Raw genomic sequence first — 53,933 nt, 5'->3', positions numbered from 1 at the left:
ACTTCACCGATCAGTTTGTGGGCAGCACTGACGATGCCGCAGAGCTGCGCCGCCGTACGCTGGAGTCTTACCGCCATTTATGCACATGTTCCCTGATGCTGAACAATCAGCCGCCGTACTGGGCAGAGCATGAAGCTAATGGCGGGCAACTGGAAACGCGTAAGGCTGAATCCGGGATTCTTCGCATTATGGCACCTGAATGGTGGTATCTGCGTCTTAAGCGGGCGCGTGATATGCAGCGTGAGCATATGGCCATTGCCGTGGGGCAGGTACAGAAAGCAGCCAGTGCTTATGTGTCCCGTAAAACCCTTGGTGAATGGATAGACCAGAAAAAGCGGAACCTTGAGTTCTTCAAAAAGTTTGACCTGCTGAATGATGAAGGGCTGCGTATTGCGCTGGACTGCATGGTGCACCGCAGCGTTGCTAATCCGGCGATCCGTCGCTGTGAGCTAATGGTAAGAATGAGAGGGTTTGAAGATATGGCCAATGAAGAAGGGCTGGCCGGTGAGTTTTACACCATCACTGCGCCATCGCGATTCCATGCGGTACACAGCAAAGGGGGCTTTGTTTCACAGTGGGATGGCTGCACCCCGCAGGACACCCAGCGCTACTTATGCGGTGTATGGGCGAAAGCCCGCGCCGCTATTTCCCGGGCTGGTATCCATGTTTTTGGTTTTCGTGTGGTAGAGCCTCACCACGATGGGACACCGCACTGGCATATGCTGCTTTTTATGCGTCCTGGTGATGTGGATACCGTGCGCGATATTCTTTGCTATCACGCCAGAATTACCGACTCCGAAGAACTGCAAACGCCAAACGCGCTAAAGGCACGTTTCCATGTTGAAGCCATTGATCCCGCTAAAGGTTCGGCTACGGGTTACATTGCCAAATACATATCCAAAAACATTGATGGGTTTGCGCTGGATGGTGAGCAGGACGACGAAACAGGGGAGAACCTGCGGGATATGGCCAAGTCCGTTTCTGCATGGGCTTCACGCTGGCGCATTCGCCAGTTTCAGCAGATTGGCGGTGCGCCGGTGACAGTCTGGCGCGAGTTGCGCCGGTTACGTGATCAGGTGCTGACTGACCGCAGAATGGATGCGGTTCTGGTTGCTGCGGATGTTGGTGATTGGGCGGCATACACCCAGGCGCAGGGTGGCGCACTGGTTTCCCGCCGTGATCTGGTTGTTCGTCTGGCTTATGAAATCACGGAACAGGGTAATGAATACGCAGAGGACGTGCAGCGCGTTCAGGGTGTCTATTCTCCATTGGTTCCAGATTCAGCGGTATGTACGCGCCTGGTGAAGTGGCAAAAGGTTGCGAAGTTGGCCGAAGCGCCAGCGGAGGCGGGTTTTTCTGGCGGCAGCGCCGCCCCTTGGAGTTCTGTCAATAACTGTACGGAGGGTGGAACCCGCAGACGGTTAAAACTGGAGTTGCGCAGTCGGGGTTTTGAAGGTTCTGACGATGAAGTAGCCATTCTCATGCGGGGCAGTGGTTTGAGATTTGGTCAGGTGGCATTGATTTACCGCAATGGCCGGTTGCAGGAAACACGAAATGAGCCAACGCACGAGCTGTGGCCGGGGTGGTTGTAGCCTCGTAAGTCTGTGATACGTCAATGTTTGTCAGTGAATAGCAGGAAAAATCACTTTCACATTTTGTGCTTAAATGTATACTGTATGAATATACAGTTATTCTGTTTTTTAGGAGGATGCTTGTGCAGGATTTGTTTATGGAAACTATCGCATTGCAGCGGATTGCGTTGTTTACCAGGTTGATAGCCAAAAGTAATTGCACTGGCTGTGAAAAGGACATTGCACTTGCCTGGCTCAGCGAGCTGACTTCAGATCTGGAAAGTAAACTTGATGAATATGAAAGTAAAAACCCCCGGGAAGGGGGCTTATCAGGCGGCGGGAGTCGCTTTCAGTAGGTCTAATGCCATTTGACGCTGATCGGGTGACAGTGCATTCAGTATTTTCTGCACCATAGCATCACCCGTTTTTGCGCTGGGGCTGAGCGTGTGGGAGAACGTCAGATTCATCACAAACGTATGGCCACACTCCACATCTGAACAGGCGCAGTAAATATCCGCAATCTGCCGGTGCTTCCGGTTTGTTTTACGAATAACAGCCTTTGAGCCGCATTCCGGGCATTCGATTTTCAGAACTCGCATATTCCATGCTCCAGCTGTTAAATGATGCCTGGATTTTAGCCTTTTTCGCCTCATGTCGCATCCTTATCCGTTGATTCTGTGTAACTTAAATCAAAGTTAAGGTGCAGCCTTTCCGGTATTTCGGGATCCTTGTTAACAGCGGTCATAAACCGGCGCTGAATGGGCGCTATTTCGCTTTTCTTGTAAATCCTTTCCGCCTTTTCAACATCCCCCAGACCGGCAGTGTTCTGCGGGACAATTCCGGCCAGGCCAGCAGGAAAGCGGTGCGCGTTGAGAATATCCTGCGCACTGATGTTTTTGATGTTGGCAAATTCATCTTTTGCAGAGATATCCCCCATTTCAATAAACTTGATCGCATCCCCATCCCCGCCTGGAATGTTCACCAGAATGGTAGAGAAATTACCAATGCCTTTACTGTCCCGCAGCTGCTGTTCAATCTCTTCTTCCATTTCATCTGTCATACTGGGATCGCGCGTGTAGAGAATGCCGCCAGTATGGGCACCGTTGTGGTAGTAGCGGCGGCGAAAAATCACGGCTTCACTGTTCAGCAAGGCCGAGTGTACGCCGCCGATATAGTCGGGCAGCCCGTAAATATGCTGCTGCGGGTCGTACATCTTGATAAAAATGATATCTTCCTGCGGCCATACCTGCGGTTCGCCGTCCTGCAACACCACATAATCGCCGGGCTGGTCTGTGGCGTTGTCCCTGACTTTACGGCGGCGAATATACAGGCCGGGTAAAGGTTCCAGGGCAATCACATCCCCCCATCCGTTGCGGATTTTGCCAATCGCAATATCCCCGAAGGTTGTATAGTCAAACGCTGCGGCTTCCAGCTGGTCGTAAGTCAGGCCACCGCCCAGATAATCAGACACAATCATATTTTTCCGGGCGTGGATGATGCCGCCATGCTGACCGTTAAGATTGATAAGCTGTGCCAGTGCCAGCCGGTCAATCGGCTGGGTAAAGTGATCGGCGGCATTGTCGTACCAGATGTCGCGGTAATCCGTGCCGGTGGTCAGTACGGGTTCCGGTTTGCCGAATGTGATGATGCTCATTTTTTTGGACTTATCGCCGCGCGGGTTGCGCTTAACGAAGCGGTTTTTTTTACTCATGCAGCCTCTTTCCTTACACCCCAGCGGGATTTCGGTTTGTTTTCGTAGTTGAGTGGTTCGTTATGCAGGGCGTGGGTAATTGCCCAGAACGCCTCCGCGTGGCCTGTGTCCTGGCTGCGGTCAGCGACAAATGTCATGGCGTTACCGCTTTGCGTTGTAGTACGGCGTACAGCCATAAAGCTGGCCGGGATCTCTTTCAGGTTCTTGTCCCATTCAATACGCTGACTTTCCACCACGTCCGCCGCTTTCAGTACCAGCTGATTTTTCGTGTTCATGTCGTAACGAATGGCGACGGCCACGCGCATGGCAAAATGCTGGATGTTGTCAAAAACCCCCTGGCCAATACCGGTAACGTCCACTCCCAGATAGGTGAAGTTGTATTTTTTAAACAGGAGTTCGATCTGCTTGGCCTGATAGCGGAAGTTCATGCCCTTCCAGTTAATGACCTTCAGAACGCGGAATTTCTCTGCGGCGTACATCGGCGGGGCAATAATCACAAAACACGACAAATCGCCGCTGCGTGCCGGGTCAAAGCCTCCCCATACTGGCCTGTCACCAAATGGCCGTGCAGCGTCCGGGTTGTGATCCTGCCAGGTGTCCACCTCCACACCGCAGGCTTCCAGGTCAGAAAAGCTGAATACAGAATCTTTACTGTCCACGAACACGCACATATAGAGCATGTTGAAGGTGGCGGTGTTGTAGCGGTTGCGCAGCTTCTCGATGTTGGCCAGGTTGAAGCCGCCTGCAATGGCATCCTCCATTGTGATGACATAGCGCCACTGACCATCCGGGCAAAGCCGTCCGCCGTTGCGCATTTCATCAAAGGACGGGAACTGAGCGGCCGCGCGTTTTTTGCTGCCCTGTTTCCATTCCTCACCCGTCCAGAACGGGTAAGCCTGGTGCGTTTTGGCCGATGGCGTTGAAAAGTAGGTGGTGCGCCATTTGTCATGGGTGGCCATTGCGCTGGCCACTTCGTTAAGCCTGGCGAAGTTAGGCACCCAGAAATATTCGTCACAGTACAGGTGGCCACTGTAGGACTGCGCCGTGTTTTTGTTGGTTGAGAGAAAGCGCAGTTCAGCGCCATTGCTGAGGCGGATCGGGTTGCCGGTCAGCGTGATGCCAAAATACTGCTCTGCAATGTTGACGATGTAAGACCGGAAGTATTCCGCCTGGACTTTGGAGGCAGACAGGAAGATTTGTGGATCACCTGTCATGACCGCGTTTTCAAAGGCTTCAAAAGCAAAGTACCAGGTGGCACCGATCTGGCGGCTTTTAAGGATGTTCCTGACCTGCTGGCCAATATTCCTGCGCAGGTGTTTCTGGTATTCAAAAAGATGTTCTTCCGCCCAGGAGTCAAAATCCGCCTGAGTCAGAGAAGAAATATCGTTTTTCCTGTTTTTGCGTTTGGGGCGCGGTTCATCGCTGTTGCCGTCCCGCGCTCCTGCCTGACCGTTACTCTGGCCGCTGGCCATCTTTTCTTTATGCTTATTGCTTTGAGCACGCAGCTTTGTGGCGTGGGCAATCAGCATGTCCATTTCTTTCAGGTCGAGATCGGTTTTATTATCGCGGCTGGCCAGCAGCTGGTAGCGGCGTTCGATTGCCTCCTCTGTACTTTCAAAGCTGAGTAAATCCGCCCAGCTGTATTTCTCAGCCCAGTAGTAAACGATCCGCGCATTCGGCAGATTTAATTCTGATGCAATTTCTTTTGGCGTATAGCGGCGCAAATAAAGTGCGCGGACAACGCCTTTTAGTTCTTCTGAGTATTTAGCCATGCGGATAATTATGCCGTGGCTGTTATGAAAAAACGGCGGTGTTAATTCGCGTCTGTTCGGTAATACGTGATAACCGAACTGTTCAGAATAAAGCGTGATGCGGTGGTGGTTTTATTTGGCAATAATTAATTTGCAGCGTCGGTGAATAAATCAGGGGGGATATGTCGCATTTAAAAACTGACTGGCTGTGTGTTGCTACCGAAGGGGATACCGTTGACGGCAGGGATATTAAACGCCAGTGGATTATCGATATGGGGGAAACCTATGACTATAACCACTATGTCGCTTTGATCTGGCCAGAACACGAGGACGATTGCGGTAATTTTGGGGAGGTACTGGAAGCCACCTGGCATGATGGTGAGGACGGACTGGCGCGGCTTTACGTCAGCCTTTGTCCGAATATGCGTTTAATTTTCGCCAACCATGAAGATCAGCTCCTGTTCTTCTCGATTGAACCGGAAGAAAACTGGCGCGGTAGTGGGCGTACATACCTCAAGGGGCTGGCGGTAACAGATACACCCGCCAGTGTTGGCACCACACGGCTGCGCTTTAGTAGTCGGCGCAAAAAATTATCTAAGCAGGGATATTACAGTTGTGTGATTTCCCGTGATGGAAAAATTAAACAGGAAATACGAATGAAGAACTGGCAAAAATTGTTTGGTATTAAACCGAAGTTTGAAGATGAAACGCCGCCTGATGATACCGCGCAGGGTGATGATAAGTTACAGGCGCTGGCCAACGTGGTAAACGAACTGGAAGGCCGTGTGGCCAAAATTGAAAATCAGCTCAGTGATGTTCAGGGTGATGTGGATACCATTGCGGAAGTGGTCGATACCGAAGAGTTTGCGGCTATTCGTGATAATGCAAAAGATATCGTTAAACGTTTTAACGATCTGGGTAATAAATCCACCCGTACACCGGGGCGTAAGATTTCAGAAAAAGCGGGTAAATTTAATTTCCTGTAATACGTTCTGACGTTAATTAGTACAAAACATTTTTATTATCGCTTAATCGCGAGGGAGTTTTATGCACCTTAATAACCGTGCACGGGATTTACTGGATAAATATTCGAGTGGTATGGCGCAGCAGTTTGGCGCACGTGATACCAGTCGTTATTTTTCCCTGAATGACCCGCAGGAAAATGCGCTGCGTCTGGCGCTGCTGGAGTCCGTGGAGTTCCTGAACATGATCACCTGTCTGGACGTTGACCAGCTGAGTGGCCAGGTGATTTCTGTCGGTTCCTCCGTGCTGCATACCGGCCGCAGTGAAAATGGCCGCTTTGTTCGTCAGGTTGGCGTGGACGGCAATGACTACTCACTGGTTGAAACGGACAGCTGCGCCGCACTGCGCTGGGATCTGCTTTCGGTCTGGGCAAATGCCGGTAAGGACGAAAACGAGTTTTACAACCTGGTTCAGGCGTTTACCACACAGGCTTTTGCGCTGGATATGCTGCGTATTGGTTTTAACGGTAAGAGTCGCGCAAAAACGACGAATCCAACGGATAACCCGAACGGCGAAGATGTAAACATCGGCTGGCATGAGCGTATGAAAACGCTGCTGGGTGGTAATCAGATTATGACCGATCCGGTCGTGCTGGATGAAGCCGGGGATTACAAATCACTGGATGCAATGGCTTCAGACCTGATTAACGCCAAGATCCCGGCACAGTTCCGCAATGACCCGCGTCTGGTGGTTCTGGTCGGTGCTGATCTGGTTGCTGCTGAACAATACCGACTGTATCAGGCCGCAGATCGCCCGACTGAAAAAATCGCGGCGCAGATGCTGGGCAGCACCATTGCTGGCCGTCCTGCTGTTATCCCGCCGTTTATGCCGGGTAAACGTATGGTCGTCACGCCGCTTTCTAATCTGCATATCTACACCCAGCGCAACACCCGCATGCGTAAGGCGGAATTTGTTGAAGACCGTAAGCAGTTCGAAAACAAATACCTGCGTAATGAAGGCTATGCGGTTGAAGTGCCGGAGCTGTATGCGGCCATTGATGAATCCGCCGTGACCATTGGCAAGGTTTCTGAACCAGCAGAGGGCTGATAAATGGCACTTTCTCCCGCGCAGCGTCACAGCCAGCGCATTGCGATGGAACAAAAGCTGAAACGCAGCCAGGCACTGGAAACCACGGAAAGCATGCACCTGCTGATTAAAGCGCTGGAAGCGGATGTGGAACATTGCCGTAACCTGCCGACAATCGCGGATCGCGTTGAGTTTAAGCGGGATGTGTTGCTGCCGCGCTGGACACCGACTGTGGAAGCGTATCTGGAAAGCTGGCAGGTGTACGCCAACCCGGTATTTGCCTGGTGTGTTATCTGGCTGTTTGACGTGGGCGATCTGGATAAGGCGCTGGACTGGGCTGACATTGCAATCAGCCAGCAGCAGGCAACCCCGGATCGGTTGCGCAGTAATTTTCCCACGTTCGTGGCCGATACGATGCTGGCCTGGGCGCAGGAAACATCAGGGCGCGGGGAAAGTGTTGAACCGTATTTCTCCCGCACATTTGAGCGTGTCGCCAGCACCTGGCGGCTGCATGAACAGGTCACGGCCAAGTGGTTCAAGTTTGCCGGGCTGGAGCTGCTGCGCGGCGAAGATGGCCAGACAACGGCCGCGAGTGTGGACGACATTGAAACGCTGGAGAAAGCCGATCGGTTGCTGGCCACCGCAGAAAAATACTATTTAAAAATCGGCGTCAGAACGGCACGGCAGACGATTGCCGCCCGTATCCGAAAACTGACGCAGGGGTAAAGACTACCGCAAGCCAGGCGGACGCGGTGGAGGGCAGAACACTCCGTGTGTCACTGTGCCGTGGAAACCGGTCAGTCCGCCTTTTTCGGGGGAATTATGTTTAGCGGAAAACCGCTGGATTATCAGGATGAGCCGCTGACGAATAATGGGTTCTGGCCGGATCTGAATCTGAAGGACTTTCAGGCGCAGCGGTCACTGCCAGCCGATATCGACGCGGACACCATCAGTCAGGCGATGCTGGCCGCAGTCGCGGAGGTGAATGCCGAGCTGGAAAACGTGGAGGCCAGCTGGAAAGCAAAAGGCCACACGCTGGCAGCAGATGTTCCGGGCGTAAAAATGGGCGGGCTTAATAGTCTGTGTGCCCAGTACATGAAAGCGGTATTTGCCAGGGCAAAAGCGGATCTGCTGGGGGAGTTCGCCACTGTCGGGCGACGTGAAACCCATCCGGGGCAGGAGAGTATGGAAACCCGCGCCGGGCTACTGGCTGAGGCTTCAGTGGTTATCCGCCGCATGAAGGGGTTTAAACGGGCAACGGTGAAAAAAGTATGAACCAGACACAGCTTGAGAGCCTGACCGCATTTTTTCAGCAAAACGTGCCGCCGCGCGCCATGCAGTCATTTGACAGTGTGCTGGATGAAATGAAGTTCATCCCCGCAGCGAAGGATTACGGACTGGGACAGTACCGCCAGGCGGTGATTCGCTATGACGCGGTAATCAGCTGGCAGCGTTTCCCGTACCGCCTGTGTCCGCCGCAGTTGCTCATGTCGCTGCTGGCCGCGTGGCTGGATGAGGCTGACAGGGAATTACTGGATGAAGTCGGCCTGACGGAAGCTGAACCGGACTGGGATGTGTCAGTGGAGGATGAGGAAACCGCCACCATTGTGCTGACGGTACCAATGGCGGAAGAACTGGTGATCAGGGAGGACGAAAACGGGGCGATCCCGTGGCAGGGGAAACGCTGGTCGCTGGTTAACCCTGAAGTCTGGATAGCGATCACCGCCAATATTTATGGCGTGGATGAAACCGGTGCGCCGGTAGGCGGTAACGAATGATTGCCGGTGGTGAGCTGAATAAAAAGCAGTTGGCAGAGTTGCGTAAATCACTGGCCAGCATGGAGCTGCCGCCCAAAAAGCGCCAGCGTCTTATCTGGAGGCTGGCCAAATATGGCGTGATTGCCGCAGCAAAACGGCACGTTCGCAATCAGGAAGCACCGGATGGCCAGAAGTGGCCGGGGCGTAAAACGAAGCGCAAAGGGAAGATGCTGCGGAACCTGCCAAAACTGCTGCATATCCGTGAAATGCCAGAGATTCAGGCGGTACGGATTTATTTGCAGGGTGGTGGCTACCGGAACGGGGAAACGCCGGTGCCGGCCGGGACAGTCGGATATGCGCAACAAAACGGGATGCGTGTCAGTGTCAGCCGTCGCAGCCAGCCACGGAAGGCGGAGGCCGGAAAAATGGCCACGCCAGCCCAGGCCAAAAAACTGCGGGCGCTGGGGTACCGGGTACGCACCGGTAAACGCTGGAAAAAGCCCACGCTGGGCGAGTTAACCCAAACGATGCCATACAGCCGGGCGGGGTTACTGATTCGAAAACTCAGCGGTAAGGCGGTGAAAACCAGCTGGACAGTGGATCTTCCTGCCCGTGTCTTTCTGGGCATGAGTGACGGTGAATTTGATAACGCGCTGGCGCGTCAGCTTCAGGCTATCGGCTTTGGCTGGGATGTTAAGGCGCAGGATATTAAGGGGAAAGCATGACCTGGCCAAACGTGACCGTGAACCAGGTAAACCAGCTGCTGGGTGAAACCAATGAAGTGGAACGCACGCTGCTGTTTATCGGTACGGGTACCAAAAATGTGGGAAAAACGCTGGCGGTGAATGCCCAGAGTGATTTTGATGCACTTCTGGGAGAAGGGGAAAGCCCGCTGAAAAGCGATGTTCTGGCGGCACTGGCAAACGCCGGTCAGAACTGGTGGGCATTTATGCATGTGCTGCCCGCAGATGCTGAGGACGATGCCTGGGTGAAAGCGGTACTGGCCGCACAGGTGGTGTGTTCGGTGGAAGGGGTGGTGCTGTCCAGTGATGTGACGGCAAAAGCCCAGGTGAATCAGGCGGCGACGTTACGATCCACGCTGATTTCCAAATATGGGCGCTGGGTGTGGTTCATCCTGGCCGTGCAGGGAATGCAGGAAGAAGAAGCCCAGGCGGATTACCTGACCCGTGTGTCTGCCATCCAGGACGGTATTGCAGAGAAGGCCGTGCAGCTGGTCCCGCGTCTGTGGGGAAATGAGCCGGGTGTGCTGGCTGGCCGTCTGTGCAGTCGTGCCGTGACTATCGCAGACAGTCCCGCCCGAGTGAAAACCGGGGCGCTGCTGAATCTGGGCAGTGATGAAATGCCGGTCGATGGCACCGGGGCGGTACTGGAGCTGGCCACGCTTAAGGCACTGGAAGCCCAGCGCTTTAGTGTGCCGATGTGGTACCCGGACTATGACGGTTTTTACTGGGCTGACGGGCGGACGCTGGATGTGGAAGGCGGCGATTACCAGTCGATTGAAACCCTGCGTGTTGCCGATAAAGCGGCGCGTCGTGTACGTCTGCTGGCTATCAGCAAAATTGCGGATCGTTCACTGAACAGCACACCGGGCAGCATTGCTGCACACCAGACGCTGTTTGCACGTCCACTGCGTGAAATGTCCACGGCGGCCAGTATCAATGGCGTGTCATTTCCGGGGGAAGTGAAGCCGCCGCAGGAGGGTGATGTAACCATTGTCTGGAAGAACAAAAAGACGGTGGATATTTATCTGGTGGTACGCACCTGGGAAGTTCCGCTGCAAATCACCATCAGTCTGTTACTGGATGCCAGTCTGGAGGGCGCTGCATGAGTAAACGTATTTCGGGTATGTCGTTTGATACCTATCTTGACGGCGATCTGATCCACATCGAGAAAATCACACTCGATATCACGGATAACAGCGCCGCCGCCCAGACCCGTGGTGTGCCGGATGGCCATGTTGATGGCGATGTGGCCGCAGAGGGAGAAATTGAAGTCAGTTCCAAAGTGCTGGGTGTACTGACGGCCAAAGCCCGTGCCGCAGGTTCGTGGCGTGGTATTCCGCCGCTGGATTTTCTTTTCTATGCCAAAGCGGGCAACGAAGAAATGAAAGTGGAATCGTTCGGCAACAAACTCCAGTTAAGTAATCTGCTGGATATCGATCCAAAGGGTGGCGGTGTGGCAACGCACAAAATCAAATACTTCGTGACCAGCCCGAAGTTCGTCAACATCAACGGCGTACCGTATCTGGAATCGGAAGCCACGGAAAACCTGATCGGATAAGGAAGCTGGAATGCAGGAACATGAAAAGAGCCTTTATTCACTGCTGATTATGGGGGCGCTAATTGCTGTTGCGAAGGTGCTGGCCAGTGATGATCCCATTACACCGCGCCTGTTTATCAGCCGTGTGATCCTGGGCAGTTTTGTTTCAGTCATCGCTGGCGCGGCGCTGATTCAAATCCCGGAGGCCAGCCCGCTGGCTATTCAGGGACTGGGGGCTGCGCTGGGTATTGCCGGTTATCAGGCTGTTGAAATGTGGCTGCGCAGACGTGCAGAGGGAAAGAAGAACGGGAGCGTGACAAATGACCCTGAGTGAAAAGCAGCAACTGTTTACCGTCATGGTGGCCAACCTGATTCACTGGGCGGAAGAACATGGCTACCGGCTGACGTTTGGTGAAGCGTACCGGACCCCGGAACAGGCGGCGCTGAACGCGAAGAAGGGCAGCGGCATTTCTAACAGTCTGCACACCCAGCGTCTGGCCGTGGATTTTAATCTGTTTGTGAATGGTCAGTACCAGACCCGTACAGAAGACTATCTGCCGCTGGGTGAATACTGGGAATCGTTGGGCGGAAGCTGGGGCGGGCGCTTCAAATCCAGACCGGATGGTAATCATTTCAGCCTGGAACATAACGGGGTGCGCTGATGAGTCACGCGCAGTGGCTGGTTGTGGTGGCGCTGGCGTTTGTCTGGGGCTGGCTGACTGCTGACTGGCGGCGCGACAGCCTGGAGCTGGCAATCAACACGGCGGCGCAGGTGGCTGGTAATGAATCGCGAAAGGTTATGCAGGGCATTGCCAGTGATTCTGCCAGGGCGCTGGAAGATAAACTGGAGGCGCTAAGAAATGCGCAACCGCGAGAGATCCGCACGGAAGTGCTTAAGCCGGTTTTTACTAACAGGTGCCTGTCTGATGAGTTTGTCAGCATGTACAACAGCGCCGTCGCCGGTACCGAACGTGCGTTATCAGGAAAACCTGAAAACACGATGCGCCACGCAGTTGCCGCGCCTGAACGGGGCAACAGGTAAAGATGCAGCGGAACTGCTGACTGTTTACCTTGAAATATATGGCCAGTGTGCGGCGCGTCATAATCAGTTAGTTGATGAAATTAATTTAAGAGAGCATGTTATTTATGGAACAAATTAAACTGAGTGTTTGTGGTGCAGATATTGTTTTTGAACCTAATCAGACTGCTTACAATAAACTGATTAATGAAATGGCAATGGATAATAAAGTTGCACCTGCAAATAATTATCTGATGCGTATTGTTACCCCGGAAACGAAAGAAGCACTGATTGACGTATTAAAACGTCCGGGTGCAGCGTTGCAACTGGTCAGTAAAGTTAATGATATTTACGCGCCGGAACTGGAGATTGAAGTAAAAAACTGACAAAGCGAGTCCATGATATTGAACGAAATGGACTCGAACAGTATTTAATTCTCCGTCGTCATTATTTACCACATGGTCAGGATTCCGTTGACGATATTGCCGCCGCTATATGGCTGGATAACCGTCACTGGGAATATACGGGAATAGCCGTGGCTAATGGCGTGGCTAAAGCATTTAAAGGCACTGAATGAAACAGTTAGATTTTACATTAAGCCTGATTGATAAATTATCCCGCCCGTTAAAACAGGCGCAGGGCAATGTCACGGGCTTTGCTGAAAAATCAAAAGAAGCCTTTATGCAGATTGGTGGCGGCGTTCTGGGGCTGGCGGGTACAGGGATGGCCATTAAAGGTGCGCTGATGCCCGCCATTGAAATGTATGACGCGCTGAATGATGCGGCTGCAAAAGGGGTTGATGACTCTGCGCTAAAAGCAGTCCAGCGTGATGCGCTGCGCTTCAGTACCACCTATGGTGCCAGCGCGGTGGAGTTCGTCCAGTCCACGGAAAGTATAAATGCTTCCATTGCCGGGCTGACCGGGAATGAGTTGCCGAAAGTGACGAAAGTCGCCAATACCCTGGCGTTTGCGCTCAAATCCACCGCCGCGGAAACCGCTGAGTTTATGGGGCAGATGTTCGGTAACTTTTCCGCTGATGCCAACCGGCTGGGTAAGGTTGAGTTTGCTGAACAGCTGGCCGGAAAAATGGTGTACATGCGCAAAACCTTTGGCACGGAAATGGCCGCTATCAAGGATTTGATGGAAGGGGCGCGTGGCGTAGGTACCAACTACGGCGTGGGGCTGGATGAACAGCTGGCCGTGCTGGGACAGCTTCAGCGGACACTGGGCACGGAAGCCAGCAGCGCTTATGAAGGCTTTATGACAGGAGCCATTGAGGGCGGTAAAAAGCTGGGGCTGTCCTTCACGGATTCCACCGGCAAAATGCTGTCCATGCCTGAAATGCTGATCAAGTTACAGGGCAAGTATGGCAAAAGTCTGGAAGGGAATCTGAAGGCCCAGGCTGAACTGGATGCGGCATTTGGAGACAGTTCGGCGGTGGTTAAACACCTGTACGGTAATGTGGCATTGCTTCAGCGCAATATCACCGAGCTGGGCGGTGCGGATGGCCTGAAGCGTACCCAGGAAATGGCCCAGAAAATGGTGAAGCCGTGGGATCGCTTTGTCGCAATCCTGAAGGCTATCCAGACCGTCATTGGCCTGACGCTGATCCCAGTGCTCTATCCGGTCCTGAACCGTCTGGCCGATATGGGGCAGACCTTTGCCCGCTGGATGCAGCTGTTTCCCAACATTGCGCGTGTTGTCGGGTATGCGGCGATGGCCTTACTCAGCTTTGCTGCTGTGGGGGCAGTCGCTAATATCGTGATGGGTGTCTCTAAATTCATCATGATGGGGTTGCGCGGGATCTGGACAGCGTTGACGGCCATCACGAAAGTTTACACCGCAGCTGTCTGGCTGGTGAACATTGCCGTTATTGCCTGGAACGCCACGCTGAAATTTCTGCGCGGTACGTTGCTGGCGGTTCGTATGGCGGCAATGATGGCAGGGATAGGTATCAATCTGATGAGCTGGCCGATCCTGCTTGTGATTGGTGCCGTTGCCTTACTTGCTGCCGGTTGCTTGCTGCTGATTAAACACTGGGAAACGGTAAAGAACGCGGTCATGGATACCGCTGCATTTCAGGCATGCGCCAGGGTAGTGGCATGGCTTGCCGGGGTGTTTGCTTCAGCCTGGCAGTTTATCAGTGAAGGATGGAACAGTTTTATTTCCATGCTGACCGGGTTTTCTCCTTCTCAGGCATTAAGCGGTCTGGCCACGGGTATTGTCTCGTTGTTTGATAATGTCTGGCTGTCCGTTAAAAACGGTTTTCTGAAGTCGTGGAACTGGATTGTTGAGAAACTGAATAAAATCCCAGGTGTGGATATATCAATGGCCAGTACAACTTCACCCCCATTAACTGGAAATACGTTATCAACGGGTGGGGAGCTAAAAGGAATTGATAAGGGTGGGATAAATAAAACAATCAGTAGCAATTCTAAATCAGTCACTGATAACAGCAAAAAAATAGGGGAGGTTCATTTCCATACCAAAGAAGCGATGTCCCCTGGTCAGTTAATGGAATGGCAGGAGCTAAATGCGTGAGTGAACCACTTTATATAGATTTGCTGATCCTGAAGGGTGATTTTGTTCTGAATACCGGATATGAGCCTGAACTGTGTAATAACCGTAAAAGTATCGGGCAGGACATTATTCACGCCATTATTGAAAGCGGACTGGCAACGGAGCTGATTGCTGAACGCAGCCCAACAATGCGGGCGGATATTTTTACCCGTATGGAATTATTGATTGAAGATGATGAACGGATTATTCCGGGAACTGTAGAAATCAGTGAGGAAAGCCAGAAACGTTTATGGATAACTGCCAGCACCTATGACTTTGGCGGAATTTCTGCGCAGGTGGATTTATGACGGAAAAACCGCAGGTTGATTTTGAAGAAGTGGTGAAAGCCAGCGGGATGCCGGTGACGGAATCGGAAGTGCGCGAACGCTTCAATGCGATAGCGGCCGAGGAAGGGATCATCACTAACACATCCCGCATGTCACCGTTCTGGCGTCTGATTACGGCCATTGTGACGGCACCAGTGATGTGGCTGAAGGATGTTCTGGTATTCACCGTGCTGGCCAATATGTTTGTGGCCACGGCCAGCGGGAGCATGTTGCGTCTGCTGGCCTGGGCGGTAAACGTCACGGTAAAGCCCGCCAGTGCTGCTCAGGGGGTGATCAGGTTCTTTAAAGAAGATGCCAGAGCCGTGGTGACGGTGAAGGTCGGAACGGTTATCCAGACTGAACGCATCAACGGCCGGGTGTATGAGCTGGCGACCACTGACGATGTGGTGATCCCCTCCGGCGCAGCCAGCGCATTGCTGCCGGTAAAAGCGACCGGCACAGGTGGCGCATACAACCTTGCACCGGGTTATTACCGCATTCTGCCGGTGGCCGTTGACGGCATCAGCCACGTGGTCAGTGAGGAAAACTGGCTGACAGTGCCGGGTGCCGATGAAGAAAGTGATGATGAACTGCGTGAACGCTGCCGCAACCAGTTCAACCTGGTGGGCAATTACCACACTGATGCGGTTTACCGTTCAATGATTGCCGGTGTTGCCGGGCTGAGTATCGACCGGATTTTCTTTGAGCACGACGCGCCGAGAGGACCAGGTACCGCAAACGCGTATTTGTTGCTGGACAGTGGGGTGGCTTCTGCGCCGTTTGTGAATGCGGTGAATGATTACATCAACACGCAGGGGCATCACGGCCACGGCGATGATATGCAGTGTTACGCCATGCCGGAAACCCTGCACGATCTGGCCGTGACCGTATACGTCAGAAATCTGACCAACCTGACAGACGACGAACAGAACAGCCTGAAGAACGGGATTGAAAACCTGATCCGCTGTGCTTTTCGTGAGAATGCGGATTTTGACGTCAGAAAGACGTGGCCATATTCGCGCTTCTCATTTTCTCAGCTGGGACGCGAGATCCACAAAACCTTTTCACTGGCGGATTCGCTGGCTTTTTCAATGGGTGACATTACCAGTGAGCTGAATGTGCCGCGCCTGAAATCACTGGTAGTGAGTCTTGAAAATGAATGAGTTCATGAAAAAGCTGGCCGGAATGGTGCTTCCTTCCTGGATGAACCAGGGGGAGCCGAAAAAGCTGCGGAATACAGCGCGGCGATTCTGGGCGGAGGTTTACGGCTGGATAACCTGGCCGATGAATCAGTTTGATCCGCTGACCTGCACACCGGCATTGCTGAACCTGCTGGCCTATGACCGCGATATTACCCGTTTTGACGGGGAGCCATTAAACCTGTTTCGCAAGCGCGTGGCGTACGCCTTTATTAATGCGCGTGATGCCGGTTCGGTAGCGGGATTTATCAATATTTTTGAACGGCTTGGTATTGGGTATGTGGAGCTGCTGGAGCGCCAGCCAGACATTGACTGGGATGTGATTCTGGTTCGCGTCACTGACAGTCAGATCGCGGACAACACGCAGTTGCTTATCCAGATAATCCGCCAGTACGGGCGAACCTGTCGCCGCTATCAGTTTGAAGTGATCACATCTGAAAAGCTGGCCATCCGGGCTGGATGGGATCAGGGGGAATACGTGGTTTATCCGGCAACGTTAAGCGGTATGGAAACCCACAGCGCGACATTCAGCGCGGGTTTGTAAGGAGTTTTATATGTCACAGACAGCTATCACGCTGGCATTTGAACACTGGAAAGCGCAGCAGGGTGCTACTGGCGAACCAGTGGTGCTTGATGAATTTGTGTTCGCGAGTGTACCGGGACTGAATCCGGATGTACCCATCGACCGGAATGAAGCACTGCCAGCTGTCGCGCAGATTGTGCACCGACAACCTGTTACCCGTACTGGTGTGGTGAATGAAAATGGCGTGGTGTATTCCGCCGTTCTGGGTGCTGACGTGGGCGACTTCAGCTTTAACTGGATCGGTCTGCTGAATAAGGCCAGCGGTACGCTGGCGATGATTGTTCATGCGCCGGTACAGCAGAAACTGAAAACAGCGGAAGGCCAGCAGGGGAACGTTCTGACCCGTTCGTTTCTGATGGAGTACAACGGCGCACAGGCTGAAACCGGGATTAATACACCGGCTGAAACCTGGCAGATTGATTTCACGGCGCGTATGGCCGGGATGGATGAACGCCAGCGCCTGGAGAATGTGGATATTTATGGTGCTGCCGCATTCTTTGGGGATGGTTATCTGGTCGGAAAAACCGGCAATCAGTATTTTGTCACCAAAGGCACCGGCTATGTGGCAGGGCTGCGCACATCGCTGGCCGAAAACCAGAATATTACTGTGACGGCGAAGCCGGTGAAAGTCTGGCTGGATGTGTGCTGGGCGGGGGCGTTGACCAGTGTCTGGAATGTTCAGCGCAAAATTACCGTAGCGGAAAACCTGGCTGATTATGTGCAGAACGGTGAACAGCATTACGTGTTTGCAGTGGCCAGCATTGATGTGAATGGGAACATTACCGATTTACGGCCAAAGGGGAGTCTGAATGAACAACAGGCCAGCAGTGATTTCCTGCGAAAAGATACAAATTTAGCCGATGTTCAGGATAAAGCTGAAGCCCGTAAAAACCTGAATCTTGGAGAACTGGCGTTGTTAAGCCGAAGTGACGTTCTGCCGGTAGGTGTTCCCCTGCCGTGGCCGATTGATACGCCACCGGATGGTTGGGGGATTCTTCAGGGACAGGCTTTTGATAAGGCCGCTTACCCGCTGCTGGCGAAGGCTTACCCTTCCGGCGTTCTGCCTGATATGCGCCGGATGACAATTAAAGGGAAAACAGACGACCGCGCCGTGCTTTCTTATGAAGAAGACGGCATCAAATCACATGCCCACGGGGCAACTGTTTCTGCGACCGATCTGGGGACAAAAACAGTTTCCACGTTTGATTACGGTTCAAAGCAAACAACAGGATTTGATTACGGTAACAAAACCACTGATGTGCAGGGGCATCACGACCATGGATATCCGGTGGGTGGTGTCGGGGGATCTAACTACCCTGTTTTGTCTAACGGTAATGGCAGCTGGAGCAGGACTACCGCAGAGGGAAACCATGCTCATAACGTTTATATCGGGGCGCATGATCACTGGGTGGGCATTGGCGCACACAATCACACCGTAACACTGGGCGCACACGGACATAACGTGACGATTAATGCGACGGGTAACGCAGAGAACACGGTAAAAAACATTGCTTATAACTACATTGTGAGGCTGGCCTGATGACTTTCAAAATGACCGATGAAAACCGGACGATTACTGTTTATAACCTGCGAGCAGATACGCATGAATTTATTGGTAAAGGTGATGCGCTTATCCCGGCACATACGGGACTCCCTGCGAACTGCACCACGACAGAGCCGCCAGAAACAAAGGCGGGTTTTATTCCCGTTTTTAATATGGAAAAACAGCAATGGATTGTCATGGAAGACCACCGGGGAGAGGTTGTTTTCGACACGCAGACAGGCAATGCGCGTTTTATTTCTGAGCTGGGAGCATACCCGGCAGGGACAACGACAATTCCAAAGGATTCTGCCTGGCAAAAATGGGATGGCAGCAAATGGGTATCAGATCCCGATGCTGAACACATGGCGCTGGTCAGTGAAGCTGAGACGACGAAAACCAGTCTGATGAAACAGGCCAGTGAGGTAATTTCAACCTTACAGGATGCGGTTGATTTTGATATGGCAACAAATAAGGAGCAAACGCTGCTGGTTGTCTGGAAAAAATACCGTGTGCTGTTAAGTCGGGTTAACCCTGATGATGCCGGGAATATTATCTGGCCGGAGGTGCCTGATAATGTGGCGTGAAGCACGTCTGGCCTTCACTGATTCGCTGGCCGCGCTGAATTGTTCCATTGTTCCGGCACATCCGTGGATAAATGGGCTGGGACAGCAGACGGATAACGGTGCATATCTTAGCCCGGTGAATGCTGTCCGCTATCTTGCCGGGAGGCTGGCCGGAACGGGCGGAAATGCCGATGTGATGATCATGATGGTGACTGGCCAGACGCATGAAAATTTCATGAACAGCCTTAACAGCCTGGTGGATGTTTTCCCCGCACCGGCATTCACCCAGGTAAAGCGTCTGGCGCAATCTGCTGCGGCGCTGGCCATCGAAAAAATGCAGATCCCCGCGAAAGCCGGGGCGGGGTTGCCGGTTGCCGTTCCGTTGTCTGTGCCAACCAGCAGGGCGGCATTGTCAGCGGCGGCGGTAAGCCAGGCACAAAAAGCGGCCAGTGCGGGCTTCAGTCTGGATGGCATGAAGCAGCAACTGGGGGAGTTCGCGCAGTTGCGTGACAAACTTATCAGTGATGTGGCCAGCGGACTGGGCGATTTACAGGGAAAAAGTGCCAGAGCCTGGGTTTTTACGGGCAACGGCGATACAGCCACCACGCTGCTGGAGCTGGTAAAAGATATTCCGCAGCCATCAGCCGTTTATACGGCGGCGGTGATGCTGGTTGGTGACAATCTGGATGGAATAAAGGGAATGATTCATGACTTCGATCCCAACACTGGCGCTCAACGGTGAGGCCATACCGCTGAAAAACATGCGTGTAACCGTATCGCAGCAGTTCCAGGATAAAGACCAGTCCGGCCAGACCAGCGCCACCACAAAATCCGAGCAGGGGGCAAAGGGCAAGGAACTGCGAATCAGTGGTGAAATACCGTTTAAAAGCCCGGAGATCCTGAAGCGTATTTTCGAGCTGGCCAGCGCCACGGATGCGGGAGGAAACCGCCAGAAATACCGTGTGGCGCATGAAGTGGCCAGAGCGGTGAACTTTCGTGAGGCGACATTCAGCGGGACGCTTGATGCGCCACAGCAGGACGGAAAAATGGCCTGGCTGGTCACGTTTACGCTGGCAGAACATATCAGCGTGCAGGAAAAGCGGGAGGCCAGAGCCACAGGGAAATCCAGCGCGAAAAAACAGACGGCCGGAGGTACCGGACAGGCCGGTGGTCAGAGTGCCGGGGAAGATGAAGAAAAACTGACGTGGTTTGAGAAACGTGTGCTTAAACCCGTCAATGATGCATTGGGTTAACGATGAAACCAGTTAAACGCCTGTACCTTTCAACGGATGAAGTTCACCTGGCGGATGCCAGTCTGGTGCTGGAGCTGAACAGCTGCGGCCGGGGATTTATTACTGCGCAGACAACCACGGACTATACCGGGAAACTGGTGCGGCTGGATGTGGGGTATTCTGACCTGCTTTTGCGCTGGTTTACCGGCTACGTGGAACGCTCGCAACCTGCTGAAAATGGCTTTCAGCGCCTGTTTGTACGTGAGTTGGTCGGTGTGTTTGAAAAAGCGTGGCCATGTTCATTTCAGCATCCCACGTTGCGTAAAATCGCCGGGTGGCTGACGGAAAACAGCGGGATAGCGGTCAGTGTGCCGGATACCTCATACAGCGATAAGCCGATCCCCCATTTTACCCATAACGGCACGGGTTATCAGTTGCTGAATAACCTGGGCAGGGCGTTCAGTATCCCGGATTACATCTGGTATCAGTTGCCTGATGGTTCCCTGTATGTGGGTGGTGCAGAAAAGGCGCTGTTTGCCGGTCGTCCGGTAGATATCCCCGCAGAGTTCAGTCAGGGGGCTGCGGGCGGTAACTCCATGACGCTGCCGGTGATCCAGAGTCTGCGGCCGGGAGTGGAGCTGAACGGGGAGCGCGTGACCCGAGTTCATCTGACCAATGACACAATGGCCGTCACCTGGACCCCCAGAAACCGCGCTACAGGTCAGCCATTACAGAAAACACCGGCGCAACGCCAGATTGAGAGCCATTACCCGGAACTGGCTTCCGGGCTGCACCTGCCGAAACTGGCCAGAGTGGTGGCACCCAGCGAAGCGGTGAAAAGCGGTGATTTTTCCGACCCGTTCCGGCCACGTTATGCGGTAGATGTGCAGCTGCTTGACGCAGACGGCAACCCGGACAACCAGACGCCGGTGTATTCGGCGGTACCGCTGCCGGTACCGATGGCCGGTAATGACTCCGGCATGTTCCAGTTCCCGCCAGAAGGGACGCTGGTTGAAGTCGCTTTTACCGGGGGGCGACCTGATAAACCGTTTATCAGGCAGACACTGCCGGATGGTACCAGTCTGCCGGATGTTAAGCCCGGCGAGCAGCTGCAACAGCAGCGGGCGGAGGTGTCGCAACGTGTTACCCAGGCGGGCGACTGGGTGAGGCAAACCGATCAGACCATCAGCGAAATATCGATGGCGCGGACGGTCAAAGCAGACACGGAACAACGTGATCTGGTCAGTCGAGAAACCACGGTAAAGGCCACTGATAAGACCACGGTACTGGGTACCGCCACCCTGATGGCCGGAGCCATTCAGCAGGTCAGTGCCGGTGATTATAGCCAGGCCGTGAAAGGCAACAGGCTGGCCAGCATTGAAGGGAATGACGAAACCGATATAACCGGGAAGCAGTCCATGAAAGTGGCCGGTGCTGTGGATGTTGATGTGGGGGGAACCCTGACTGAAAAGATTGCCGCATTGCGTAAATCGGTGGCGGCGGGCGGCCAGCAGATTATGGGGCCAACCGTCCATATTGGCAGTGAAAGCGTCAACACCCTGGCCATGATGCTGGACACCATTGATTTGCTGGCTGAGCTGGCGCAGCAGTGTGCGAGCCATTCACACCCCAGCGTTGGTACGCCAACCAATGCCGGCGCATTTACCCAGACGGCAGAAAAGGCCGGACAGACCCGCAATAAGTACCAGAGCATAATTGCCTGACTATCCCATCAGCCCGCGCATAATGCGGGCTTTTTTGTACCCATCCCCAGACCTCACCAGACGCATTCTAAGCGTTTATTTCCCCTAGCCACCACCATGCGACACCATAAAAGGATCTGTGCTGTCACGTAACGCTGGCGGCGATAAATGCTGACAAAATAAATCTTTCGCAGACAAAAACGGCACTACACCGCACCCGCCTGCGGTTTCTGGATCGTTAAAATTTTTCAGTTTTCTTTTTCTACAAACCACTGCCCCGGACAGCGCCAGCACTGGCAGTTTTACGGAAAACGTGAACTGAAACGATTGAAAAGAATTTCAGTGTTTTTCAGTTTGAAGGATCTGCGGAGGATCTAAGTAAAAAATCTAATGCGATGAAAAATAAGGGTAAAATAAATTTTAAGTAGGTTTTAGATGATCAATCCGCGCTGGACGGTCGGGCAAAGAAAAGTTCGCGATTCCAGATATGACAGGGTCTACAGTGAAATTGTGGAGGTTTTTGGAACTGAAATCACACTGCTGCAAGATATTTTTTGCGGCTATGCAACCTTCTAAAAAATAGGGAATAATCAAGTTTGCTTAGAGCAAGATGTTGATTACTTGTTACTAAGTTCGATGGGGATAGATCGCTTAAATTTACGGAGTTTAATATGCCTTTTGCTCAAATGATGCGTGACAAGTTGGTCTTGGTTAAGACGGATGGAAGCCGAGTAATAGATCTAAAAGGGAGTGTTCAAAAAGGTAAAATTTACATAATGAGAGGGGATGTTTCGATTGAGCCTGGTGATGAATTGCATCGTGAAATGCCAGGAGAGAAATTTGAAGAGTACGTTGTAGTTGAACCAAATTTCTATCAAGGGGTTCATGGGATACCGGCGCATTATCAAACTGAGGTTAAGAGAAAAAGCAAACAACAACCTCAAGTTGTTGCCCCAACCTCACATACCACAAACTATAACTTTTATGGTAATAACAGCAGGGTTAACAATAGCTCAGTTGATAACTCAAACAATTTCACTGGTAGTGATGATAGTGTTCGCCAGGTGATGACCATACTAGATTCGGCAAGAAAAGATGTTGAAACAGCCGCGATGGAACCTGTCGATTCACAAACTACTAAAGCAACTTTAGACATTGTTGAAGGCCAAATAAAGGCTGAAGCCCCATCAAAGCCTGTTATCAAGACGCTTCTTGCTGGATTGCCTGTTGTCGCTCAGGCGTTGCCTTCTATCGTAAAACTCGTGGAAATCTTTAAGAATTGATTTCCTGCCGCCATTTTGTCGCCATAAGCCTGGGAGTTATAGCTTAATCAATTGATTATAAAGGGTTATATTTTCAGGCAACAAAAAACCCATCAACCTTGAACCAAAGATGGCGGGGTTGATGGGCTCCACAAAATGGGGACATCAAAGAAAAGCAGTGGCACTAATTAAGACTCGCACCCTGATAAAAAGTTCTGCATTGCGCAAAAATATTTTTCTTTTCTTTGTTTTTGTGGTCAGGGCTAGCCCCCAAGCCCTGGCCAGATAATGATGATAAGCGTACCGGCAAGCGTTAATAACACGTTGGCTATCGCGTAAGTGCCCGCGTAGCCGAGCGCCGGGATGTTGCTGCGCGCGGTGTCGCTGATGATTTCCATCGCCGGGGCGCAGGTGCGCGCGCCCATGATGGCACCGAACAGCAGCGCGCGGTTCATGCGCAGCACGTAGGCGCCAAACAGGAAGCAGATAACGACCGGGATCAGGCTGACAAACAGACCCGCCACCAGCATCTGGCCGCCAACGACGCCGAGACTTTTGCCGATGCCGCCGCCTGCGCTCAGGCCAACGCCCGCCATAAACACCATCAGGCCGAACTCTTTGACCATGTTCAGCGCGCCCTGCGGAATGTAGCCGAAGGTCGGGTGGTTGGCGCGCAGGAAACCGAGCATGATACCTGCGAACAGCAGCCCGGCGGCGTTACCGATGCCGAAGTTAAAGTTGCTGAACTGGAAGGTGATCATGCCGATCATCAGGCCGACGATAAAGAAGGCACAGAAGGCCAGCAGATCGGTCACCTGGCTGTGGATGGACACAAAGCCGATGCGATCGGCAACGGTTTTCACGCGGCGCACGTCGCCGCTCACCTGCAGCACGTCACCTTTGTTGAGCACGATGTTGTCGTCGATCGGCATTTCAATCTGGCTGCGAATCACGCGGTTAAGGAAGCAGCCGTGGTCGGTCAGCTTCAGCTGCGCCAGGCGACGGCCCACCACATTGTGGTTTTTCACCACGATCTCTTCGGTAACGATGCGCATATCCAGCAGGTCGCGGTCGAAGACCTCTTTACCGTTACGGAAGCTGGGGTCCAGGCGCGCGTGCGCGTCCGGGTAGCCCACCAGCGAAATTTCATCGCCCATTTGCAGCACCGCATCGCCGTCGGGGTTGGCGAGAATGCCGTTGCGGCGGATACGTTCGATATAGCAGCCGGTCTGGCGATAGATGCCCAGCTCGCGCAGATTTTTACCGTCAGCCCACGCCACCAGCTCCGGCCCCACGCGGTAGGCGCGGATGACCGGCAGATACACTTTACGATTGGTGTCGGTGTCCAGGCCGCGCTCGCGGGCGATTTGCTGGGCGCTGGTCTGCAGATCCTGATGCTGGAACTTCGGCATATAGCGGGCGGCAACGATCAGGCTGACGAGGCCAATCAGGTAGGTCAGCGCATAACCAAGGCTCAGGTGATCCTGTGCCTGAGCCAGCAGAGTACCTTCCATGCCGGAGTGGCGTAGGGTATCGCCCGCGCCCACCAGTACCGGGGTTGAGGTCATCGAACCGGCGAGCAGACCCGCCGTCAGGCCGATATCCCAGCCGAAGAGTTTACCCAGCCCCAGCGCAATCAGCAGCGCGCTGCCGACCATCACCAGGCCCAGCATCAGATAATTTTTGCCGTCGCGGAAGAAAATAGAAAAAAAGTTCGGTCCGGCTTCGACGCCGACGCAGAAAATAAACAGCATAAAGCCCAGATTCAGCGCGTCGGTGTTAATACTGAAATGCTGCTGCCCTAATAACAGCGAGACCACTAAAACGCCAATGGAATTACCAAGTTGGATGGAGCCAAGACGTAATTTGCCAAGACAAAGCCCCAGCGCTAATACCACGAATAATAACAGGATGTAATTCCCGTTTAACAAATCTGCGACGTTTATATTCACGGAATCTAACTTATCGTTTACCAGTAACGTGTTGAAAGAAATGGCTATTTGGTCTACCTTTGGACCAAGGGCGGTGGTAGGCTTGCTGCTATCCTGTACCCAAAAAATAACCAGAAAATAGCGTTCAGTAGTTTAATCGTTCCTGATCGTTACGGCTAGCAACAATCGCTTTTAGCACCGAAGTGTTTTGGCAAGGAAAGCCAGAAACTTTATCTGACTGGGCGTCCGTAAGGGCGATAAATGGAGTTTGATAGAGAATTTTTCAGGAGATGCGTGTGAGGAATGAACGCGGTTGGGCAGGTATAATCTGCTGCTTTTTACTTTTTATAGTGGTTTTCTTTTCACTGGTTCTGCACGTGAAGGGTGCCTTTCGCGCATCCGGAAATCCTGAACTGGGCCTGCTGTTTTTTATTATTCCTGGCGCCGTGTCGAGCTTTATCTCTCCGCGTCAGCGGGTAATGCTTCCGCTGGTGGGGGCCATTCTGGCAGCACCCATTTGTCTGGTGTTGACGCGGCTGTTTTTCGATAACGGCGGGTCGTTCTGGCAGGAGCTGGCGTGGCTTTTCAGCGCTGTTTTCTGGTGTGCGCTTGGCGCGCTGTGCTATCTGTTTGTCAGCTCAATGCTGCACGACAAGCGACGGGAAAACAAACGCCCGCTGTAGGCGCGGGCGTCGTGGTGTTATCGGCAGAGCGAATCAGGCAAACAGGCCAAGATTCTCTTTCGCCCAGGCTTCAAAATCCGTGCAGCCGCCGATGTGTTTCTGGTCGACGAAAATCTGTGGCACGGTTTCCACCGGTTTACCCACGGTTTTTTCCAGATCGGCTTTGGTGATGCCTTCCGCGTGAATGTCTACGTAACGGTAGTTAAAATCGTCGCGTTCCTGAGTCAATTTCTCCGCCAGCTCTTTTGCACGAACGCAGTAAGGGCAGCCCGGACGACCAAAAATTACGGTAAACATAGTGTCTCTCCTCAAACGAGCGGAATAATCAACGTGCCTGTCGGCGAATGGCGCTTATGATGCCGCGCTCAGCAGCGGAGGGAAAGAAGGTTCTGCCTGTTACTCTGATTCATCCAGGCTATGTTTGGCTAATTATTTTTCCCCGGCTTGCCGTTATACTCGACGTAAATTGGCAAGATAAAAACGCGAAAGGTTCACAGGAGAAGAGGCATGCGTACGCTGGGAGCACTACCGAAAAGCGTATTGATACTGGAGGCCATCGGGATGGTGGTACTGGCGGTGGCCTGGCTATCGCTCAATCAGTACATTACGCTGCCGACGCCGTTGGCCAGCCCGCTGGCGGCGGTGATCATGATCTTCATTGGCATTGCGCTGATGCTGCCCGCCGCTGGCGTTCTGTTTTTGGGGATTGCCCGTGCCGCAGCGCCGCAGCTGATGAATCCTGGTTCCGCGCGAAAAAAGGAAAAAAATGATGACACCGACGATTGAAGTTCTGCTCAACCACCGCTCTATCCGTCAGTTTACCGACGAGCCCATCAGCGATGAACAGCGTGCGGCGATTATCGACAGCGCGCGGGCAACGTCCAGCTCCAGCTTTTTGCAGTGCACTTCTATTATCCGCATTACGGATAAAGCGATGCGCGAGCAGCTGGTTGGCCTAACCGGCGGGCAGGCGCACGTGGCGCAGGCGGCCGAGTTTTGGGTGTTCTGCGCCGACTTTAACCGCCATTTGCAGATTTTACCTGACGCACAGCTGGGCCTGGCTGAGCAGCTGCTGCTGGGCGTTGTTGATACCGCGCTGATGGCGCAAAACGCGCTTACTGCGGCGGAGTCCCTGGGGCTGGGCGGCGTGTACATCGGCGGCCTGCGCAACAATATTGAAACGGTTACCGCGCTGCTTAAGCTGCCAAAACATGTGCTGCCGCTGTTTGGTCTGTGCCTGGGCTGGCCGGCCAGCAACCCGGATCTCAAGCCGCGCCTGCCTGCCGCGCTGCTGGTGCATGAAAATCACTATCAGCCGATGGACCGTGAGGTGTTGGCGCAGTACGACGAAGATCTTGCCCGGTACTATTTGTCCCGCAGCACCAATGCCCGCCGCGACACCTGGAGCGACCATATTCGCCGTACGCTTATCAAAGAGAGCCGCCCGTTTATTCTGGATTATCTGCACCAGCAGGGGTTTGCTACGCGCTGATTTATCCTGCCCGATGGCGCTTCGTTTTTCGGGCCTGCAAGAGAAGGCACGGCCGGGTATGCACTGTGCTACCCGGTGGCGCAAATGCCAGAATCTGTGTCTGGACGCAAGCATCCATCGATGTGAAAGCGGTATGATACGCTGATTTTTAAGCGGCTTTTTTTGGAGAGGTAAAGGGTGAAAATCGCCATTTTGTCCCGGGATGGAACGCTCTACTCGTGCAAGCGTCTGCGTGAGGCCGCCCAGCGTCGCGGCCATATTGTTGACATCCTCGACCCGCTGTCGTGCTACATGAACATCAACCCGTCGGCGTCGTCGATTCATTACAAAGGCCGCCAACTGCCGCATTACGATGCGGTGATCCCCCGTATTGGCTCGGCGATTACCTACTACGGTATGGCGGCGCTGCGGCAGTTTGAAATGCTGGGCAGCTATCCGCTCAACGAATCGGTGGCGATTACCCGCGCCCGCGATAAGCTGCGATCGTTGCAGCTGCTGGCGCGCCAGGGGATCGATCTTCCCGTCACTGGCATCGCCCATTCGCCGGACGACACCAGCGATCTGATCGACATGGTCGGCGGCGCGCCGCTGGTGGTGAAGCTGGTCGAGGGGACGCAGGGCATCGGCGTCGTGCTGGCCGAAACCCGTCAGGCGGCGGAGAGCGTGATCGACGCCTTTCGCGGTCTGAATGCGCATATCCTGGTGCAGGAGTACATCAAAGAAGCCAAAGGGCGTGATATCCGCTGCCTGGTGGTGGGCGATCGGGTCGTTGCCGCGATTGAGCGCCGGGCGAAGGAGGGCGATTTCCGCTCTAACCTGCACCGCGGCGGCGTGGCGACGGTCGCCGACATTACGCCTGCCGAGCGCGAGGTGGCCATTAAAGCCGCTCAGACGCTTGGCCTCGACGTGGCTGGGGTGGATATCCTGCGGGCGAAACGCGGGCCGCTGGTGATGGAGGTTAACGCGTCGCCGGGGCTGGAAGGGGTGGAAACCACGACCGGTATTGATGTCGCCGGTAAGATGATCGACTGGATCGAGCGTCAGGCCCACCCCGGTTTTTGCCTGAAAATCGGCGGCTAGTGCGGCTTTCGTAGTATGTAACGCTTTTTTTGCGTAAGCTATACATCATCTCGTCTGATACCGGGCGCTGCCCGGTAGCATGTTTTTTCTGGAATGTTACTTTACCGCATGAGGTCATAGGCAATATGGATTCTCTCGTCGTCCCGAGTCTGGATACGTTACGTCAGTGGCTCGACGAAATGGGCATGAGCTTTTTTGAGTGCGACACCTGCCAGGCGCTGCACCTGCCGCATATGCAAAATTTTGATGGTGTCTTTGATGCCAAAATTGACCTCATTGATAACGTCGTGCTTTTCTCGGCGCTGGCCGAGGTCAAACCGTCGGCGCTGCTGGCGCTGGGGGCCGATCTCTCTGCCATCAATGCCAGCTCGCTGACCGTCAAAGCGTTTCTGGATATGCAGGATGATAATCTGCCGAAGCTGGTCGTTTGCCAGTCGTTGTCCGCCTCGGTGGGCGTGAGCTTTGAGCAGTTTGCGGCCTTTGTGCAGCAAAGCGAAGAGCAGGTTTCGATGGTGATTCTTGAGGCTTCCGCCCAACAGCTGCTGTATAAGCCGGAAGAGGAAGAGCTGCCGCCGGAAGATATCCAATACCATTTTCTTCACTAATCCTCCCCGCTAAATAGCGCAGTCACTGCCACGGTGGCTGCGTATTACATGCATTTATTCTACTCTTAACCTCTTTTTAAAGATTCTTTCACTACCTGATTGGCGCTTTTGGCTTATCGGATAGAGTGATCTTGCATAAAAAATTGATAAAAGGCGTTTTTTACACTGACCTATAGCCTCCGGGCCGGGCTACAGTTATTCTTGCGACATATCGGTGCACCCCCTAATTATTGCCAGTGATAATCATAGTTGGCGAGAATTTTGCATCGATAGCGCGAGCAATGACTGCAGGGGAGCCCGGTCTCTTCTCTTTCATGCAGTACGAAAAAATATGCATGATTTCTGCATACTCTAAATTGCGTATATTTAGTCCGTTTGTTAACGGGCGCTGAGAAGGATAAGAGATATGGCCGCCTTAAATAAAAAATGGTTAACAGGTCTGGTGACGGGTGCGCTGATGGCTGCCTCGGCAAGCGTGCTCGCTGCAGAACAAAAAACGCTGCATGTCTATAACTGGTCCGACTATATCGCGCCGGATACCGTGGCGAATTTTGAAAAAGAGACCGGGATTAAAGTCGTATACGACGTCTTCGACTCCAACGAAGTACTGGAAGGTAAACTGATGGCGGGTAGCACCGGTTTTGATCTGGTGGTGCCGTCGGCAAGCTTCCTGGAACGCCAGCTCACCGCCGGCGTGTTCCAGCCGCTGGATAAGAGCAAGCTGCCAAACTGGAAAAACCTCGATCCGGACGTGCTGAAGCTGGTGGCGAAGCATGACCCGGACAACAAATATGCGATGCCTTACCTGTGGGCGACCACCGGTATTGGCTACAACGTCGATAAAGTCAAAGCCGTGCTCGGCAAAGACGCGCCGCTGAATAGCTGGGATCTGGTGATGAAGCCGGAAAACCTGGAAAAACTGAAGAGCTGCGGCGTCTCCTTCCTCGATGCGCCGGAAGAAATTTTTGCCACCGTGCTGAACTACCTGGGCAAAGATCCTAACAGCATGAAGGCCGATGATTACACCGGCCCGGCGACCGACCTGCTGCTGAAGCTGCGCCCGAACATTCGCTACTTCCACTCCTCACAGTACATTAACGATCTGGCCAACGGTGATATTTGCGTGGCGATCGGCTGGGCGGGCGACGTCTGGCAGGCAGCGAACCGCGCGAAAGAAGCGAAGAACGGCGTCAACGTTTCTTACTTCATTCCAAAAGAAGGGGCGCTGGCGTTCTTCGATGTCTTCGCGATGCCTGCTGATGCGAAAAACAAAGACGAAGCCTATCAGTTCCTCAACTATCTGATGCGTCCGGACGTGATTGCCCACATCAGCGACCATGTGTTCTATGCCAACGGCAACAAAGCATCAACGCCGCTGGTCAGCGCCGAAATTCGCGATAATCCGGCGATTTATCCGCCGGCTGACGTCTTCGCCAAGCTGTTCACGCTGAAAGTCCAGGATCCTAAAATCGACCGCGTCAGAACGCGTGCGTGGACCAAAGTGAAAAGCGGGAAATAATCCTTCACCTTGCTGGTGAGGGTATTGCACCGGGGCAGTGCAGCTGCCCCAATCTGGACGCCTGCCGGACGGCGGGTGTCCAGGGGTTGATATGACAACCGGGTCATATTGATATTCGTATTTTGCCGGAGAGCACCAGATTGAACGACGCTATTCCCCGCCCACAGGCGAAAACCCGCAAAGCGCTGACCCCGCTGCTGGAAATCCGTAATCTGACCAAATCCTTCGACGGCCAGCACGCCGTAGACGACGTTAACCTCACGATTTATAAAGGCGAAATTTTTGCGCTGCTGGGCGCATCTGGCTGCGGCAAGTCAACCCTGCTGCGCATGCTGGCGGGTTTTGAGCAGCCGACCGCCGGGCAGATTATGCTCGATGGCGTCGATCTGGCGCAGGTGCCGCCGTATCTGCGGCCAATTAACATGATGTTCCAGTCCTACGCGCTGTTTCCGCACATGACCGTTGAGCAGAACATCGCCTTTGGCCTGAAGCAGGATAAGCTGCCGAAAGCGGAAATTAACGCCCGCGTCGCCGAAATGCTGGCGCTGGTGCATATGCAGGAATTTGCGAAGCGCAAGCCGCATCAGCTTTCCGGCGGCCAGCGTCAGCGCGTGGCGCTGGCGCGAAGCCTCGCTAAGCGTCCGAAGCTGCTGCTGCTGGATGAACCGATGGGCGCGTTGGACAAAAAGCTGCGCGACCGGATGCAGCTGGAAGTGGTGGATATTCTTGAACGCGTGGGCGTGACCTGCGTGATGGTGACCCACGACCAGGAAGAAGCCATGACCATGGCCGGACGTATCGCCATTATGAACCGCGGCAAGTTTGTCCAGATTGGTGAACCTGAAGAGATTTACGAACACCCGACGACCCGCTACAGCGCGGAGTTTATCGGCTCGGTCAACGTCTTTGAAGGGCTGCTTAAACGGCGCGACGAAGATGGTCTGATCATTGAGTCGCCGGGGCTGGTGCATCCGCTGAAGGTTGACCCTGACGCTTCCGTAGTGGACAACGTACCGGTGTACGTCGCCCTGCGCCCGGAAAAAATCATGCTCTGCGAAGACCCGCCGGCGGACGGCTACAACTTTGCCGTCGGGGAAGTTGAGCACATTGCCTACCTCGGCGATCTCTCCATTTATCATGTCCGCCTGAAAAGCGGCCAGATGATCAGCGCGCAGCTGCAAAACGCCCACCGTTACCAGAAAGGCTTACCGACCTGGGGCGATGAGGTACGTTTGTGCTGGGATGCTGACAGCTGCGTGGTGTTGACGGTTTAGGAGGGGCTATGAGTACATATGAACCACCGGCCCGCCCGCATAAACCGGGCGGCTTCGCCCTGTGGCTGGCGCGGGTCAATATGAAACACGGGCGCAAGTTTGTCATTGCGATGCCGTATCTATGGCTGATCCTGCTGTTTTTACTGCCGTTCCTGATCGTCTTCAAAATCAGCCTTGCGGAGATGGCGCGCGCGATCCCGCCGTATACCAACCTGATGGAATGGGCCGACGGCCAGCTGACGGTTGCGCTCAACTTTGGCAACTTCCTGCAGCTGACCGACGATCCGCTCTATTTTGAGGCTTATTTGCAGTCGCTGCAGGTGGCGGCAATCTCGACGATTTGCTGTCTGCTGCTGGGCTATCCGCTGGCCTGGGCGGTGGCGCACAGTAAACCATCAACGCGCAACATCCTGCTGCTGCTGGTGATCCTGCCATCGTGGACGTCGTTTCTGATTCGTGTCTACGCATGGATGGGGATCCTGAAAAATAACGGCGTGCTGAACAACTTTCTGATGTGGCTGGGGGTGATTGACCAGCCGCTGACGATTCTGCATACCAACCTCGCGGTCTATATCGGGATTGTGTACGCCTATCTGCCGTTTATGGTGCTGCCTATCTACACTGCGCTGACCCGCATTGACTACTCGCTGGTTGAGGCGTCGCTGGATCTCGGCGCACGTCCGCTGAAGACCTTTTTCAGCGTCATCGTACCGTTAACCAAAGGCGGGATTATCGCGGGCTCCATGCTGGTCTTTATCCCGGCGGTAGGGGAGTTTGTGATCCCGGAACTGCTCGGTGGCCCGGACAGCATCATGATTGGGCGCGTGCTGTGGCAGGAGTTCTTTAACAACCGCGACTGGCCGGTAGCCTCGGCGGTGGCGATCGTCATGCTGCTGCTGCTGATCGTGCCGATCATGTGGTTCCATAAATATCAGCAAAAACAGATGGGGGAACACGGATGAACAACCTACCGGTCGTACGATCGCCGTGGCGAATCCTGATTCTGGTGATTGGCTTTACGTTCCTGTATGCGCCAATGCTGATGCTGGTGGTCTATTCGTTTAACAGCTCAAAGCTGGTGACAGTCTGGGCGGGCTGGTCAACGCGCTGGTACGGCGAACTGTTCCGCGACGATGCGATGATGAGCGCGGTGGGGCTAAGCCTGACCATCGCGGCGGCGGCGGCCACGATGGCGGCCATTCTTGGCACCATTGCCGCGGTGGTGATGGTGCGCTTTGGCCGCTTCCGCGGTGCCAACGGCTTTGCCTTTATGATCACCGCGCCGCTGGTTATGCCGGACGTCATTACCGGGCTGTCTCTGCTGCTGCTGTTCGTCGCTTTGGCACACGCCATCGGCTGGCCGGCGGATCGCGGTATGCTGACCATCTGGTTGGCGCACGTCACCTTCTGTACTGCCTACGTGGCGGTGGTTATCTCCTCGCGTCTGCGCGAGCTGGACCGCTCGATCGAAGAGGCGGCGATGGATCTGGGCGCGACGCCGCTGAAGGTCTTCTTCGTGATTACGCTGCCGATGATTATGCCGGCGGTCATTTCCGGCTGGCTGCTGGGCTTTACGCTGTCGCTGGATGACCTGGTCATCGCCAGCTTCGTATCCGGCCCGGGCGCGACGACGCTACCGATGCTGGTCTTCTCCAGCGTGCGCATGGGGGTGAACCCGGAGATTAACGCGCTGGCGTCTCTGATCCTTGGCGTAGTCGGAATTGTCGGATTTATCGCCTGGTATTTGATGGCGCGCGCGGAAAAACAGCGGGTGCGCGATATCCAACGTGCAACACGCGGATAATCCTCTTAAAATCGATACGGATGTGCAGTCGATGCCGCGAATGTTCGCGGCATCGTTTTCATGGAAGGCAACACATTGGAACTGTTTACTCGAAGCCGTCGGTCGCATGCCCGTCTGAACGTTCCTGCTTTGGTGCAGGTGGCGGCGCTCGCCATTATTTTAATCCGCTGTCTCGACCTGTTGATGATTATCAATCTGCTCGGGCTGAATGGGATTGGCGAATTTATTCATCGCAGCGTTCAGACCTGGACGCTGACGCTGGTGTTTCTCTCCAGCCTGGTGCTGGTGTTCGTTGAAATCGCCTGCGCCTTTTCGTTGGTCAAAGGGCGTAACTGGGCGCGCTGGGTGTACCTGCTGACGCAGGTGATTGCCGCCAGCTACCTGTGGGCTGCATCGCTTGGCTACGGTTACCCGGAGCTGTTTAGCATCGCGGGCGAGTCGAAGCGGGAGATTTTCCGTTCGTTGGTGATGCAAAAAATGCCGGATCTGCTGGTGTTATGCCTGCTTTTTGTACCCGCAGCCTCCCGGCGATTTTTCCGCTTACAATAACGGTGATACAATCCACGCCCCTCTTTGTCTCAAGGTTTTTCTATGCAGTGCGCACTCTATGATGCCGATCGTTGCCGTTCATGTCAGTGGATTGAGCAGCCCGTCGCCGAACAGCTGGCCGCCAAAATGGCCGACCTCCAGACGCTGCTGGCGGCGTTCCCCGTGGCGGGATGGTGCGCACCCGTGTCTGGCCCCGAGCAGGGGTTTCGCAATAAAGCCAAAATGGTGGTCAGCGGTAGCGTAGAACGTCCGCTGCTGGGCATGCTGCATCGCGACGGGACGCCGGAAGATCTGACCGACTGTCCGCTGTATCCGGCCTCGTTTGCCCCGGTATTTGCTGCGCTCAAACCGTTTATCGCCCGCGCCGGGCTGACGCCCTACAACGTGGCGCGCAGGCGCGGCGAGCTGAAGTACCTGCTGCTGACGGAAAGCCAGCTCGACGGCGGCATGATGCTGCGCTTTGTGCTGCGTTCGGACAGTAAGCTCGCGCAGCTGCGCGCCGCATTACCCTGGCTTCAGGCCCAGCTGCCGCAGCTTAAGGTGATCACCGCCAACATTCAGCCGGTACACATGGCGATTATGGAAGGCGAGCAGGAGATTTTCTTTACCGAGCAGCAGGCGCTGGCGGAGCGGTTTAATGACGTTCCGCTGTGGATTCGCCCGCAGAGCTTCTTCCAGACCAACCCCGCTGTCGCCAGCGCCCTGTACGCCACGGCGCGCGACTGGGTGCGGGCGCTGCCGGTCGATCATATGTGGGATCTGTTTTGCGGCGTCGGCGGCTTTGGGCTGCACTGTGCGACGCCGGACATGACCCTGACCGGCATTGAGATTGCCCCGGAGGCTATTGCCTGTGCGAAGCAGTCGGCGGCAGAGCTGGGGCTGGGCAAGCTGCATTTCCAGGCGCTGGATTCGACCCAGTTTGCCACCGCCCAGGCCGCTACTCCGCAACTGGTGCTGGTCAACCCGCCGCGCCGCGGCATTGGCAAAGCGCTGTGCGACTACCTCAGCGCGATGGCGCCGCAGTACCTCGTCTACTCCAGCTGTAATGCGCAGACCATGGCCAAAGATTTTGCCCATCTGCCGGGGTACCGTATCGAGAAAGTACAGCTGTTTGATATGTTCCCGCACACCGCCCATTACGAGGTGTTGACGCTGCTGGTTCGCTGCTAGCGTGCCCAAGCCCGGCAGGTGCAGCGCTGCCGGGCGGTTACAATGGCTAGTGGCTCATGGTCTGAGGCGACATATTGCCTTGCTTCATCTTCTCTCCTTTCATGGCCTCTTTTTTCATGCCGTCTTTTTGCATACCGTCTTTGGCCATCTTCTCTTTGCACATCGTGTCCTGGCACATTTTATCGTGGGGTTTGGCCATGCCGTCATGCATTGGCTCGGCGGCGTGCACGCTCGCCATCAGCAGGGCGCCGAGCGCGGCGGTAGCAATCATTATCTTTTTCATCGTCTGTCCTCATGGTTGATGTTGTGCACCGACAGCATCGCGCGCAGCTCATCACCATGTCCTCACGGAAGTTTAAATAAAATGTGATAACTCACGGCGCCCGGCTGGGTTAAGCTTGAAAAAAAGCGTGGGTGGAATGTTATGAATAGCGCAAAGAAAATCTTGCTGGTGGAAGACGACCAGGACATCGCAACTCTGCTGCGGCTCAATTTGCAGGATGAAGGATACCAAATCGTTCACGAGGCGGACGGCACGCGCGCGCTGGCGCAGCTTGAGGCATCGGTCTGGGACGCGGTGATCCTTGATTTAATGCTGCCCGGCGTCGACGGGCTGGAGATCTGCCGCCGCATCCGGCAAATGACGCGCTATTTACCGGTGATCATTATCAGCGCCCGCACCAGTGAAACGCACCGTGTCCTGGGGCTGGAGATGGGGGCCGACGACTACCTGCCGAAACCTTTTTCGGTGCTGGAGTTGATTGCCCGCGTTAAAGCGCTGTTTCGCCGTCAGGAAGCGATGGGGCAGAGCATCCGCCTGGAGAGCGGGGCGATTGCCTGCCACGGTCTGACCATCGATCCGCTCTCCCGTGAAGTGCGGCTGCACGGCGAGTCCGTTGAGCTAACCCCGCGTGAATTTGATCTGCTGTACTGGTTTGCTCGCCATCCGGGAGAGGTCTTTTCGCGTCTGTCGTTGCTCGATAGCGTGTGGGGCTATCAGCATGAAGGGTATGAACACACGGTCAATACCCATATCAACCGCCTGCGGGTGAAAATAGAGAAAGACCCCGCCGAGCCGGAAATCATTCTCACCGTCTGGGGCAAAGGCTATAAGTTTGCCACCGACAAAAGGAAACCTGCGCCATGAGCCGACGGTTGAGCCTGAGCCAGCGGCTGACGCTGGTGTTTACCGCCATTTTGCTGCTGTGCGCGATTGCGGCGTGCAGCGTGCAGCTTTACAACAGCAGCCAGTTCGGTAATGCGATGGTTCAGCGGCTGTCGGCGGGCCTGGCGCAGCAAATCGTCAATCGCGAGCCGCTGCTGGATGCGCAGGGTGGCGTTAATCGCCAGACCCTGAAAACGTTGTTTGACCGCCTGATGACGCTTAACCCGAGCGTAGAGCTGTACCTTATCTCGCACGACGGTACGATTGTCGCCGATGCTGCACCGCCTGGCCACATCAAGCGCCAGCAGATTGACCTCGCGCCGCTGCGGGCCTTCCTCGACGGCGCGGCGTGGCCGGTGTACGGCGACGACCCGCGCAGCCAGGATAAACAGAAAGTCTTCAGCGTGGCACCGGTTTTGCTCAACGGCAACCTGCACGGTTATCTCTACATCATTCTTGAGGGGGAAAACCTCAATGCGCTGGCGGAGAGCGCGTGGCACAAGGCGCTGTGGAGCACCTTCCTTTGGTCGCTGCTGCTGGTGGCGCTGTTTGGCCTGCTGGCGGGAACGCTGGTGTGGTACTGGGTCGCCCGTCCGGTGCGCCAGCTTACCGCCCATGTGCAAGGGGTGGATCAGGACAGCATCAGCGCAATCAGGCAGCTGGCGCAGCAGCCGCTGCAGGCCGATGGCTCTAATGAAGTGGCAATATTGCGTAATACCTATATTGAGCTGGCGCGCAAAATTGCCAGCCAGTGGGATCAGCTTTCCGATAGCGATCGTCAGCGCCGCGAGTTTATTGCCAATATTTCCCATGATTTGCGCACTCCGCTAACCTCACTGCTGGGCTATCTGGAGACGCTATCGATGAAAGCCGACACGTTCTCACCGGAGGATAACCGGCAGTACTTGGCCGTGGCGCTACGCCAGGGGCACAAGGTTCGTCATCTCTCACAGCAGCTGTTTGAGCTGGCGAAGCTGGAGCACGGCGGGATCAAGCCACAGCTCGAACCGTTTGCGATAGGTGAATTAATTCAGGATGTGGCACAGAAATTCGATCTGGCGATTGAGACCCGGCGCTTAACCCTCAAGGTCGAGATCCCGCGCGCGCTGCCGCTGCTGAACGCCGATGTTTCGATGATTGAGCGGGTGGTCACTAACCTGCTGGATAACGCCGTGCGTCACACGCCGCCCGGTGGCACGGTGATGCTGCGCGTCTGGCAGGAAAATGAACGTCTTCAGGTGGAGGTTGCTGACAGCGGGCCTGGCGTCGATGAAGCGCTGCGTGAGGCGTTATTCCAGCGTCCTTCCGCGCTGAGTGCGCAAAGCGTGAGAGAAAATCGCGGTGGCCTGGGGCTGCTGATTGTGCGGCGTATGCTGGAACTGCACGGCGGCAGTATTCGCCTGATGGAGGCCTCTGCGGGCGCTTGCTTCCGCTTTTTCGTGCCGTTATAGATGAGAAAACCCGGTAAGCAGGGCGCTTACCGGGTGAGGGCACTTACTCAGCGAACCATTTGTCGCTGATTTTCTGATAGGTACCGTCTGCTTTAATCGCTTTGAGTGCACCGTTCAGCTGCTCCAGCAGCGCTTTGTTGTCCGGGCGTACCGCGATGCCAAGGCCAATGCCGAAGTACTGCGGATCGGTGACTTTCTCAGTGGCCGCACCCAGCTGCGGGTTCGTTTTCAGCCATTCGTTGACCACGGCGGTATCGCCGAAGACGCCGTCGATACGGCCATTTTTCAGGTCGATAATCGCATTCTGGTAGCTGTCATAGGCGACGGTTTTCACTTCCGGATGCTTGTCCATCAGGTATTTCTGGTGGGTCGTCCCGTTTTCCATACCGATACGTTTGCCTTTCAGGTCATCAAAGGTTTTGAATTCGCCTTTTTTGGCAATCACCAGCGCCGAGTTAGCATAGTAGGCATCGGTAAACGCGACCTGTTTGCTACGCTCAGGCGTGATGTCCATACCGGAGATCACCGCATCGTATTTCTTAAATTTCAGCGCCGGGATCAGGCTGTCAAACGCGTGGTTGGTAAAGGTACATTCGGCCTGAATTTGTTTGCACAGCGCGTTAGCAAGGTCGATATCAAAGCCGACGATCTGGTTGTTCGCATCCATGGACTCAAACGGCGGATAGGTAGCGGACACGCCGAAGCTGATTTTTTCTGCGGCCTGGGCGCCTGCGGCAACGGTGGCCAGTAAGGCGGCCAATACTAATTTTTTCATGGATGAGCTCCTGTCTGTCTCGCTTATGGTTGCTGCCCTGCGTGTGGCATGGAGCTACAATGCCACTTAGTGAATTTATATGCAATATAGTTGAGTAAATATTTTCATTGTTGCAAAAAAAAACGGATAGGCCAGCGGCTTATCCGTTTCGGAATTTAATGGTTATGCAAAAACTAGTCGCGGCGCTCAAAGGCCAGCGCTTTGCGCTCAATCAGGCGCATCAGCAGCGTCAGCAGGCCGTTGACGACGAGATACACCAGCCCGGCGGCACCAAAGACCATCACGTCATAGGTGCGTCCGTACAGCAGCTGCCCGTGGCCCATTACCTCCATCAGCGTGATGGTATAGGCCAGCGACGTACTCTTGAACACCAGCACCACTTCGTTGGAGTAGGAAGAGAGCGCACGTTTAAAGGCGTACGGCAGCAGGATCGCCAGCGTATCTTTCTTACTCATCCCCAGCGCGTTACAGGACTGCCACTGGCCTTCCGGAATGGCGCGGATCGCACCAAAGAACAGCTGCGTGGTATAGGCGGCGCTGTTGAGCGACAGGGCAATCAGCGCGCATAGCCACGGCTCGGAGAGCAGATGCCACAGCACCGGATAGTTTTGCAACGTCGGGAACTGACCCGGGCCGTAGTAAATCAGGAAGATCTGCACCAGCAGCGGCGTGCCGGTAAACAGCGTGATGTAGCCGCGTACCAGCCACACCAGCACCGGCGTTTTCAGCGTCAGGATGATGGTGAAGATCAGCGCCAGTACCAGCGCCACCACAATGGAGGCGACGGTCAGCGTCAGGCTGGTATGCAGCCCTTTCATCAGTTCCGGTAAATACTCGAGCATCAGCCTGGTCTCCGTTCGAAGCGAGTGGTACGCAGGTCAATGCGTTTGAGGATGTACTGGCTCAGCAGCGTGATCACCAGATAGATAGCCGCCGCCACGATGTACCAGGTAAACGGCTCCTGGGTACGCGTCGCGATGCTTTTGGTTTGCAGCATCAGGTCGTTCACGCTAATCAGCGATACCAGCGCGGTATCTTTCAGCAATACCAGCCACTGGTTGCCGAGGCCCGGCAGCGCGTGTCGCCACATCTGCGGCATCACCAGACGGAAGAAGATAGCACTTTTCGACATCCCCAGCGCCTGGCCGGATTCCCACTGGCCCGCCGGTACCGCTTTCAGTGCGCCGCGCAGGGTCTGCGAGGCGTAAGCGGCATAGAGCAGGGAGAGGGCAATCACGCCGCACAGGAACGGGCTGACGTCGAAGTTTTCGATCTGCATCTGAACCGGAATCTGTACGATGCCGAGGTTAATCGTAAAACCGTCGGACAGCGTCAACAGCAGCTGTGAAGAGCCGAAGTAGATAAACAGCACCACCAGGATTTCCGGTAGACCGCGCAGCACGGTGACCAGCGCGGAGCCGAGCCATGCGATAGGGCGCCATTTAACCGACTCCCACACCGCAAAGAACATCGCCAGCGCGAGCCCGATAACCAGTGCACAAACGGCAAGGCCGACGGTCATACCGGCGGCGCTTGCTAAAGGAAACATTTCGTTCATCAAGTCTTACTTCTGGAACCATTTAGCGTAGATGGTTTGGTAAGTGCCATCTTTTTTCACTTTTTCCAGCGCAGCGTTAAATTTCTGCTGCAGCTCGGTGTTGCCCTGACGTACGGCAATGCCCAGGCCGGTGCCGAAGTAACCTTTGTCGGTCACTTTGTCGCCAACGGCGGCCAGCTTGTCGTTATCTTTCAGCCATTCGGTAACCACGGCGGTGTCGCCGAAGACGGCATCAATACGGCCGTTTTGCAGGTCCAGCTTCGCGTTCTGATAGCTGTCGTAAGGCACGGTGGTAATTTCCGGATGTTTATCCATGATAAATTTCTGGTGCGTGGTGCCGTTCTGTACGCCGACTTTTTTGCCTTTCAGCTGATCGATGCCGGTGAACTTGCCCTTCACGCCGACAAACAGCGCGGAGTTATCATAGTACGGAGTGGTGAACAGAACCTGTTTTTCACGCTCAGGGGTGATATCCATACCGGCCATCACCGCGTCAATACGGCGGAACTTCAGGCTAGGGATCAGGCTATCGAAAGATTGGTTGCTGAAGGTACAGGTCGCGTCGATCTCTTTACACAGCGCGTTGGCCAGATCCACGTCGAAGCCGACGATCTGGTTGTTGGCATCCATCGACTCAAACGGAGGGTAGGATGCTTCGGTCGCAAAACGGATAGTTTGAGCAGCGGCAGCGGAGAGGCTGACGCTAGCGAGCAGCGCGGCAATCAGTACTTTTTTCATGATCATTGTCCTGTTCTCAGTGAGAAAGATAATTTCTAAAAGCCTCGGTCTGTGGGCTGTTAAAGCAGCTTGCATCGCCTTGTTCGACGATATAACCGTTTTCCATGTACACCACGCGGCTGGCGGTCTTGCGTGCCACTTCCACTTCGTGGGTGACGATGACCTGGGTAATGTTGGTTTCAGCCAGTTCATGAATGATGCTGACGATTTGGGCGGTGATTTCCGGATCAAGGGCGGCGGTGGGCTCATCAAACAGCAGCACCTGCGGCTCCATCATCAGCGCGCGGGCGATCGCCACACGCTGCTGCTGACCGCCGGACAGGTGCAGCGGATAGCGGTCGCTGAACGGTTTGAGGCGTAAACGCTCGAGCAGCTTTTCCGCGCGCACCATCGCCTGATCTTTACTCAGCCCCAGCACGCGGCACGGCGCTTCGATCAGATTCTGAACCACGGTCAGGTGCGGCCAGAGGTTGTACTGCTGGAAGACCATGCCGACGTTTTGACGCAGTTCGCGAATCGCTTTATCTGACGGCGTTTTGGCAAAATCGAAATGATTACCCGCAATCGCCAGAGTACCGGACTTCGGCATCTCCAGCAGATTCAGCACGCGCAGCAGGGAGCTTTTACCCGCGCCGCTTGGGCCAAGCAGTACCAGCGTTTCGCCCTCCGGGCACTGCAGCGTGATGTCGAACAGCGCCTGATGCGCGCCATAAAAGCAGTTAATGCCGTCTAATTTAATGCTCATTGATACCCGTCACGAAAGAGTTGTCCTCGCCCTGGAAACGCCAGGTGCTTACTCTGCTGCCGCTCTTACATTTCCCCGCTGAAGGTATCAGCCGTAGAGGAATTATCAGCAATTGAGGCCGCAAATAGTACCTTTGACAGAATAGTTATGCAATATTTGTGCGTTAAAACTTAAATATAAACCAACTTTTCTTTTAAAGTTAGCACAAAATAACGGTCGGGGTGGGCGCGGGGTATAAATGTCGGCATTCCACGGAGAATGCCAGACATTTTGCCGGGATAAAGGATATAGCAGAATTTGTTTACACTTTATTAACGTTTTTCGAGAGATTGGCGCAGCGTGCCCGCTGGCGCGTGGCTATTGTTGCCGAGATAACGCACGTCATCCACCGCCCAGCACTGACCTTCGCGAATCATCAGCACTTCGTCTTTCCAGCTTTGGGTTCCCTGTTTCAAGTCGACGCGTAGCGGAATATTGCGCGCGTCGGTGTTAGGAATGGTCGAGGCGCTGGCGACGTCGGCGCTATCCGGTACGGCGGTGCTGCTGGAGAACAGCCCCGACTGCATCAGCGTGCGCGTGCTGGCGTCCTGGCTGCTGTCGCTCAGCAGTTTGGCCAGCCCATCGCTCAGATACGGCCGCAGCGCGGTGTAGTCGCTGGTCCGACGCTGGATCTGGCTGTCATAAAATTTTTGTGCCACGGTGTCCGGGCCGCCTTCCACGCATTGCCCGACGCGCGCGCCGGTATCTTTGTAAGCAGGGGTGACGGTGGTACAGGCGCTCAGCAGCAGCGCGGCAGGGAGGATAAATGCAAGGTTGGAGTAACGCATAGTGATTCCTTGTTAGCCGTCTCAACATTAGTCGCTTCTACGCCGGGGGCCGGCGTATCAACCGCCGCCATGCGGCGGGCGAGATTTACGTATACGATAATGGAGTAATCCCTTTTCAAGCATAGCGTATCGGTCCGATAATGTGTTTAGCACTAAGCGCTAAGGCATTGAACGTTAACGAAGGAGCTGTCCATGCAATTTTCAACTACCCCCACCCTCGAAGGGCAACCAATTGTCGAATACTGCGGCGTGGTGACCGGCGAGGCGATTCTGGGCGCGAATATTTTTCGCGATTTCTTCGCTGGCATTCGCGATATTGTTGGCGGACGTTCGGGCGCGTATGAAAAAGAGCTGCGCAAAGCGCGTGAGATTGCCTTTAAAGAACTCGGCGAGCAGGCCGCAGCGCTGGGCGCTGATGCGGTTGTCGGGATTGATATCGATTATGAAACCGTGGGCAAAGACAGCAGCATGCTGATGGTGAGCGTGAGCGGTACGGCGGTCAAAACGCGCAAATGAAACGTTTTCTGACCGTAATGATGCTGGCGATGCTGCTGGCGGGGTGTGCCGGGGAAGAAAAAAAAGCGGTCATTGAAAAGCCTGGATACGTGCTGGATACCAGCCGTTCCGCGCCTGCCGCTTATCCACGCGTTAAGGTACTGGTTATTCACTATACGGCGGATGATTTCGACGGTTCGCTGACCACGCTAACCGGTCAGCAGGTCAGCGTGCACTATCTCATTCCCGCGGTGCCGCCGCTAACGCGCGGCAAGCCGCGAATCTGGCGGCTGGTGCCGGAGTCAGAGCTTGCCTGGCATGCCGGTGTGAGCTTCTGGCGCGGCGCGACGCGCATCAACGACACGTCAATCGGTATCGAGCTGGAAAACCTCGGCTGGCAGAAGTCGGGGGGGACGAAGTCCTTCACGCCGTTTGAACCGACGCAAATCCAGGCGTTAATACCGCTGGCGAAAGACATCATCAAGCGCTACAACATTGAGCCGCAAAACGTGGTGGCGCATTCGGATATCGCGCCGCAGCGTAAGGATGATCCGGGCCCGCTGTTCCCGTGGCAGGCGCTGGCGCAGCAGGGGATTGGCGCGTGGCCGGATGCCAGCCGCGTGGCCTTCTATTTGAACGGCCGCTCGCCAAATGCGCCAATTGCCTCATATACCCTGCTGGATTTGCTGGCGCGCTATGGCTACGACGTCAAACCGAATATGACGCGAATGCAGCAGATGCGGGTGATTGCCGCCTTCCAGATGCATTTCCGCCCGGCGCGCTATGACGGCGTAGCGGATATGGAAAGCCTGGCGATTGCCGAGGCGCTGCTGGAAAAATACGGCCAGGGCTAAGCCCTAACGGTGCAGCTTGCCGTGATCCTCAAGCCAGGCGGCGGTACGAATAATACCGTCGTCCAGCGAAACGACCGGCTCGTAGCCTAGCTCTTCGCGGGCGCGGCTGATATCGAGCGTAAAGTCAAAGTTGAGCTTCGATACCCCGTAGTGGGTCAGCGACGGTTCTTTGGCAGATTTATTGCCAAACCGCTCCATGCTGCGGGCAATCATATCCAGCATGGGGTAAGGCACGGAGCGAATGCGGCAGGTGATATCCAGTTCGTCAATTAAGCGCTCAACGATGCTGCGCAGCGTGCGGGGTTCGCCGTTGGTAATGTTATAGGCGCGGCCTGAAGGCAGGTCGTCACAGCGCGGCTGGCTGGCGAGCCACATGGCGTGGGCGGCGTTCTCGTAGTAGGTCATGTCGACCATCGCGTGGCCGCCGCGCGGCAGCAGCACGCTGCCGTAATGGTGCATCATCTGCGCCAGGCGCGGAATAAACACTTTATCGTGCGGGCCAAAGACGCTCTGCGGACGCAGAATGGTGAAACGCGTGTTCGGGTTAGCCTGCGCCAGCATCTGAATGACCTCTTCGCTGGCGGCTTTGCTGCGGGCAAATTCGTTGGCAAAACGGTGAGGACGAAAATCTTCTTTGATGTCCCGATGATGGTGGTAGTCAAAGTAGAGCGACGGCGACGAGATATGGATAAAGTTGCGTACGCCCCAGGCGACAGCCCATTCTCCCAGACGGCGGGTGGCACGGACGTTGGCGAGGTCAAACGCGGCCTGGGTGCCCCACGGCGAGGTGAAGCTAGAGCAGTGCCACAGGGTGTCGACGCCGGCCAGCATCACTTTGGCCTGAGAGGAGACCAGCTCGGTCAGGTCAGCATGGACGAATTCGGCGCCCATTTTCTCCAGCAGTTTGCCCATCGCTTCATTGCGACCGCTCGCTCTGACGCTAATGCCCTTACGGCGCAGATACTCAACTGCGTTTCTGCCTAATCCGCTCGTGGCGCCGGTGACCAGTACCTTCATAATCATCCACAGTGTTAAAAAAGAGTTTCGTGCGCATTCTTCCGTTTATTTCACTCGTATGCAATGGGAAACTAAGACGAAAAAGGGTTAATGCGCATTTTTTCCTGTGACTTCTTCTGCCAGGCGGGCAATACGCCGTGCCATTCCGCGGAAGATGAACAGATGTGCTGGAATCATCAACAACCAGTAGAGTAATCCTGGCATACCGTGCGGATGCCACCAGGCGCGCACGTCAAGTTCCCGATGGCTGCCTTTGTCGACCATCGTGAAGCTCAGGCGACCAAGGCCGGGCGCCTTCATGCCGAAGAGGAGCGTCAGCGCTTTTTCGGGTTCAACAATGATCACTTTCCAGCTGTCGACCGCATCGCCGGGCTGAAGCAGCGGGCGCTCCGGGCGCCCTTTCGCCAGTCGGTGTCCCACCAGCAGATCCATTGCCGCGCGCGTTTTCCAAAGTATATTGCCAAAGAAATAGCCTTCTTTACCGCCCAGACGGTTAACCACCGCCCATAGTGCGGTCAGGCTGGCGGACGTGCTGACGGTAAAGCCGGCCTGTTTGGCAAAAAATCCGTATTCCGGACGCCAGCGAGCGAAAGCCTGCGCGTCGTAGCCCCAGTCGCTGGAGTTGACCAGGCTTTTCTCTTCTTCAAGCGTACGGCGTACCGCCTCATCGAACGGGATCAGCGTTTGTGGGATCAGCGCGCGCAGGGTGCGATCGTCAGCCAGCAGATCGTGCTTCAGCCCCTGGATCAGGGCCTTGGCGATCGTGGGCGGAACGGAGGTGATCACGTTAAGGAACCACACCGAGATCCAGCGAGTGGGGAAGGGAATCGGAATCAGTGGGCGATGACGGCCGCTGACCGCCATAAAATGTTCAAACTGCTGCTGGTAGGTCAGCTCTTCCGGCCCGGCGGCTTCAAACACGCGATGCTCGGGAGACGGATGGTTGAGCAGTTCGACCAGATAGAACAGCAGATTTTCCAGCGCAATCGGCGTGGTGCGCGAGCGCACCCAGCGCGGCGGCGTCAGTATCGGCAGGTTGTAGACCATGTCACGCATCACTTCAAACGCCGCGGAGCCCGCGCCGACGATGATCCCGGCACGCACTTCGCTTACCGGCACGCCCGCATCGCGCAGAATATCGGCGGTTAGCTGACGGGCGCGCAGGTGCGGCGATTGTTCGTGCGCCGGTGCTTGTAAAGAGCTCAGGAAGATCAGCTGGTTAACCGGACTTACCCGCAGCGCAGCGCGCACGTTTTCCGCTACCCGGCGTTCGTGCTCGAGAAAATCCTGGCTCTCGCCCATGCCGTGAACCAGGTAGTAGACGGTCTCGACGCCGCTCAGCAGCGCCGAGAGGTCGGCGGTTTTTTCGAGATCAACCGAATGGCAGGTGACGCCGGGCAGATTGCGCTTTTGTAGCCGTTCAACGCGACGTGCCACCGCCCGCACGGTATAGCCGCGCTGGCTTAATTCAGACACCAGATGCTGGCCGATGTAGCCGCTGGCGCCAAAAACCAGAACAGACTGCGACACGTTGTCTCCTTAGCGGGCTAAAAAGGCTTTCCAGTGACCCACGACTTCCGTCAGCTGCTGGCGGTTGACGTCGAGATGCGTCACCAGGCGTACGATCGGCGACGCGTTTATCAGCACGCCGCGCGCCTGCATAAATTCGCCCAGCGCCGCGGCGTTTTCTTCACCCACCCGGACGAACAGCATATTGGTGTCGTGGCGCATGACATCGGCACCGGCCTCGCGCAGTTCGGCGGCAAGCCAGGCGGCGTTATCGTGATCGTCCTGCAGGCGAGCGACGTTGTTTTGCAATGCGTACAGCCCTGCGGCGGCTAAAATCCCGGCCTGGCGCATGCCGCCGCCGGTCATTTTACGCCAGCGGTTGGCGCGTTTGATGTAGTCGTGATCCCCGACCAGCAGCGAGCCGACCGGCGTGCCCAATCCTTTGGACAAACAGATGGTGAACGAGTCACAGTATTGGGCGATGTCCTTCAGCTCACAGCCGTAGCTGACCAGCGCGTTGAAAATACGCGCGCCGTCGACGTGCAGCGCCAACCCGCGCGCACGGGTGAAGTCCCAGGCCTCTTTGAGATAGGCGCGCGGCAGTACTTTGCCGTTGTGGGTGTTTTCAATACTCAACAGCCGGGTGCGGGCGAAGTGAATATCGTCGGCTTTGATTTTGGCTGCGACTTTATCCAGCGGCAGCGTGCCATCACCGGCGGCGTCAATCGGCTGCGGCTGAATACTGCCCAGCACCGCCGCGCCGCCCGCTTCGTACAGATAGTTATGCGCCCCCTGGCCGACGATGTACTCCTCGCCGCGTTCACAGTGGCTCAGCAGCGCCACCAGGTTTGCCTGGGTGCCGGTGGGCAGGAACAGCGCCGCCTCTTTGCCGGCCAGCTCGGCGGCGTACTGCTGAAGGGCATTCACGGTGGGATCATCACCATACACATCATCGCCGACCGGCGCGGCCATCATGGTATCCAGCATGGCGCGCGTCGGGCGGGTTACGGTATCACTGCGTAAATCAATCACGGCATTTCCTTTTTAAACTCGGAAGAATGCCCTCTGTTTTACCTGAGCCAGTTGGTTTTCGCCAGTTCGATCACTTCATCACCGCGTCCGCTGATGATGGCGCGCAGCATATACAGGCTAAAGCCTTTTGCTTGCTCCAGTTTGACCTGCGGCGGAATGGCCAGCTCCTCTTTCGCGACAACGACGTCGACCAGCACTGGGCCATCGATGCTGAAGGCGCGCTGCAAAGCCTCGTCGACGTCAGCGGCTTTCTCCACGCGAATGCCGGGAATACCGCAGGCTTCAGCAATGCGCGCAAAGTTCGTGTCGTGCAGCTCGGTACCGTCGGTCAGATAACCGCCAGCCTTCATCTCCATCGCCACAAAGCCCAATACGCTGTTGTTAAAGACCACGATTTTAATCGGCAGCTTCATCTGCACCACTGAAAGGAAATCGCCCATCAGCATGCTAAAGCCGCCGTCGCCGCACATCGCCACCACCTGGCGCCCCGGTTCTGTTGCCTGCGCGCCCAGCGCCTGCGGCATGGCGTTGGCCATGGAGCCATGGTTGAAGGAGCCGAGCAGGCGGCGCTTGCCGTTCATCTGCAAATAGCGGGCGGCCCACACCGTTGGCGTGCCAACGTCGCAGGTGAAAATGGCGTCTTCGGCAGCAAAATGGCTAATCTGCTGCGCCAGATACTGCGGGTGAATCACTTTGTCGCTGGGCTTCGCCAGATCGTCGAGTCCCTTGCGCGCGCTGTGATAGTGCTCCAGCGCTTTGTCGAGGAAGCGGCGATCGTTTTTCTCTTCCAGCAGCGACAGCAGCGCGGCTAAGGTGGCTTTGACATCGCCAACCAGCGCCATATCCACTTTGCTGTGCGCGCCGATGCTGGCAGGGTTGATATCTATCTGAATGATGGCGCTTTCTGTGGGATAGAACGGGCGGTACGGGAACTGCGTGCCGAGCAGTATGAGCGTATCGGCGTTCATCATGGCATGGAAGCCGGAGGAGAAGCCGATCAGCCCGGTCATGCCGACGTCGTAAGGGTTATCGTATTCAACGTGTTCTTTACCGCGCAGCGCGTGAACAATCGGGGATTTAAGCTTTTCGGCAAACGCCGTCAGCTCGTCGTGCGCCCCGGCGCAGCCGCTGCCGCACAGCAGCGTAATATTGCGCGACGATTTCAGCTTCTCGGCCAGCTTTTCCAGCTCGCTGTGTGGCGGCGTAACAATAGGATGCGGGGCCGGGTACCACTGGCTGCTGGCATTTTCCGGCGCGGCCTTCAGCGCCACGTCGCCCGGCAGAACCACCACCGACACGCCGCGATTAAGCACCGCCTTGCGCATCGCAATCGCCAGCACCTGCGGAATTTGTTCCGGCGTGGAGACCAGCTCGCAGTAGTGGCTGCATTCACGGAATAGCTCCTGCGGGTGCGTCTCCTGAAAATAGCCGCTGCCAATTTCACTCGACGGAATATGTGCGGCGATGGCGAGCACGGGAACGTGGTTACGGTGACAGTCAAACAGCCCGTTAATCAGGTGCAGGTTGCCCGGCCCGCACGATCCTGCGCAGACCGCCAGTTCGCCGGTTAGCTGCGCTTCGGCCCCGGCGGCAAAGGCAGCCACCTCTTCATGGCGCGTGGGCATCCAGGCAATCGTGCCCATCCGGTTCAGGCTGTCGCTCAGGCCGTTGAGCGAATCGCCCGTCACGCCCCAGATACGTTTGACGCCTGCCTGTTCGAGCGTTTTGGCGATGTAGTTGGCTACGGTTTGTTTCATGGTTTTCCATCTCCTGAAGTGTGATAGCGGTTACAAGTTTAGATGAATCTCATCGTTTCGCCGGAAAAATACCCTTATTTTCAGCGGGTATATTTTGTAAATGAGAAGCAGTAACGTGGTGTTCTACAGGGATAAAACAGGGAAAAACGAAAATGATCACAACATTGTTAAATGCGGTAAATCGCACGCTGGCGTGCGATGATTTCGGCAAGCTGCTGCTGCGTCTGGTGGTCGGCGGGCTGATGCTGTTCCACGGGCTACACAAATTGTTTGACGGCGTGGATGGTATTAGCGCGATGCTGGTGGCCAAAGGGCTGCCGGGCTTTATTGCCTACGGCGTACTGATGGGGGAAGTGGTCGCACCCGTCCTGCTGATCCTCGGCGTGCTGACGCGCCCGGCGGCGCTGGTGCTGGCGTTTACGATGGTTGTTGCCTGGCTGATGGTTGGCCTGGATAAAACGGCCGCGCTGGATAAAACCGGGGCGTGGGCAATTGAAAGCCTGGTCTATTTCTTTGTCGCCGGACTGGCCATTGCGTTTCTGGGGGCGGGGAAATACGCGCTGGGCGCAAAGTCGTCCTGGCAGTAGCCCCCTCTGGTCACACCGTTTCAGAGCTGAAGACGCGTTTCTTCGGCTCTTTTTTTGCGCTATATAGCGCTTGTTCAGACGGTGAGTGAATAACATTCTCAGCGTAAAAAGTGATATATTTCACATATAATTAACATTCATTTTACTTTTGAGTAAACCCCGCCGCGCGTTATGTTAGCCTGTTTCAAGCCAGCCTATGCTCGATGTGTGCGCCAGGGCAGGGGCCGGTGTTTCGCCCTATGTACTGACAATTCACAGGAGAATATGAATGACGCTGATATCCGTCACAATCCTCACCGGTTTTTTGGGTGCGGGTAAGACGACGCTGTTAAAACGCGTTCTGCATGAAGCGCATGGGCATAAATATGCGGTGATTGAAAACGAGTTTGGCGAAGAAAATATTGATAATGACATTCTGGTGTCCGACGGCGAAGAAACAATCGTCCAGATGAGCAACGGCTGTATTTGCTGCTCAATACGCGATGATTTGCGCACTACGCTCACCATGCTGGCGGCTAAAAGGCATGATGGAACGCTGAATTTTGACCGCGTATTTATTGAAACCACGGGGCTGGCCGACCCGGGGCCGGTGGTGCAGACATTCTTTATGGATGAAGAGATTGTCGCCAATTACCACCTGGATGCGGTGATTACGCTGGTAGATGCGAAACACGCGGAACAGCAGCTTGATGAACGCCCGGAAGCCCGGCGACAGGTGGGGTTTGCCGATCGGATTTTCATCAGCAAAGCGGATTTGGTCAGCGAGGCGTCGCGGCAGCGTTTGATCGCCCGGCTGCGAAAAATGAACCCACGGGCGGGGGTCGAAACCGCGCATTTTGGTGACGTACCTCTGGACAACGTTCTGAATGTACAAGGGTTTAACCTCAATGCGGTACTGGATATTTACCCGGAGGAAGACAACCACGGGCACTGTCATCACGAGCACGGTCACTGTGAGCATGACCACCATCATGATGATGTGAGCAGTTTTGTTTACCGCGCGGAGAAGCCCTTCGATCCCGCACGGTTAGAGCGTTTCCTCGGCGCGGTGGTGCAGGTACATGGGCCGCAAATGCTGCGCTATAAAGGGGTGCTCAATATGCAAGGCACCGATCGCAAGGTCATTTTTCAGGGCGTGCATCAGGTAATGGGCAGCGACCTGGGGCCGACGTGGGCGGTGGATGAGCGGCGTGAAAGCCGGATGGTGTTTATTGGCGTCTCTCTTCCGCGAGATATTCTGGAGGCGGCGCTAGATCAGTCACTGGCTTAAGGCTATGATCGGCGAGAATTTAATATCGTTACGGTTAGCAAAGGAAACGCTTAATGAAGTTTGCTCTCGATCGGACCTCATCCGTCCCGTTGTACAGCCAGATCAAACAGGCCTTGATTGAGGAACTGCAGGATACCGAAAAAGTCGCGGATATCGTGCTAACGGAAGACAGTTTGATCAAACGGTTCCATGTCAGCCGGGCGCCGATACGGCAGGCATTGAAAGAGCTTGAGGATGAAGGTTATGTCGTCAGGCACAGAGCGAAGGGGACGTTTCCCGTACGGGGCGTCAATGTCAGTCTCTCTCCGGCCCTGGAGCTGGGAGGCATCAGCCGCTATTTAACCGAGCAAGGGCTGAAGCCGACGTCTCGCGTTGTGACGCTGGCGCGCGTGGCGGCACCGCAAGAGGTGAATGACATTCTGGAACTGGATTCGTCGACGAAACTGCTGTTTGTTCAGCGGGTTATTTTCGTCAAGGGGACGCCTTTAGTCTGGAGCTCGACGTATCTGCATACGCCGTCCGACTATCTGCCGAATATCAACGAGCTTGAAGAAGCCGGAACGATGTTTGCGCTCGTGGATAAGCAGCTTGGGCTGACGTTCACCCGTGGGGTGCAGAATATCTGGGCGACGGCGGCCAGTCAGGAAGAAGCAAAGGCGCTGGATGTTGCACCCGGCTCGCCGGTGATGGTGGCGGTAACCACGTTGTATTCCCGCGAAGGCAAACCGGCAGGGTGGCGTCGCGCGGTGCATCGCGCCGATGATTTTAAGTACACGTTTGGGCTAAACCGATAGCTAATTTTTTTAAATGCTATTGTTATAATAATCTAACATTAGACTAATCTATTGTTAGGTTACCTGAGGAAAGGTACCGCTTATCAGTGGGCTGTCGGCAAGCGAACCCTTCCACGTTGAATGGAGGTTAAGAGGTAAAAATGTGCATTAAACACAGCAAGGGGATACCCGAGCCGACGCTACCGTTCACATCGCTATTTTTAGAACGCGCAAAGGGTAAGGGTTACAGCAATGCGACTGTCAACACGGTGCTTGGGCCGGTGGCGGCTGACCAGCTTGGCGTGACGTTAGTCAGCGAATCGCTGATGTATGTGTTGCCCGGCGCACAGTACGCTTTCGATATCGACATCGACAGAGCGCTATGTTTTGAGGCGATTGCCGAGAAACTCCGGGCCTTCCGGGCAGCCGGTGGCGGTACGATTGTCGATATCACCGGGATGTTTGAAGGCCGGGATCTGCGCTTGTACGAGGCGCTTTCCCGAGAGACCGGCGTGCATATCATCGCCTCAACCGGGATGGGCCCGGAAGCCATGCTGGGCGGCTACTTCCTGACGCCGCAGACCAATCCTCCCACCCCGTGGTCGGCGCAGAAGTTTGCCGAGCTGTTTGGTCAGGAAGTGAATGAAGGAATGGTCGTGCCGCGCATTGAGCGCCGCGCCGCCGCCGGCATCATTGCCACGGCGACCACGCGCGATGGCATGACCCCGACCGATGAAAGCCTGGTACGCGGCGCGGCGCGAGCAGGGGCCGCTTATGGCGTACCGGTGCGGATCCGCTGCGGGGCAGATGCACCGGCAGAACTGCAGCTCGCGCTGGGGGAATCGCTGGCGCCGCAGCGCATCGTCATGGCGGATATCGACAGGCGCGATGCGGTTGAAAACGGCTGGCCGTTTGCCATGGTGCAGGCGGGGGCGATGATTGCCCTCGATCATATCGGTTCTGATGACGCCGATTACATTGATGACGCGGCGCGTGTGTCTTTGATCCGAGAGCTGATTGCCGCAGGTTATGTCGAGCGCATTTTACTTTCTTCCAGTGCGACCGGCGTCGCGTTCGGCGCGCCGGGCAACGATCGCGGCTATGTCGATGTGCTGACGCGGTTTGTCCCGATGCTGCTGGAGGCTGGTGTCTCAGCCGAGCATCTCAATCAGATTTTAATCACCAACGTCGCGGCGCTGCTCAGCGTCATGGGGGAAGATAAATGACACGCGTAAACACGGTACTGGGGACGATCTCGGCCGCAGAACTTGGATTTGTCGCCATCCATGAGCACATTGGCTATGGCATGCCGGGCTGCGAACTGGATAGCCGCTGGTGGAAAACCCCCGAAGCGCGCTATGAAGAGACGGTGCCCAAGCTGCGACTGTTCCGCGAAAACGCACGGCCTTGGGGCGCGGCGACCTTTGTGGAGGCGACGGGCATCTGTAACGGCCGTGATATTGATTATTACAAATCGCTTTCTGATAAAACGGGCGTGCACATTGTGGCCAGCACCGGTTTTGTCGGCGGTGATACCGCGTTGCCTTTTTTTGAACAGGCCAGCGTGGAATACCTGACCGATCAGTTCGTTCACGAAATCACCGTGGGTATCGGCAAGACCGGCGCGAAGGCCGGCATTATCAAAGTTGGGGTCAGCCGCGGCTTTAAGATGAAAGCGTTGGATAAACGCATTTATCGTGCGGCTGCCCGCGCCTCTCGCATCAGCGGCGCGCCGATTTTCACCCACCTTTCGGTGGATTCTCAGCCGGCGCTGGATATTTTTGCCGAAGAAGGGCTGCCGTGCCATCGCGTGCTGTTTGGCCATGCGGATGATGGTGTCAGCCAGGGAAAAATCAACGAACAGGCGCTGCTTGCCTCCGGTGCGCGCATCGGCTTCGACACCTTTGGCTACGATCTTGAGCTGCCTGACCCACCGTTCTGGGGCCGCCATCGTCAGGAGCGTTTGCAGCATTTCTTACGCTTCCTGCGCGAAGGACGCGTGCATCAGGTACTTGCCTCGGCGGATGCCAACTGTTCGCCGTTAGGGTGGCCAGGCGTGAAGGGGCATACCGTCAATTACCTCTTCGAACAGCTGATTCCTGATCTGCAGGCCGAAGGTATCTGTGCGGAAACGATCGATAAGCTGTTTATTCGCAACACGGCTGA

Annotated in this window: 62 protein-coding genes (2 of these 62 running past the window's edge); 46 read left to right on the top strand and 16 right to left on the bottom strand. The window is 55.2% G+C overall.

Features of this window, described 5'->3' with window-relative positions:
- Positions 1–1,592, top strand: partial view of a replication endonuclease gene (locus tag V6942_RS05610; protein ID WP_333500953.1) — the 3' portion only. The gene continues 424 nt to the left of window position 1, outside the view; only the last 1,592 of its 2,016 coding nucleotides appear in the window; its start codon lies beyond the left edge, outside the window; it ends in the stop codon at positions 1,590–1,592.
- Positions 1,593–1,729: 137 nt separating this feature from the next.
- Complete coding sequence (locus tag V6942_RS05605) at positions 1,730–1,927, top strand: hypothetical protein (protein WP_001742468.1); 198 nt, start codon at positions 1,730–1,732, stop codon at positions 1,925–1,927.
- On the opposite strand, the gene V6942_RS05600 is transcribed toward V6942_RS05605, so the two are convergent.
- Genes V6942_RS05600 through V6942_RS05590 form a run of 3 tightly spaced genes read right to left on the bottom strand, consistent with a single transcriptional unit; the run spans position 1,901 to position 5,054 of the window.
- Positions 1,901–2,224, bottom strand: a complete 324-nt coding sequence (locus V6942_RS05600; protein WP_012602735.1) for an ogr/Delta-like zinc finger family protein — start codon at positions 2,222–2,224, stop codon at positions 1,901–1,903. The two genes, V6942_RS05605 and V6942_RS05600, sit on opposite strands and share 27 nt — an antisense overlap.
- Positions 2,221–3,282, bottom strand: coding sequence for a phage portal protein (locus V6942_RS05595; RefSeq protein ID WP_333500914.1), 1,062 nt, complete (start codon positions 3,280–3,282; stop codon positions 2,221–2,223). The genes V6942_RS05600 and V6942_RS05595 overlap by 4 nt, the downstream gene beginning before the upstream one ends.
- Positions 3,279–5,054 (bottom strand): terminase large subunit domain-containing protein, encoded by a 1,776-nt coding sequence (locus V6942_RS05590; protein ID WP_333500913.1) that lies wholly within the window; start codon positions 5,052–5,054, stop codon positions 3,279–3,281. The genes V6942_RS05595 and V6942_RS05590 overlap by 4 nt, the downstream gene beginning before the upstream one ends.
- Positions 5,055–5,215: 161 nt before the next feature.
- On the opposite strand from V6942_RS05590, the gene V6942_RS05585 reads away from it, so the two are divergent.
- The 24 genes from V6942_RS05585 (at position 5,216) to V6942_RS05475 (ending at position 23,128) form a co-directional block, all read left to right on the top strand.
- Positions 5,216–6,019, top strand: a complete 804-nt coding sequence (locus V6942_RS05585; protein ID WP_333500912.1) for a GPO family capsid scaffolding protein — start codon at positions 5,216–5,218, stop codon at positions 6,017–6,019.
- A gap of 61 nt (positions 6,020–6,080) precedes the next feature.
- Complete coding sequence (locus V6942_RS05580) at positions 6,081–7,103, top strand: phage major capsid protein, P2 family (RefSeq protein WP_003838043.1); 1,023 nt, start codon at positions 6,081–6,083, stop codon at positions 7,101–7,103.
- Positions 7,104–7,106: 3 nt separating this feature from the next.
- Positions 7,107–7,808 carry a phage terminase small subunit gene (gpM, locus tag V6942_RS05575; RefSeq protein ID WP_333500911.1) on the top strand — a complete coding sequence of 234 codons (702 nt, stop codon included), beginning with the start codon at positions 7,107–7,109 and terminating at the stop codon, positions 7,806–7,808.
- 96 nt (positions 7,809–7,904) lie between these two features.
- Positions 7,905–8,357, top strand: a complete 453-nt coding sequence (locus tag V6942_RS05570; protein ID WP_333500910.1) for a head completion/stabilization protein — start codon at positions 7,905–7,907, stop codon at positions 8,355–8,357.
- The gene (locus V6942_RS05565; RefSeq protein WP_333500909.1) at positions 8,354–8,860 is read left to right on the top strand and encodes a phage tail protein; all 507 of its coding nucleotides are present in this window, start codon (positions 8,354–8,356) and stop codon (positions 8,858–8,860) included. The genes V6942_RS05570 and V6942_RS05565 overlap by 4 nt, the downstream gene beginning before the upstream one ends.
- On the top strand, positions 8,857–9,564 hold the full coding sequence (locus V6942_RS05560) for a hypothetical protein (protein ID WP_333500908.1): 708 nt from the start codon (positions 8,857–8,859) through the stop codon (positions 9,562–9,564). The genes V6942_RS05565 and V6942_RS05560 overlap by 4 nt, the downstream gene beginning before the upstream one ends.
- Complete coding sequence (locus V6942_RS05555; protein ID WP_333500907.1) at positions 9,561–10,688, top strand: DUF2586 domain-containing protein; 1,128 nt, start codon at positions 9,561–9,563, stop codon at positions 10,686–10,688. The genes V6942_RS05560 and V6942_RS05555 overlap by 4 nt, the downstream gene beginning before the upstream one ends.
- Positions 10,685–11,140 (top strand): phage protein, encoded by a 456-nt coding sequence (locus tag V6942_RS05550; RefSeq protein ID WP_271441539.1) that lies wholly within the window; start codon positions 10,685–10,687, stop codon positions 11,138–11,140. Before V6942_RS05555 ends, V6942_RS05550 begins: the two co-directional genes overlap by 4 nt.
- A 10-nt stretch (positions 11,141–11,150) precedes the next feature.
- Positions 11,151–11,453, top strand: a complete 303-nt coding sequence (locus V6942_RS05545; protein WP_333500906.1) for a phage holin family protein — start codon at positions 11,151–11,153, stop codon at positions 11,451–11,453.
- Complete coding sequence (locus V6942_RS05540; RefSeq protein WP_200103719.1) at positions 11,440–11,781, top strand: M15 family metallopeptidase; 342 nt, start codon at positions 11,440–11,442, stop codon at positions 11,779–11,781. Before V6942_RS05545 ends, V6942_RS05540 begins: the two co-directional genes overlap by 14 nt.
- Positions 11,781–12,161: a hypothetical protein gene (locus V6942_RS05535; RefSeq protein ID WP_333500905.1), complete on the top strand. Its 381-nt coding sequence runs from the start codon at positions 11,781–11,783 to the stop codon at positions 12,159–12,161. Before V6942_RS05540 ends, V6942_RS05535 begins: the two co-directional genes overlap by 1 nt.
- Positions 12,091–12,279 (top strand): hypothetical protein, encoded by a 189-nt coding sequence (locus V6942_RS05530; protein ID WP_096880779.1) that lies wholly within the window; start codon positions 12,091–12,093, stop codon positions 12,277–12,279. The genes V6942_RS05535 and V6942_RS05530 overlap by 71 nt, the downstream gene beginning before the upstream one ends.
- Positions 12,266–12,523: a putative phage tail assembly chaperone gene (locus V6942_RS05525; protein WP_021293731.1), complete on the top strand. Its 258-nt coding sequence runs from the start codon at positions 12,266–12,268 to the stop codon at positions 12,521–12,523. Before V6942_RS05530 ends, V6942_RS05525 begins: the two co-directional genes overlap by 14 nt.
- Entirely contained in the window at positions 12,520–12,714 is a 195-nt protein-coding gene (locus V6942_RS23405) for a DUF6890 family protein (protein ID WP_371321192.1), read from the top strand. Before V6942_RS05525 ends, V6942_RS23405 begins: the two co-directional genes overlap by 4 nt.
- Positions 12,711–14,678 carry a phage tail tape measure protein gene (locus tag V6942_RS05520; protein ID WP_333500904.1) on the top strand — a complete coding sequence of 656 codons (1,968 nt, stop codon included), beginning with the start codon at positions 12,711–12,713 and terminating at the stop codon, positions 14,676–14,678. The genes V6942_RS23405 and V6942_RS05520 overlap by 4 nt, the downstream gene beginning before the upstream one ends.
- On the top strand, positions 14,675–15,004 hold the full coding sequence (locus V6942_RS05515) for a DUF2590 family protein (RefSeq protein ID WP_112902431.1): 330 nt from the start codon (positions 14,675–14,677) through the stop codon (positions 15,002–15,004). Before V6942_RS05520 ends, V6942_RS05515 begins: the two co-directional genes overlap by 4 nt.
- Entirely contained in the window at positions 15,001–16,185 is a 1,185-nt protein-coding gene (locus V6942_RS05510) for a baseplate J/gp47 family protein (protein WP_333500903.1), read from the top strand. Before V6942_RS05515 ends, V6942_RS05510 begins: the two co-directional genes overlap by 4 nt.
- A complete protein-coding gene (locus V6942_RS05505; protein WP_024232405.1) occupies positions 16,178–16,765 on the top strand; it encodes a phage tail protein in 588 nt (195 codons plus the stop codon). The genes V6942_RS05510 and V6942_RS05505 overlap by 8 nt, the downstream gene beginning before the upstream one ends.
- Positions 16,766–16,775: 10 nt before the next feature.
- Positions 16,776–18,344 (top strand): phage tail protein, encoded by a 1,569-nt coding sequence (locus tag V6942_RS05500; RefSeq protein ID WP_333500902.1) that lies wholly within the window; start codon positions 16,776–16,778, stop codon positions 18,342–18,344.
- On the top strand, positions 18,344–18,931 hold the full coding sequence (locus V6942_RS05495; protein ID WP_333500901.1) for a tail fiber assembly protein: 588 nt from the start codon (positions 18,344–18,346) through the stop codon (positions 18,929–18,931). Before V6942_RS05500 ends, V6942_RS05495 begins: the two co-directional genes overlap by 1 nt.
- Complete coding sequence (locus tag V6942_RS05490; RefSeq protein ID WP_333500900.1) at positions 18,921–19,652, top strand: hypothetical protein; 732 nt, start codon at positions 18,921–18,923, stop codon at positions 19,650–19,652. The genes V6942_RS05495 and V6942_RS05490 overlap by 11 nt, the downstream gene beginning before the upstream one ends.
- Positions 19,618–20,163: a hypothetical protein gene (locus tag V6942_RS05485; protein ID WP_333500899.1), complete on the top strand. Its 546-nt coding sequence runs from the start codon at positions 19,618–19,620 to the stop codon at positions 20,161–20,163. Before V6942_RS05490 ends, V6942_RS05485 begins: the two co-directional genes overlap by 35 nt.
- A 2-nt stretch (positions 20,164–20,165) precedes the next feature.
- Complete coding sequence (locus V6942_RS05480) at positions 20,166–21,866, top strand: hypothetical protein (RefSeq protein ID WP_333500898.1); 1,701 nt, start codon at positions 20,166–20,168, stop codon at positions 21,864–21,866.
- 650 nt (positions 21,867–22,516) lie between these two features.
- Positions 22,517–23,128, top strand: a complete 612-nt coding sequence (locus V6942_RS05475) for a hypothetical protein (protein WP_333500897.1) — start codon at positions 22,517–22,519, stop codon at positions 23,126–23,128.
- Positions 23,129–23,370: 242 nt separating this feature from the next.
- Here the strand turns inward: V6942_RS05475 and V6942_RS05470 are convergent, their stop codons facing one another.
- A complete protein-coding gene (locus V6942_RS05470) occupies positions 23,371–25,059 on the bottom strand; it encodes an aspartate:alanine antiporter (protein WP_333500896.1) in 1,689 nt (562 codons plus the stop codon).
- 275 nt (positions 25,060–25,334) lie between these two features.
- Between V6942_RS05470 and V6942_RS05465 the strand changes: the two genes are divergently transcribed.
- Positions 25,335–25,721: an inner membrane protein YbjM gene (locus V6942_RS05465; protein WP_106924503.1), complete on the top strand. Its 387-nt coding sequence runs from the start codon at positions 25,335–25,337 to the stop codon at positions 25,719–25,721.
- 33 nt (positions 25,722–25,754) lie between these two features.
- Here the strand turns inward: V6942_RS05465 and V6942_RS05460 are convergent, their stop codons facing one another.
- On the bottom strand, positions 25,755–26,018 hold the full coding sequence (locus tag V6942_RS05460; RefSeq protein ID WP_035894505.1) for a GrxA family glutaredoxin: 264 nt from the start codon (positions 26,016–26,018) through the stop codon (positions 25,755–25,757).
- A gap of 210 nt (positions 26,019–26,228) precedes the next feature.
- Between V6942_RS05460 and V6942_RS05455 the strand changes: the two genes are divergently transcribed.
- The 10 genes from V6942_RS05455 (at position 26,229) to rlmC (ending at position 35,214) form a co-directional block, all read left to right on the top strand.
- Complete coding sequence (locus V6942_RS05455; protein WP_106924502.1) at positions 26,229–26,507, top strand: DUF1418 family protein; 279 nt, start codon at positions 26,229–26,231, stop codon at positions 26,505–26,507.
- On the top strand, positions 26,491–27,213 hold the full coding sequence (nfsA, locus tag V6942_RS05450; protein ID WP_106924501.1) for an oxygen-insensitive NADPH nitroreductase: 723 nt from the start codon (positions 26,491–26,493) through the stop codon (positions 27,211–27,213). The genes V6942_RS05455 and nfsA overlap by 17 nt, the downstream gene beginning before the upstream one ends.
- 177 nt (positions 27,214–27,390) lie before the next feature.
- Entirely contained in the window at positions 27,391–28,293 is a 903-nt protein-coding gene (gene rimK, locus V6942_RS05445) for a 30S ribosomal protein S6--L-glutamate ligase (RefSeq protein WP_106924500.1), read from the top strand.
- 125 nt (positions 28,294–28,418) lie between these two features.
- The gene (locus tag V6942_RS05440) at positions 28,419–28,898 is read left to right on the top strand and encodes a YbjN domain-containing protein (protein ID WP_182929219.1); all 480 of its coding nucleotides are present in this window, start codon (positions 28,419–28,421) and stop codon (positions 28,896–28,898) included.
- A gap of 406 nt (positions 28,899–29,304) precedes the next feature.
- Complete coding sequence (gene potF / locus V6942_RS05435; RefSeq protein WP_106924498.1) at positions 29,305–30,417, top strand: spermidine/putrescine ABC transporter substrate-binding protein PotF; 1,113 nt, start codon at positions 29,305–29,307, stop codon at positions 30,415–30,417.
- 140 nt (positions 30,418–30,557) lie between these two features.
- On the top strand, positions 30,558–31,691 hold the full coding sequence (gene potG / locus V6942_RS05430; protein WP_106924497.1) for a putrescine ABC transporter ATP-binding subunit PotG: 1,134 nt from the start codon (positions 30,558–30,560) through the stop codon (positions 31,689–31,691).
- 8 nt (positions 31,692–31,699) lie between these two features.
- Positions 31,700–32,653 carry a putrescine ABC transporter permease PotH gene (gene potH / locus V6942_RS05425; protein WP_106924496.1) on the top strand — a complete coding sequence of 318 codons (954 nt, stop codon included), beginning with the start codon at positions 31,700–31,702 and terminating at the stop codon, positions 32,651–32,653.
- Positions 32,650–33,495, top strand: coding sequence for a putrescine ABC transporter permease PotI (potI, locus tag V6942_RS05420; protein WP_333500895.1), 846 nt, complete (start codon positions 32,650–32,652; stop codon positions 33,493–33,495). The genes potH and potI overlap by 4 nt, the downstream gene beginning before the upstream one ends.
- 60 nt (positions 33,496–33,555) lie before the next feature.
- Positions 33,556–34,044, top strand: a complete 489-nt coding sequence (locus V6942_RS05415; RefSeq protein ID WP_106924494.1) for a YbjO family protein — start codon at positions 33,556–33,558, stop codon at positions 34,042–34,044.
- A gap of 42 nt (positions 34,045–34,086) precedes the next feature.
- On the top strand, positions 34,087–35,214 hold the full coding sequence (rlmC, locus tag V6942_RS05410; RefSeq protein ID WP_106924493.1) for a 23S rRNA (uracil(747)-C(5))-methyltransferase RlmC: 1,128 nt from the start codon (positions 34,087–34,089) through the stop codon (positions 35,212–35,214).
- A 46-nt stretch (positions 35,215–35,260) separates the two neighbouring features.
- On the opposite strand, the gene V6942_RS05405 is transcribed toward rlmC, so the two are convergent.
- Complete coding sequence (locus V6942_RS05405) at positions 35,261–35,497, bottom strand: pentapeptide MXKDX repeat protein (RefSeq protein WP_106924492.1); 237 nt, start codon at positions 35,495–35,497, stop codon at positions 35,261–35,263.
- A 141-nt stretch (positions 35,498–35,638) separates the two neighbouring features.
- On the opposite strand from V6942_RS05405, the gene V6942_RS05400 reads away from it, so the two are divergent.
- Complete coding sequence (locus V6942_RS05400; RefSeq protein ID WP_182929215.1) at positions 35,639–36,361, top strand: response regulator transcription factor; 723 nt, start codon at positions 35,639–35,641, stop codon at positions 36,359–36,361.
- The gene (locus V6942_RS05395; RefSeq protein WP_333500894.1) at positions 36,358–37,830 is read left to right on the top strand and encodes a sensor histidine kinase; all 1,473 of its coding nucleotides are present in this window, start codon (positions 36,358–36,360) and stop codon (positions 37,828–37,830) included. The genes V6942_RS05400 and V6942_RS05395 overlap by 4 nt, the downstream gene beginning before the upstream one ends.
- Positions 37,831–37,873: 43 nt before the next feature.
- Here V6942_RS05395 and artJ read toward each other — a convergent pair whose 3' ends face one another.
- The 6 genes from artJ to V6942_RS05365 all read right to left on the bottom strand — a co-directional run bounded on the left by artJ (position 37,874) and on the right by V6942_RS05365 (position 42,473).
- Positions 37,874–38,605 carry an arginine ABC transporter substrate-binding protein ArtJ gene (gene artJ / locus V6942_RS05390; RefSeq protein ID WP_106924489.1) on the bottom strand — a complete coding sequence of 244 codons (732 nt, stop codon included), beginning with the start codon at positions 38,603–38,605 and terminating at the stop codon, positions 37,874–37,876.
- Positions 38,606–38,778: 173 nt separating this feature from the next.
- Positions 38,779–39,447, bottom strand: a complete 669-nt coding sequence (artM, locus tag V6942_RS05385) for an arginine ABC transporter permease ArtM (protein ID WP_106924488.1) — start codon at positions 39,445–39,447, stop codon at positions 38,779–38,781.
- The gene (gene artQ / locus V6942_RS05380) at positions 39,447–40,163 is read right to left on the bottom strand and encodes an arginine ABC transporter permease ArtQ (protein WP_106924487.1); all 717 of its coding nucleotides are present in this window, start codon (positions 40,161–40,163) and stop codon (positions 39,447–39,449) included. The genes artM and artQ overlap by 1 nt, the downstream gene beginning before the upstream one ends.
- A gap of 6 nt (positions 40,164–40,169) precedes the next feature.
- Complete coding sequence (gene artI, locus V6942_RS05375) at positions 40,170–40,901, bottom strand: arginine ABC transporter substrate-binding protein ArtI (protein ID WP_106924486.1); 732 nt, start codon at positions 40,899–40,901, stop codon at positions 40,170–40,172.
- Between the two features lie 16 nt (positions 40,902–40,917).
- Positions 40,918–41,646, bottom strand: coding sequence for an arginine ABC transporter ATP-binding protein ArtP (gene artP / locus V6942_RS05370; RefSeq protein WP_333500893.1), 729 nt, complete (start codon positions 41,644–41,646; stop codon positions 40,918–40,920).
- Between the two features lie 311 nt (positions 41,647–41,957).
- A complete protein-coding gene (locus tag V6942_RS05365) occupies positions 41,958–42,473 on the bottom strand; it encodes a lipoprotein (protein WP_106924484.1) in 516 nt (171 codons plus the stop codon).
- Positions 42,474–42,665: 192 nt separating this feature from the next.
- Between V6942_RS05365 and V6942_RS05360 the strand changes: the two genes are divergently transcribed.
- Both V6942_RS05360 and V6942_RS05355 read left to right on the top strand, forming a co-directional pair.
- Entirely contained in the window at positions 42,666–42,989 is a 324-nt protein-coding gene (locus V6942_RS05360; protein WP_106924483.1) for a heavy metal-binding domain-containing protein, read from the top strand.
- On the top strand, positions 42,986–43,822 hold the full coding sequence (locus tag V6942_RS05355) for an N-acetylmuramoyl-L-alanine amidase (protein ID WP_106924482.1): 837 nt from the start codon (positions 42,986–42,988) through the stop codon (positions 43,820–43,822). Before V6942_RS05360 ends, V6942_RS05355 begins: the two co-directional genes overlap by 4 nt.
- 3 nt (positions 43,823–43,825) lie before the next feature.
- Here V6942_RS05355 and V6942_RS05350 read toward each other — a convergent pair whose 3' ends face one another.
- The 4 genes from V6942_RS05350 to poxB form a co-directional block, all read right to left on the bottom strand.
- Positions 43,826–44,839, bottom strand: a complete 1,014-nt coding sequence (locus V6942_RS05350) for an NAD-dependent epimerase/dehydratase family protein (RefSeq protein ID WP_106924797.1) — start codon at positions 44,837–44,839, stop codon at positions 43,826–43,828.
- A gap of 87 nt (positions 44,840–44,926) precedes the next feature.
- Positions 44,927–46,369 carry a DUF2867 domain-containing protein gene (locus V6942_RS05345; RefSeq protein ID WP_333500892.1) on the bottom strand — a complete coding sequence of 481 codons (1,443 nt, stop codon included), beginning with the start codon at positions 46,367–46,369 and terminating at the stop codon, positions 44,927–44,929.
- A 9-nt stretch (positions 46,370–46,378) separates the two neighbouring features.
- Positions 46,379–47,380: a low-specificity L-threonine aldolase gene (gene ltaE / locus V6942_RS05340; RefSeq protein ID WP_106924480.1), complete on the bottom strand. Its 1,002-nt coding sequence runs from the start codon at positions 47,378–47,380 to the stop codon at positions 46,379–46,381.
- A 38-nt stretch (positions 47,381–47,418) separates the two neighbouring features.
- Positions 47,419–49,137 (bottom strand): ubiquinone-dependent pyruvate dehydrogenase, encoded by a 1,719-nt coding sequence (gene poxB / locus V6942_RS05335; protein WP_333500891.1) that lies wholly within the window; start codon positions 49,135–49,137, stop codon positions 47,419–47,421.
- A gap of 152 nt (positions 49,138–49,289) precedes the next feature.
- Here poxB and V6942_RS05330 point away from each other — a divergent pair, with 152 nt between their 5' ends.
- From V6942_RS05330 to V6942_RS05310, 5 genes are all read left to right on the top strand, one after another.
- Positions 49,290–49,724: a DoxX family protein gene (locus V6942_RS05330; protein WP_333500890.1), complete on the top strand. Its 435-nt coding sequence runs from the start codon at positions 49,290–49,292 to the stop codon at positions 49,722–49,724.
- A gap of 268 nt (positions 49,725–49,992) precedes the next feature.
- A complete protein-coding gene (locus V6942_RS05325; RefSeq protein ID WP_333500889.1) occupies positions 49,993–50,994 on the top strand; it encodes a GTP-binding protein in 1,002 nt (333 codons plus the stop codon).
- Between the two features lie 53 nt (positions 50,995–51,047).
- Positions 51,048–51,788 carry a GntR family transcriptional regulator gene (locus tag V6942_RS05320; RefSeq protein WP_182965774.1) on the top strand — a complete coding sequence of 247 codons (741 nt, stop codon included), beginning with the start codon at positions 51,048–51,050 and terminating at the stop codon, positions 51,786–51,788.
- A gap of 140 nt (positions 51,789–51,928) precedes the next feature.
- On the top strand, positions 51,929–52,993 hold the full coding sequence (locus tag V6942_RS05315) for a hypothetical protein (RefSeq protein ID WP_333500888.1): 1,065 nt from the start codon (positions 51,929–51,931) through the stop codon (positions 52,991–52,993).
- Positions 52,990–53,933: the 5' portion of a hypothetical protein gene (locus tag V6942_RS05310; RefSeq protein ID WP_333500887.1), read on the top strand. 58 nt of this gene lie beyond the right edge of the window; the window shows 944 of its 1,002 coding nt (coding positions 1–944); its start codon is at positions 52,990–52,992; the stop codon falls past the right edge of the window. Before V6942_RS05315 ends, V6942_RS05310 begins: the two co-directional genes overlap by 4 nt.

It is taken from the genome of Kluyvera genomosp. 2, from assembly GCF_036759865.1.
GTDB classification, from domain to species: domain Bacteria; phylum Pseudomonadota; class Gammaproteobacteria; order Enterobacterales; family Enterobacteriaceae; genus Kluyvera; species Kluyvera ascorbata_B.
Note: the sequence above shows the minus strand (reverse complement) of the source record. Positions and strands in the feature narration are given on the sequence as shown.

What these genes read in the sequence shown, in the direction of transcription:
- V6942_RS05325 (WP_333500889.1), top strand. Translation starts at nt 49,993, where the DNA reads ATGACGCTGATATCCGTCACAATCCTCACCGGTTTTTTGGGTGCGGGT.
- potI (WP_333500895.1), top strand. Translation starts at nt 32,650, where the DNA reads ATGAACAACCTACCGGTCGTACGATCGCCGTGGCGAATCCTGATTCTG.
- V6942_RS05315 (WP_333500888.1), top strand. Translation starts at nt 51,929, where the DNA reads ATGTGCATTAAACACAGCAAGGGGATACCCGAGCCGACGCTACCGTTC.
- V6942_RS05440 (WP_182929219.1), top strand. Translation starts at nt 28,419, where the DNA reads ATGGATTCTCTCGTCGTCCCGAGTCTGGATACGTTACGTCAGTGGCTC.
- V6942_RS05485 (WP_333500899.1), top strand. Translation starts at nt 19,618, where the DNA reads ATGACTTCGATCCCAACACTGGCGCTCAACGGTGAGGCCATACCGCTG.
- V6942_RS05520 (WP_333500904.1), top strand. Translation starts at nt 12,711, where the DNA reads ATGAAACAGTTAGATTTTACATTAAGCCTGATTGATAAATTATCCCGC.
- artP (WP_333500893.1), bottom strand. Translation starts at nt 41,646, where the DNA reads ATGAGCATTAAATTAGACGGCATTAACTGCTTTTATGGCGCGCATCAG.
- V6942_RS05400 (WP_182929215.1), top strand. Translation starts at nt 35,639, where the DNA reads ATGAATAGCGCAAAGAAAATCTTGCTGGTGGAAGACGACCAGGACATC.
- V6942_RS05460 (WP_035894505.1), bottom strand. Translation starts at nt 26,018, where the DNA reads ATGTTTACCGTAATTTTTGGTCGTCCGGGCTGCCCTTACTGCGTTCGT.
- V6942_RS05505 (WP_024232405.1), top strand. Translation starts at nt 16,178, where the DNA reads ATGAATGAGTTCATGAAAAAGCTGGCCGGAATGGTGCTTCCTTCCTGG.
- V6942_RS05350 (WP_106924797.1), bottom strand. Translation starts at nt 44,839, where the DNA reads ATGAAGGTACTGGTCACCGGCGCCACGAGCGGATTAGGCAGAAACGCA.
- V6942_RS05490 (WP_333500900.1), top strand. Translation starts at nt 18,921, where the DNA reads ATGTGGCGTGAAGCACGTCTGGCCTTCACTGATTCGCTGGCCGCGCTG.
- V6942_RS05365 (WP_106924484.1), bottom strand. Translation starts at nt 42,473, where the DNA reads ATGCGTTACTCCAACCTTGCATTTATCCTCCCTGCCGCGCTGCTGCTG.
- artM (WP_106924488.1), bottom strand. Translation starts at nt 39,447, where the DNA reads ATGCTCGAGTATTTACCGGAACTGATGAAAGGGCTGCATACCAGCCTG.
- artJ (WP_106924489.1), bottom strand. Translation starts at nt 38,605, where the DNA reads ATGAAAAAATTAGTATTGGCCGCCTTACTGGCCACCGTTGCCGCAGGC.
- poxB (WP_333500891.1), bottom strand. Translation starts at nt 49,137, where the DNA reads ATGAAACAAACCGTAGCCAACTACATCGCCAAAACGCTCGAACAGGCA.
- V6942_RS05415 (WP_106924494.1), top strand. Translation starts at nt 33,556, where the DNA reads ATGGAAGGCAACACATTGGAACTGTTTACTCGAAGCCGTCGGTCGCAT.
- V6942_RS05510 (WP_333500903.1), top strand. Translation starts at nt 15,001, where the DNA reads ATGACGGAAAAACCGCAGGTTGATTTTGAAGAAGTGGTGAAAGCCAGC.
- V6942_RS05360 (WP_106924483.1), top strand. Translation starts at nt 42,666, where the DNA reads ATGCAATTTTCAACTACCCCCACCCTCGAAGGGCAACCAATTGTCGAA.
- V6942_RS05330 (WP_333500890.1), top strand. Translation starts at nt 49,290, where the DNA reads ATGATCACAACATTGTTAAATGCGGTAAATCGCACGCTGGCGTGCGAT.
- V6942_RS05600 (WP_012602735.1), bottom strand. Translation starts at nt 2,224, where the DNA reads ATGAGGCGAAAAAGGCTAAAATCCAGGCATCATTTAACAGCTGGAGCA.
- gpM (WP_333500911.1), top strand. Translation starts at nt 7,107, where the DNA reads ATGGCACTTTCTCCCGCGCAGCGTCACAGCCAGCGCATTGCGATGGAA.
- V6942_RS05475 (WP_333500897.1), top strand. Translation starts at nt 22,517, where the DNA reads ATGCCTTTTGCTCAAATGATGCGTGACAAGTTGGTCTTGGTTAAGACG.
- V6942_RS05560 (WP_333500908.1), top strand. Translation starts at nt 8,857, where the DNA reads ATGATTGCCGGTGGTGAGCTGAATAAAAAGCAGTTGGCAGAGTTGCGT.
- V6942_RS05320 (WP_182965774.1), top strand. Translation starts at nt 51,048, where the DNA reads ATGAAGTTTGCTCTCGATCGGACCTCATCCGTCCCGTTGTACAGCCAG.
- V6942_RS05395 (WP_333500894.1), top strand. Translation starts at nt 36,358, where the DNA reads ATGAGCCGACGGTTGAGCCTGAGCCAGCGGCTGACGCTGGTGTTTACC.
- potH (WP_106924496.1), top strand. Translation starts at nt 31,700, where the DNA reads ATGAGTACATATGAACCACCGGCCCGCCCGCATAAACCGGGCGGCTTC.
- potF (WP_106924498.1), top strand. Translation starts at nt 29,305, where the DNA reads ATGGCCGCCTTAAATAAAAAATGGTTAACAGGTCTGGTGACGGGTGCG.
- V6942_RS05355 (WP_106924482.1), top strand. Translation starts at nt 42,986, where the DNA reads ATGAAACGTTTTCTGACCGTAATGATGCTGGCGATGCTGCTGGCGGGG.
- V6942_RS05405 (WP_106924492.1), bottom strand. Translation starts at nt 35,497, where the DNA reads ATGAAAAAGATAATGATTGCTACCGCCGCGCTCGGCGCCCTGCTGATG.
- V6942_RS05585 (WP_333500912.1), top strand. Translation starts at nt 5,216, where the DNA reads ATGTCGCATTTAAAAACTGACTGGCTGTGTGTTGCTACCGAAGGGGAT.
- V6942_RS05480 (WP_333500898.1), top strand. Translation starts at nt 20,166, where the DNA reads ATGAAACCAGTTAAACGCCTGTACCTTTCAACGGATGAAGTTCACCTG.
- V6942_RS05590 (WP_333500913.1), bottom strand. Translation starts at nt 5,054, where the DNA reads ATGGCTAAATACTCAGAAGAACTAAAAGGCGTTGTCCGCGCACTTTAT.
- V6942_RS05550 (WP_271441539.1), top strand. Translation starts at nt 10,685, where the DNA reads ATGAGTAAACGTATTTCGGGTATGTCGTTTGATACCTATCTTGACGGC.
- V6942_RS05605 (WP_001742468.1), top strand. Translation starts at nt 1,730, where the DNA reads ATGGAAACTATCGCATTGCAGCGGATTGCGTTGTTTACCAGGTTGATA.
- V6942_RS05540 (WP_200103719.1), top strand. Translation starts at nt 11,440, where the DNA reads ATGACCCTGAGTGAAAAGCAGCAACTGTTTACCGTCATGGTGGCCAAC.
- nfsA (WP_106924501.1), top strand. Translation starts at nt 26,491, where the DNA reads ATGACACCGACGATTGAAGTTCTGCTCAACCACCGCTCTATCCGTCAG.
- rlmC (WP_106924493.1), top strand. Translation starts at nt 34,087, where the DNA reads ATGCAGTGCGCACTCTATGATGCCGATCGTTGCCGTTCATGTCAGTGG.
- V6942_RS05455 (WP_106924502.1), top strand. Translation starts at nt 26,229, where the DNA reads ATGCGTACGCTGGGAGCACTACCGAAAAGCGTATTGATACTGGAGGCC.
- artI (WP_106924486.1), bottom strand. Translation starts at nt 40,901, where the DNA reads ATGAAAAAAGTACTGATTGCCGCGCTGCTCGCTAGCGTCAGCCTCTCC.
- V6942_RS05595 (WP_333500914.1), bottom strand. Translation starts at nt 3,282, where the DNA reads ATGAGTAAAAAAAACCGCTTCGTTAAGCGCAACCCGCGCGGCGATAAG.
- V6942_RS05525 (WP_021293731.1), top strand. Translation starts at nt 12,266, where the DNA reads ATGGAACAAATTAAACTGAGTGTTTGTGGTGCAGATATTGTTTTTGAA.
- V6942_RS05495 (WP_333500901.1), top strand. Translation starts at nt 18,344, where the DNA reads ATGACTTTCAAAATGACCGATGAAAACCGGACGATTACTGTTTATAAC.
- V6942_RS05555 (WP_333500907.1), top strand. Translation starts at nt 9,561, where the DNA reads ATGACCTGGCCAAACGTGACCGTGAACCAGGTAAACCAGCTGCTGGGT.
- V6942_RS05500 (WP_333500902.1), top strand. Translation starts at nt 16,776, where the DNA reads ATGTCACAGACAGCTATCACGCTGGCATTTGAACACTGGAAAGCGCAG.
- V6942_RS05580 (WP_003838043.1), top strand. Translation starts at nt 6,081, where the DNA reads ATGCACCTTAATAACCGTGCACGGGATTTACTGGATAAATATTCGAGT.
- V6942_RS05570 (WP_333500910.1), top strand. Translation starts at nt 7,905, where the DNA reads ATGTTTAGCGGAAAACCGCTGGATTATCAGGATGAGCCGCTGACGAAT.
- artQ (WP_106924487.1), bottom strand. Translation starts at nt 40,163, where the DNA reads ATGAACGAAATGTTTCCTTTAGCAAGCGCCGCCGGTATGACCGTCGGC.
- V6942_RS05565 (WP_333500909.1), top strand. Translation starts at nt 8,354, where the DNA reads ATGAACCAGACACAGCTTGAGAGCCTGACCGCATTTTTTCAGCAAAAC.
- V6942_RS05535 (WP_333500905.1), top strand. Translation starts at nt 11,781, where the DNA reads ATGAGTCACGCGCAGTGGCTGGTTGTGGTGGCGCTGGCGTTTGTCTGG.
- V6942_RS05545 (WP_333500906.1), top strand. Translation starts at nt 11,151, where the DNA reads ATGCAGGAACATGAAAAGAGCCTTTATTCACTGCTGATTATGGGGGCG.